Here is a 55910-nt window from a genome sequence, read left to right on the forward strand (position 1 = left end):
GGGGAAGACCGACATCCTGGTTCGCCACCAGGGTCGCAACGCCTTTATCGGCGAATGCAAATTCTGGAAGGGAGAGGAAGAGTTCAACAAGGCCATCGATCAACTACTCGGCTACCTGGTTTGGCGGGACACCAAGGCGGCCATCATCCTGTTTATCAAGAACAAGAACGCGAGCGCAGTCATCGAGACCGCAGACGCCTGCATCCGAAGGCGTCAGTGCAAGCCTGCGACTCTGTCCGATCAGCCTGCCCGGCGCCGGGACTACACGTTGGCATCTCCCCACGACGCCGACCAGATGATCTCACTCGCCCTGATCCCAGTAGTGGTGACCACACCCGCATAACTCGGCCCAGCCCTAGACTGTTGCCTGGTCTTGCTCACCAGCGACCCACGCGATGCTTCGCGAATGCGCCCTGATCTGCGCGGCGCCGAGCAGGAGGGCCACAGCCGCGACCTGAATCGCGAGCGGCTGCCTGGGCTCGATCAGCGCGGCCGCGCCACTGACTCGCTGGCAAGCGGTTCGCCATTCATAAAGCCTTTTCTCTGGTCGGATTGCGTGCTACTCGCGCCAAGCGAGACGTCGACGTCAGCTAGTGCGTCGCCGGGCGAACCGCTCGGTTCATGGCTACGCCGACGCCGGTGCGAAGCCGTACTCGCGCAGCACGCGTCCGTACTGCGCGTCGTTCCACGCCGGGGCCAGGAACTCGAGCGCGTCGGCGGGCAGAGCGTGCGGGTCGGCCCAGACGAGCTCGGTGCACTTGTGCGGCTCGCGGATCTCCGGTGTGCCCGTCCACGATCGGGCGGTGTAGAAGATATCCACCCGAGGTTCCTGGGACATCCGGAACCAGGTGGTGCCCGGGATCAGGTCGACAGCCCGGACCTCAATGCCGAGTTCTTCGCCGAGTTCGCGGACCGCGCACGCGGTCGGTGTCTCGCCGAGGTCGACGTGCCCGGCTGGAAGCCCAAGTTGCCCGTCGGCGTAGCCGGAACCGGCCCGCCGCATCAGCAGCACTCGTTCGTCCGCCAGTTCGTGTCCGCGATCGATCTCCTGGACGAGGAAGACGTGCACGGCGAGGGGGTAGCGGTCGTGCTTGGTGTCGAACACGTATGGGGCGGCCATAGGTCTCCTCAGCTGGCGGACGCGGTGGCGAGGGCTTGCGGCTGGATGTCGCGTGATCCGTCGACGTATACGGTAATGCCCTTGCAGCCCAGCTCGAACGCGGTGGCGTACGTGTCGTACACATCGATCGAGCGCGCGGTCGCGGGCAGGTTCACCGTCTTGGAGACCGCCTCGTCGACGCAGGCCTGCACCGCGGACGCCATCGCCAGGTGCCCGGCCGGGCTGATCTGCGTCGCGGTCGCCAGCACCGCGCGCAGCCGCGGCGGCAGTGCCGGGTCGCCCGGGAGCCGCCCGTGCTCGGCCACGAACCCGAGCACGTCGGTCCGGCCCGCGGCTGTCAGCGCGGCCGCGACGCCCGCGCGTTGCTGCCCGGGCAGGTCGTCCGAGAGCCGGAACAGCGGCTCGATCCCGGTCGAGGCCCGCACCACCGGCGCCGAGCGGCCGGTCGGCGGCACCGCGATGGTGGAGGAGTTCCGCAGCAGCCCGGTGGCGGCGATCTCGTCGGCGAGGGCGGCCCAGTCGCCGCGGGTCACGCTGTCGACCTCCAGCTCGGCGAACCGGCGCAGGAACTTCGGGTCGGCGTAGCGGGACCGGCCGCCGGCGACGGCCGGGCAGCCGCCACGGGTGCGGGCGAGGTCGACGGAGGCTAGCTTGGAGGTGTAGTTGACCAGTGCGAGTACTTCCCGCGCCAGCTGGCGGCCTTCGGCGCTGTCGTAGGGGAGCCCGGCCGCGAGCAGCAGATCGGCCAGGCCGCACACCCCGACACCGATCTTGCGTTTGGCGCCCATCACCCGCGCCGACAGCGGTGACGGGTAGTGCGCCAGGCTGGCCTCGATCGCGTCGTCCAGCGCTCGCACCAGGAGGCGGGTGGTGTCGGCCAGGGCGCCGAGGTCGACCGGCACGGTCGCGTCCCCGGTGTGGAAGCGGCCGAGGTTGAGATAGCCGAACTGGCAGGTCTCCCCGGCGACCAGCCCGACCTCCGCGCACGGCGCGGTCGAGACGTACGCGCCGACCTCGGGCGTGGGGTTGCCCTCGTTCATCCGGTCGGTGAACAACAGCCCGGGATCCGCGCAGACGTGCGCGGCTTCCGCCGCGGCGATCAACAGGTCCCGTTCCCGACCGGCACCGCCGAGCGCGGCACGCATCTGCGCGTCGGTGACGTGCAGCGAGATGTTGAACTTCCACGCCTCGCCGCGCGCGTCCGCGCCGACCTTGCAGCCGATGAACTGCTCAGCTGCCGGGTGATCGAGGGCGAGGATGGCCATGTTCCCGACCGGCCGGTCCTCGTGCCCGGAGTTCGCGCCGGTCACGGCGATGTCGTTGAGATAGCGCAGCACCCCGACCGGATCGTCCAGCTCGTCGAGCGCGAACCCGGTTCCCATCCCGGCCCGGTGGTAGTCGTCCACGATCGTCTTGACGCTCGCGAGATCGCCGCGCAAGTCCACCGGTGGCACCGCGCACGCGGCCAGCGGCCGGTCGACGTAGCGCCCGGCGTTGGTCATGATCGGCGTCGAGAACACGATCCGTTCGGTGTCGCACGCCCAGCCGAGACGCTCGGCGAACGCGGCCGCCCCGTCGGGGTCGAAGCGGGCGTCGGCGTGCTCGAGCGCGGCGACGATGCGGGTGATCATGTCCTGTGCGGTCTCGTGGTCGGAGATGATCCGGCCGGACCGCAGGTAGGCTTCCAGTTGCGGGCTGGTGGGGAACGTCGACTGATACATCGCGGAAAGCCCTCCTCGGGTGCGGCTGCTCAGGCCTGTGCCACACAACCGCCACCGGTCACCGGCGGGCAGGGGACTGTGCGGCTTCCGCGCGTGGTGTGCATGTCATGCACATCCGTTTGACCCGGCGAAAAATCGGTTACGGTGGGACGGCTGAGGTGGACGTTCCCGGGAGGAGTCCGATGCCCTCGACCGCGCACCGCGGGGTCGTCGCGGTCCTGACACGCCAGCAGCACACGCCCGGCGAGATCGTGCGGATCGCGCGAACCGCCGCCGGCTGGAACCAGGCCGAGCTCGCGCGCCGGTGCGGCTACTCCCGCAGCCAGGTCTCCCGCTGGGAAACCGGCAGCACCCCGCTGCGTGACGTCGAGACTCTGCGTGCCCTCGCCCGGGCACTGTTCCTGCCGGTGGAGGTTTTCGGGCTCACTGTCGACCACTCCACCGGGGTGTCCACCCGGCCCGGCGCCACCGCAGCCCCTAGGGTGAGCGGCGATCCGATGCCGGTGTGGGAGGAGCACGACCCGATGCGTCGTCGCACGTTGCTCGCGGGGATGGGCGCCCTCGCCGGCAGCGCGGTCCTCGGCACCGCCGGACGCAACCCGGCCGCAGCCTTGGCGGGCGACCCGATCTCAGTGCTGGAACGAGCACTTCTGGCCCCGCCGCTGACCACAGGCGCGCCAACGGAAGTAGCCCATCTCCGGTGGGCCGTTGCCGTCGCTCGGTCCGTGTTCGCCGAGGGCCGCTACGGCGAGGTCGCCACGCGGCTGCCCGACCTGATCGCCGCTGCGACGGTTACCCGCGCTGATCCGCGCCCCGGCGACACCGCCACTGCGGCGCACGCCCAGCTCGCCGAGTTCTACACCCTGACCACTGACCTCGCGATCAAAACCGGCCGCGACCGGCTTGCCTGGACTGTCGCCGACCGCGCGTCGCAGGCCGCCGACGCCAGTGGTGATCTGCTGACCCAGGCCACCGCGCGGCGGGTCTGGGCGATCGTGCTGCGCCGTGCCGGGCACGGCGACACCGCCCAGCAGATGGTGATCGATACCGCGCTCGCCGTCCAGCCCGACCTGCGCACACCCGATCAGCTGTCGGTGTATGGGTCCCTGATGGAAACCGCCGCCTACACCGCCGCCGCGGACGGCGATCGCGACACCGCTGAAACGTTCATCGCCGAAGCCGTCGATGCCGCTACCCGGCTCGGAGCCGACGCCGACCACCGCTACACCAGCTTCGGGCCCACCGGCGTCGGGCTCTATCAGCTCAGCATCGCCCGCGTCATGGGCGACTCCGGCACCGCGATCGAGCACGCCCGCCGGATCAACCCGGCCAGCATCCCCAGCACCGAACGCCGCGCCCGTTACTGGGTCGACGTCGCCCGCGCCTATGACCAGTGGGGCAAACCCGAACACTGCTACCGCGCGCTGCTCGCCGCCGAACACGCTTCGCCCGACGAGGTCCGTTACCGCAAACCGACCACGACAATGACCGCCACCCTGCTGAGCCACCCCAGTGCCAACCGGCTGCCGGGTTTGCATGACTTCGCCCGGCGCACCGGCACCGCGGTCTGACAGGCCGAACCCGGTTGAAGACAGGCCTGCGGCCAGGCGTTCGGGGGTCCGCCTGCGGTCTGCGGCTCCGCTCTGATGCGCATCGGACACGTCGGTGGGTGACGCGCCGACGGCACGGTGCCATGCACGGGCTTGGACTATCCGGCGCCTTGTGCGATCACGAGTCGTCGTCCGTGCGATTCGATGGTGTTTGCAGAGCTGGGCATCGTCAGGACCTGGGTAACATGCGGCCTCAGGCATTGTCGGGCGACTCGCGCTGCGGAGGCCTGAGGAAGGTCGCGAGGGGTGACGCGAAGGGCCTATCCGTCTCACGGTGTGCGTTTCCTGCGGCATCGAGTCGGCGGAATTGGCGGCTTGGCGTGCAGGGCTTCTACTCGGGCGATGGGCACTCCAGTCGCCTGGGCGGTGTCTCGGATCGTGCTCCCCTGCGCAGCCAGGGCGGTCACGGCGTCCGCCAGCGCGGTGTCGTAGGCGGCCTCAGCGCGCCGCAGGCGATCCAACTCCGGACTGACGACAGTGATCGTGACGTCGGCGCACACGCCCATCAGGCTGAGCCCGTGCGTGAGGTCGTCGCGCAACGCTTTCAATGTCCGGCCCCACCCGTACACCCTGTGCTGGGGGACGTTGGCTACCCACATGTCGTTGTGCCTGCGGGCATGGCACTCGATGGTCGCGCTCGCGGTTTCGTCCGCAGGTCGGCGACAACCTGGTTGAGGACCGGATCAGGGACGGGTGCCGGCAGGACGACCTGCCGGTCGCCGATTTGATAGAGCATGTGCGTGCCACCGCCGCGCACCACGGTGACCGTGAGCCCCAGCTCTCTTACCGCGTCCCGCAACTTCTGGAGCGAACGGAACTCGGCAGCCCCGGCCTTCAGCCCTGCTGTGACTTCTTGCGCAGCCTTCCACTCGTCGAGGCTGATGACGGGCTCGTGGGTGATACGTGGTGACCAGACCCATTCCGAGAGCGGGTTCATCCGGGACATGCCGGGCCGGCCGGTGCGGGTCGCTTTCCGGTTGTAGACCTGGTAGCCGGTCAGTTTCGGGTTCGCGATCAACCCTTCCACCAGGTTGTCGGTCCACCGTCCTTCGATCGGGTACCGGTCGGGGTCCGCGGCAAAGACTTTGATGACGTCCGCTGTCGTGAGGTACTCCTCACGTCGCAGCCGGTGTAGTTCGCGGGCGGCATCGAAACGGCGCGGGTCGGGATGGGGCGCGAGCTTTTTCTTCGGACGTGCTTCGCCGAACCGGCCGCTCTGCTGGTGTGGGGCAGTCTCATCGATCACCGCGATATACGGGTAGGGCGGGTAGCCGTGATTCCAGCCGTTGACGGCGTGCTGGACCTGGCCGCCCATCGACATCTCCAGCATGGTCGTCCGGTAGATCTCCGCTTCCACCTGCCCGTACCGGCGGGTGCGTAGCCTGCCGGACTCGGTCCCGCCCGACGGCTCGTTGGCATACACCACTTCCACACCGAGCTGCTCGAGCTCGTGCTCCACGACCAGGCTGGTCAGCATGGCACGAGCGAGCCGGTCGGAACGCTCGGCCAGGACATGGGTCACGCCCATCTCCTCGGCCCGCTCGACCAAATCCTGCAGGCCACCGTCCCGGGGGACCGGAACGTCGAGCGCGTCGTACATGTCCTGGGAGCCGAGGCCGCGCAGGTTCGGAGGGAGCATCCCGGACTCCACGTCCCAGAAGTACGCGGCGAACTCCTCTCCCTCTTCCAAACGTGCGGAGGCATACAGGACTTGCCGCGGGATGGACGTCGCAGGGTTCTGATTGTCCTTAGTGGACACCCGGCCGACGAACACCGCGTGCCGGGGACGATGGGGCGGCTTTGTGAAGTTCGGCAAGCCTGACAGGTCGATAGGTGGCCTGAACGGTGAGAACTTAGCGGTCATGCCCGTCCTTGGGTTGTGGGTAGCGGGAACGAGGTATGTCGCGCCGGACTGTCCACTACACGGGAACCGGCGTGACAGAAACTGAAATGGCTCAAACCCCGCCGACGCGACCAGCCGTCATCGGCGGCCGCGCTGGTGTCGACTAAGGTGGGGAACGGGACGAGGTCGGAACGCAGACAACAGTCGATCACCGCGAAGGCCTGCACCCGGCTCCCGTTCCAGCGGGCAGCAATTATCGACGCCGGGATCTCTCCCTGCAATCGCGTCCGTCCGCGCCGCAGCTTCCGCTCGCCGCATGTACAACTTCTCGCCCCGCTCACGATCGATCTCGTCCACGAGCGACGCGATGAGGCCTGCCGCGCGTCCATCGACACCACCTTCACCGCGGGTTCTCGCTGAGAAGCATGTCTGGTTCCGTTCAACATGTTCGGGCGTCGAGTCGAAAGAGCACGACATTGCTCAAGCAGAAGAAACTACAGTTGCAACTGTAGCTTGCTATAGTTACAACTGTAGCAACCGGGCTTGGGAGGAGCTGGAATGGTCAAGATCGCGATCATCGATTGTGGCGCGCAGGACGAGTTACTGCACTGGTACTGCGGCGAGCAGGGGCCGCAGCCCGTGCACATCGCTCTCGACGTGATCAGCGGGCGCCTGTGGGCCGACTACGACGCGAACGTCGACGGGGGTCGTTCTCCGGAGGTGTACCACGGTTTCGAACGGCACTGGGAGATTCCGCTGCTGACTGGTGACGCGGTGAACGAACTGCTCGCTCAGGTCGCGCCCTTAGCCGAGCGGGTCATGGCCGGAGCGGAGAAGGTGTGGGACGGCAGCAACACCGTTATCCGGCTTGACACGGACGCCTTGGCCGCCGTTGAGCACATTGCCGAGCTGTTGCCCCGTTGCGACGATCGGGACGTCGCCGGCCTGCTGCCCGTCTACGACGTGGATAGCATCGGCGAGATGTGGACGGCCGAGGAAGCCGGGATTACCGGGGCGACCACCGACGAGGCGATCGCGGCGACCGCGCGGCGGCTGCTTGCGGAGTTCCGGGATGGTTCCGGTGAGCCCGACGCGGTGATCGATGGGCTTGAGGACTACCTGCGCGGCTTGCGTGATGCCTCGCCGTCGCCCTGCTGACGATTCAGAAAGGCCGCACCATGCCGGAGTCCACGTGGCAGCAGGTCCTTGACCGCGAGCTCGCCGAGATCGACCGCACCCGCTTCGAGGTGATCCCGGCCCGCCGTGCCGCAGCGATCACCACCGCGGTGCGCGCCGTGGGACGTGGCGGCCGCGCCGCGGTCGCCGCACACCTGGGGATCAGTGTCGGCGCCGTCGACCAGGCGATCAAGAACGCCCGCGAGGACATGCCTGATTCCCGCTTCGCCCTGCCCGAGGACACGCTCTCCCGGGTCTTGGCACTGGAGATCGCCGGGGTTCCCCCACTCGCCCCGGGGGAGTGGGACGCGGTGGCCTACCTCGTGCGGGGAACCGTCATCGACGCTGTCTGGCTGGAACAGCCCGGCGAACTGCTCGCGCAGGAGATCGAGGACGCCGACCTACCCGGCCTCGCTGATCCAGCGACGCTGGCCACGGCGTGCCGATCGTGGACACGTATCCAGGGCGTGGCGGTGCTCGACTGTTGCCTGCGCGGCAGGCTCGAAATCCTGCCGCTGCACAAAGTCGAGCCGTGAGCACGGTCTTCATCACCGACGCCATCCTCAGCGGCCTGCCGCACATCGCACAAGTCCTCGCAGGCCACTCCGACGCCACACCACCATGGGGAGGCAGGCACCGCACTGGGCTTCACCGTGGCGACCGTCCGACAGCTAGCCGCCGCGCTGGAGCCTAAGCTCGGATCGAGCGGATGAGACCGCTTCACGCGAGCGGCCGGCGACGGCTCCAGCACCGTCCGCGGTCTCACACCCAGCAGATCGTCCACCTCCTGAGGAGGCTTCCCTCCGGGACAAGGCAGGGCCGCTCACCGCAGCCGGCCGCAGTCGTGCATCCTGAGGCTGTGCACGCAAGCGAGATCCCCACGCCAGCCGCGGTGGCGCGACGTCCCCGCGACGCGCGCGGGATCCCGATCCCGGCAATCACCCCGTGGGGACAGGGGTGAACCGGTGTTCCGGGAGGCGTCCGGCGATCGGCAGCTGCTATGCGCGGTGCGGAACTTCTGCTCGATCTGTGGCCTGTCGATGGGCGACGAGAACGTGTGGCATGTCGTGGACGCGCCGGCGGCGAAATGGATCAGCTATGCGCTCAAGCGTGGCGCCGAACCAGCGGGGGTTTTCACCACCTACGAAGTTCCCGGGCACCACGCCTGCATGCTGTACGCGGCGGTGGCATGCCCGTTTCTAGCCTCACCGACGGTCCGACGGGCTTTCGACGGCGTAGTGCCGGCGAAAGTTAGCGATCCGGTCCCGGCGGGAACCAGGCGAGGTTCCGTGTCCGCGGTAGCGGAGTTCGGCAGCTGCCAGGTGAGGACCCTTCCCGGCGGCGGCTACCAGGTCGACCTCGCCCGGCCGCGCACCATCCACACCTACCGCGGTGGCAGCGAACTTCTGCCGCTCCTGCGAGACGCCATAGCCGACGAACCACTACGCCCGGCACCGGCGGATGAGCTGTTCGGACCGGATGAGCGCCGGGTCGAACGCGACCTTCGACGAACGCTCCACGCGAAGGGTGCTGTCGCTGCAGGTGGTATCTAGCTGCCCACCACGATGGTCCGGGCCTACATTCGGCAGGCCGCGCCGTGTAGCCCGGCCCGATACCGCCAATAACGTGGCGGTGCATGCAGCCCCGGCTTCGCGGCATGAGGAAGGCGGTCAGGCATATCACCGGCCGGCGCGAGAGCTGGACCAGTGCTGTTCCTAGCGAAACTTAGCTCGGCCGCAGCGGGGGCGGGGTAGTGGAGACGGCAGTCAGTTGTCAGCTTCTGCGCTGCTGGGCGAGTTGGTGTACCGGCCGAAGCCCGAGGGCTGGGCCCCGAGGCGCCGTTCCACTTCGTCGACGAGGTGCGCATGGACGCCGTACCGGTGGTGTTCGGGTCCGGCAAGCCCTTCTTCGGGTCGGTCGACGCACAGCGCCTGTTGGAGGATCCCGACGCGGTGATTCAGGGCGACCGGGTGCTTCACCTGCGCTTATCGGGTGCGCCGTCGACCGATCTCCGATTCAGGCTCGGGCGGCTGTTCGGGGGCAGCGTGCTGTGCCACCGCTTGTTCGGGAGTTGTTGTTCAGACCTCCGCCGCCGACCGTGAACAACCAGGTGGCGGTTCCCTGGCATGAGCACCCCGAAATCGGGTGATTCCTCAGCCATACAGGAGATCGAAATGGTATCGAAACTCAAGACGCTGGCCGTATCGGTTGTTCTCGCGGGCTTGGGCGCCGTGCTGTCGGCAACGCCTGCCGCGGCCGGCCAGGCTGCCGGGCCGCTGGCCAACCCACGGTGCGATACGGACACCTGGAACTGCGCCACCAGATACGAATGGTTCACCGGAGGAACGATCAGCATCGACGCGGACGTGCTCGGCGGAGGCACCGCGCAATGGCAACTGTACGACGGGAGCCAGCGTGTCGTGTGTTCGACGTACTTCCCGGCGATCGACCCGCCTCGGTCGTGGATCTGCAACAACGTCGCGGCGGGCAACGTCTCGCTCTTCGTCCAGGAACTCAGCCACACCGCCGTCGCGACACATGGCGGGTTGCGGTGGTAGCACGGCGGAGACCGGGTGCCGGCGGCTGAAGAGCGGCGGCCGACCTCGCCGACGACCGTTTCGTCGTCGGCGAGGTCGGCCACGGGCACTGGGTCGACAACGCGGAATCCGCCGGGATCGCCCCTGTGAATGTGGACTTCTAGCAGACCTGAATGGCGTCCGTGGTGCGAATCGGAAAGTTGACGACCGGGATGAATTCGGGAGCGACGGAGCGGTCAAGGTAGACCCATCTCTGTCCATCCCAATTGAAGAAGGTCGCCACCGTGCCTGGTGACTGGTTGTTCTTGAACGACTTCGTCCTGTCGCTCCAGCCGAACTCGCCGATGTTGATGAACTTGCACTCGAAAAGGTACTCTTTGGCGCCGTTGTAGTTGAATCCATCCCATATGCAAAGTCTCAGGTACGGGCAGCTGGCATCCGCGTTCGCGGTCGACGGCGCGGCGACCAGTGAAGCGGTGCCCAAGAGCATGACGAACATCGATGCGGCGATTCGTTTGAAAGTCCTCAACGGTTTCCTTCCGGATCTGGTGTGTCGAGCGGGATTTCGGACGTCGCGCCGGTCACTTGAGTGACGGATGCATGGTTCCTCCTCGATTGCGTCCGGGCTGTCGCAAGGATCAGCCATGCGCCGAACGGACGACTAAGTCCGACGGCGAAATTCTGGTTTCCCCTGGATAAAGGCAAAATGTTCGGCCGGTGCCGAGCGGGCCATCGGCGACGCAGGCGTCATCACCGGCACCTGGTTGTTCACCAGGGAAAACCCCGAGACACCGAGACTGTTCTGAACGTTCGTCCAGTTCTCGTTCTGCGTCTGCATGACCGGCCCGGTCCCGGTCGATCCGGGCTGGACGCATGCCCAGCCGAGCAGACACGGCGGCGTCGCGCTTGCTGGAGCCGCGAACAACGAACCCGCGACTGCCGCGCCCGAACCCGAGCCCGCGGTCCAGCCCGGGCCGCCAGGGGCCGAGCGTGGCGTCCTCGAACCCGCCGTCCTGTGCGAGATTCGGGTCGATCGCGAGTCCGGGAAGCCGCGGGCGCAGCAGCCGGACGTGGTACGGATCCCACTCGGACATCGCGAAACAGAGGTCGGCGTCGCTCGCCGGGTGGACGAAGGCGCCGTATAGCCCGGGGTGGTTAGTCCCGGCCGCGACGACCTGGCCGCCGGTCCACGGCCCGGTCGGCCCTGGGTGTCGAGCGCAAGACGATCGCGTAGCGGCTCTCGTCGAGGTGTAGCGCGATCCAGCGGCCGAGGAAGTCGTTGTACTGCACGGAAGGTTCGTTCGTCTGGCCGGCGAGCACCGGGATGGCCGCACCGGGATTAGGCCGCCACCCCGTGGCCGTCCAGTATTCGTAGGCAGGCAGGGACGACAACGCCGTTTCCGGCGCACGCGCGAGATACGCGTCGTAGTTCGTGGTCCAGCGCCCCCTGTCGCCCGGCTCCGGACGGACCCGTAGTGGATGTAGCCCCGGCTGCCGACGCTGACCCCGGCGGTCGGGATCATGGTCACCTCCGGGACCGCCGGATCATGGCCAAGGAACTGCTTCGCGTGGCTTGGCCGGTCGGTGACCATGTCGTCGATGCTCAGGCCGTCGGAGACCTCGGTGCCGGACGAGTGGACGAGGATGTCGAGCCGCCGGTCGGCGCTTTCGAGTCCGGAACCGTGTCCGCCCCAGCCCTGGCCGTAGGTGTCCCCGAACGCGATCGCCGTGCGCCCGCGGCTGTCTCGCCACATAACGCCGAGGTCGGTGCCGTGCACGCCGAAACGCTCCTTGGTGCGGTTGACGTCCCGGCGCCCTGGCCCGCGATGAGCGCGACGGTCTCCGCGGGGGAGGCGGCGGGGGTGCCGCTCAGAACCAGAACGACGGCGAGGTCAAGGTTCAGCACAGGTTCAACCCCCAGGAGAAAGTGGTGCGGTACGGGGTCGGGTGGGCCGGATGTCGTAGTCCCGGTCTACTGCGATCGTGTTGTTCACGGTCGAACGACGGACGCTGAACAACAAACCGTGTACAAACGGCTTTGGTGCCGAAAAGGGGGACGTGTGCCACGTCGGGAACGGCCACTGGCCGATGGCGACAGCCGGGTAGTGAAGTTCGCGAGCGACCTGCGGCGACTGCGGGAAAGTGCGGGCAGGCCGACCTATCGAGTGCTGAGTATGCGAGCACACTGCTCGGCCGCGGCGCTGTCGGACGCGGCGAGCGGCCGCAAGCTGCCCAGCTTGCAGATCACTCTCGCCTACGTGCTCGGTTGCGGTGGGGAGGCCGGCGAGTGGGAAAGACGGTGGCACGAATTGGCCGCCGAATTGGCTGTGCCGGTGGTGCGGAATGACGTTGACCCGCCGTACGTCGGGTTGGCGACTTTCCGGGCCGAGGACGCTGACCGGTTCTTCGGCCGGGAACATCTGGTCGGTGAGGTTGAGGCCAAACTGCGGGAGCAGCGGTTTCTCGGTGTTTTCGGCGCTTCCGGCACGGGCAAGTCGTCGATTCTGCGCGCGGGACTTCAGCCGCGGCTCGGCCGGGTGGTCCTCTTCACCCCTGGTAACGATCCGCTGGAAGAGCTCGCCATCCAGCTGGCCGCGTTGCTCGGCGGGTCGCCCGGTGCGTTGCGCGACGAGCTCGTCGGCGATCCGCGAGGCCTCTCGCGGATCGTTCGGCGCCCGCAGGACGATGACCCCGAACTCGTCATCGTGGTGGACCAATTCGAGGAGGTCTTCACGCACGGCGCCACGGAAGCAGACCGCGACCACTTCATCGACCTGCTCATCACCGCGGCGCACGCGCAGCACAGCCGATGTCGCGTGGTGATCGGCGTTCGCGCCGACTTCTACGCCCATTGCGCCGGGCACGCCGGACTCGTGGAGGCGCTGCGCGACGCCCAGGTGACGGTCGGTCCGATGACCGCCGCCGAGCTGCGCAGCGCGATCGTCCAACCCGCGGCCCGTGGCGACCTCGCCGTCGAGGGGGCACTGCTCGCCACCTTGATCAAGCAGGCCAGCGGGGACGCCGGCGCGTTGCCGCTGCTGTCCCACGTTCTGCTCGAGACCTGGTACCGCAGGCGCGGCAACACGCTGACCCTCGCCGGATACGAGACGGCAGGCGGGATCGCCGGCGCGCTCGCGCAGACCGCCGACGCGGTCTACGAGACGTTCGACGACGAGCAGGGAAGAACGGTGCGGTGGCTGCTGTTGCGGCTGACGACCACAGGCACGGGCGCCGGTGATGTCAGGCGGCGGGTCCCGGTCGCGGAGCTGGACCTCACGCCGGCCGGGCACGCCGTCGTCGACCGGCTGACCGGTATCCGGCTGCTCACGCGTGATCGCGACACCTTGGAGATCACCCACGAGGCCCTCCTTCGCGGTTGGCCCAGGCTGCGGGACTGGCTTGCCGAAGACCTCGAAGGTCTCCGTATCCATCGCAGGCTCACGGAAGCGGCCCGCATCTGGGAGTCCCTGGATCGTGATCCAGGGGCGCTCTACCGCGGCACCTCGCTCGAAGCCGCGCGCGAATGGCGCGGCCGTGCCGATATCGCGGTGAATCGCGTCGAGCGCGAGTTCCTCGAAGCGAGCGCGGCGGCCGCGGAAGCGGAGCTGGCCACGGCGCGGCGGCACGCGATCCGGTCAAGACAACTGGTCGCCGTGCTGGGCGTACTGCTCCTGTTCGCGACCATGCTCATCGTCGTGGCGGTACACGCCGAGCAGAACGCGACCGGACAGCGCAACAACGCGCTTTCCGAGGTCGCCGCTGGGAAGGCGGCCGGCCTCCGGACCTCGAATCCCGGCCTGGCCGCGCAGCTGAGCTTGGTCGCGTTCCGGCTTTCACCGACCGACGAAGCGACGAAAGCCCTGCTGGGCAGCGTTCCGTTACCACTCGGTACCCGCTTGACCGGGCATCGGGACCATGTCAACGCCGTGGCCGTCGCCCCGGACTCGCGCCTCGCCGCGACGGCGAGCCACGACGGCACGGCGATCCTCTGGGACATCGCCGAACGTCGTCGCCCCCGCGCCTCCGCGGTCCTTTCAGGACACAAGGCCAACGTCAACGGCGTGGCTTTCAGCCCGGACCAGCGCAGGCTGGCGACAGCGGGCTGGGATCACACGGCGCTGCTGTGGGACATCACCGATCCGTCCGCCGTCATCACGGTCGCCACGCTCGGTGCGCATCACGGCGACGTCAACTCGGTGAGTTTCAGCCCTGACAACACTTTGCTCATCACGACGAGCACCGACGCGACCGCGAAGCTGTGGAGCACGGGCCGCGAGCCACAGGAACTGGCGACGCTCTCCGCAGGTCACGGCGGCGTCGTATCCGGTGTGATCAGCCGCGATCGCCGGTTCGCGGCGACGGCCAACTGGGACGGCACGGCGGCGCTCTGGCCCATCGCTGATCCGAGGAATCCCGGTTTGCCGGTCATCCTGCGTGGGCACACCGCGCCGGTGGTCTCGGTCGCCTTCAGCCCCCACGGCCGCATCCTGGCCACGGCCGCACAGGACCGCACAGTGCGGCTGTGGGAGGTCGTCGATCCCTCGGCGCCGCGCGAGCTCGCCGTGCTGGCCGGACACGACGGGACCGTTCGCTCGGTAGAGTTCAGTCTGGACGGCGGGACGATCGCCACCGCCAGCGAGGACCAGACAGTGCGGCTCTGGCGTCTTCAGCCGGACGGCACCGCCGCGACGTTCACCGTCCTTCGTGGACATACCGCACCCGCCGTCACGGCCGCTTTCGGCGCCGACGGCCGGATTTTGATGACGGGCGGCGACGACAACGCCGCCCTGCTGTGGCACATTCCCGCCACCCCGCTGGATCAGCTCCAGCCGGAGGAGGCGGCTAGGATCGTGTGCTCGGCGATCGCGGACCCGATCAGCGAAGCCGACTGGCACCGCTACCTTCCGGACGTGGACTACCGCCCGCCGTGCCCGGCCGACGGTTCGCTCGGCGGGTGAGCTCATGCTCCTTCGTCGTCATCCGCACCACGGCCAATACGACAGGCGTGCGGGTTCGTATCCTCTGGGGCAGATTTGGTCGCGCTGCTAGACGTCACGTGTCAGTGACCGGAGGGAGCAAGTCTGGAGTTCGTCGCTTCAGGCCAGGATGGCAGCGCTGCCGCTACCCAGTTCGATCCGACTCCTGACACGGTCAGGAGTACAACGCTCATGAAAAGCGTCATGTGACCACCTCCTCGACGCTCATTGTCTGCCCGTTTGGCACTGATGTGGGAGGCGACGTGAGTGAAAAGCAGGATGATCGCTAGCGCGATCAGGTACGCATAGATAGAACCCAGCCCGAGGGAACCCTCGCCTCAAGCGACGAACGCTCTCATTGTACCAACGGGTACTGACAGGTTCGGTCGGACAGTGTATCGGTGCCGGTGCGCCGGCTGTTTTGGCCCGGGTTTACTGGTCTTTGTCGTGGTGGGATGGCGGCGAGAGTGACGGTCCACGTCCATCCCCGGTGTTCTGTGGATCGCGGCGTCGTTCGCGCTCATCGTGCGGGCGCTCTGGACTGCGTGCCCTCTTCTGGCCGTGATTCCGTTGGAGCTCATCGCCGATGGCGACCTGCCGAGATGCTCGTGTCGCCCGTTCAGCCGCAGCCCGGCAATGGCCTCGTCTGACCGGGTTCGCGCGGGCAAGGTAGCTGGCTGGCGAGGCGGCGCGCCGACCATAGCGCGCTGGGAGAGCGGAGTCGGGCAGACTGTTGTGATGCGACCGTCGCGTTCGTTCTACGTTGGCCCAGGGCGTTCCCCTGTGCAGATCGATACCTGGCAGCAGTTGTGTGCTGCGGTGGACGCCGGTGTGCTGGGAGAGAACCAGTGGGTCGAGCACAAGAAGGACATCCCCGCTGGGAAGAACAGCAGCGGTGAATTGGCGAAAGACCTCGCGTCGCTGAGTGTCGAGGGCGGTCTTCTGGTGGTCGGCGCCGTCGACAAGATCAGCGATTCGACGGGCCTGGTTGGAGTCGAAGACCCCGAAGGCCTGCGGGACCGGATCGGTCAGGTCGCGGAGAACCGGGTCAAGCCGCTGCTGAACGTTGTTGTCGACGTGGTCCGCGATGAGCAGGAGCAGCGGCCTTGTCTGCTGGTGACCGTGCATTCCTCGGCGAGCGCCCCGCACATGGTCGAGGATCGGTACTGGGGCCGGGGTGCGACGGGCAAGCGGCCGCTGGCCGACAGTGAGGTACGCCGGTTGCTCGCCGAGCGCACTGCCCGCGCCGACGATTTCACCCACCAACTGGTGGCCATGAGCGACGAGTTCGATCCCGTGCCTCCCGACGCCCGCAGGTTCGGGCATATCTACCTCTATGCCAAGCCCGTGATGCCCCCCACGACCTGTGTGACCGACGTACTCGCGCCGAAGCAGCCTGTGGAGTGGGTGCGCGGGTTCCTCCCTGGGCGCGCGAACTACTCGCGGGTGTTTCAAGAGGTGCTCGAGCACAGAACGCCGCACGCCGACGGACTCATGGTGTCCTCGGACTGGAGGAATGAACGAACCGTGTCATCCGAGGAGTATGCGGTACAGCTTCTGCTGGAGGACGACGGCGGACTCCGGGTGTCCAGTTGTGAAGGCACCCGCGAATGGAGGGGAGCGGAGGCCAAAGTCATCTCGCCGAACTACCACCTCGAACTCGCGCACCAGGTCGTGACCACGGCCGCGGGCATCCTCGACACCTACGCAGGCTACCGAGGAGCATGGACCATCGGTGTGCACGCCACCGGCCTCCGGGGCTGCCTGTCAACGCTGGCCATGACAAACACCTTCAGATCGTCGGACAGTCCCTTTCAGACATCTGCCTACACCAGTGTGACCGAATCCAGTACCGAGGAAATGCTGGTGAAGGCGCCGGCCGTCGTCGAGCGGCTCTACAGCCGCTTCACCCGGGGACTCGGTCTGGACACCGTCTTCTTCCCCTATGACACCTTTGCCGACATCAGCGCCAAGACAGACTCACGCTGACCAGCCTTTCGTCAGGTCCGGACCAGCGCAACCCTGGGGAGATCCGGTCACGGACACGCAGCGCGATGGTCTGGCAGTACAGGTCGTCGGCGAGTTCGTGCTCCGGTGCGGCTGCCGAGGCCGGTGAGGATCCCGGCGGTCTTGGGCGAGGAAGTCGTCGATGACAGGCAGGGTCACGGCGACGGGCGCCCGATCGCGCCGAGGTAGTCCAGGGTGATGAACCGTGCTCGCCGGTGGCTTCCGAGTTGAGTGCAGAGGGCCTGGCGGAGCAGCGCGGGTAGGGCGTCGCTGTGGTCGCGGGTGACGCGCCAGAGCGCGTGGGCGACCAGCCACGCGTTCCCACGCGTGGCTGGTCGCGGCGAGACGATCTAGCAGGAAGCCCGCTGGCGGTGGAGGAGCGGGCCGCTGTCGGCGACTGCGCATCGGCCTGAGTGAGAGGCTGGGCTGTTCTTCAGTAACCACGGCGGAGAACAGGGTGGGAATTTCGGCGACGCGCCAATGGACCCGGGCTGCGAGGACGCTGCCTTTGCCGTGGTCGGTGTGCGCGCGTCGTTTGAGGACGGATCGTTAGTGGATGACGAGCCTAAGCCAGGACTGACGGTTCAGCGTTCACCGACGTTCGATTCGTGCCAACAGCGCCCGGAACGACGGGTCGTTGCCCCCTGCGGCTTCCAGCCGGTCATACAAGGCAGCTTCCAGCCAGCCTTGGTCCACGCCCATGACCAGCACGCGCGCCATGAAAGCGGTCTCGAGTTCGGCCTGTGTGCACACGCCGATGGCGACGAGGTGATGTGCCAGCTTCGCATATGGATCAGTAGTCGAACCCGTTGTCGTGATCTGCTGGTGGGACAGCTCCATCAAGGTCGATGCCAGCAGTTGTCCGCGCCCAGTCGTCACGAGCCCACGGTTCACCATCTGATCGGCGATCTCGATTGCTGCGGTGGCGTCGCCGCCGGGCGCTGCGGCGACAACCAGTGCCGCCTCCAGCTGAGTGCCCGCCCGCATCCTGTCGTGATCGGGGCCGGGAAGCTCCACTGTCTACCTCCAGGGACTGGCTGTTCTGACGAGTAGCCTCGCATCATGTGGGCGCGCGCGGTCACGGGGGCACTGCGGGATGCCCTGCCGCCGGCCGAGAACATCGGGTGTGACGACTTCGCCGATTGGCCGCCGGTGTCACTGACCGCCGCCGGGTCGGCGGGATTAGATGACGTGCGGAACGCCGCCGTTGGCGATGGCGTCCTGTGGCAGGCCTTCGCGTAGGAAGCGCATGTCGTCGAGGTGCTGGTCGAACAGGACGGTGACGATGCCGTAGCGGGCTTTAAGCTCGGCGGCCGCGGCTGATCGTTATCTGCGGTGTGGAACGAACTCGCCTTGCCCGGCGACTATCCACACAGCCCGCGTCGCTTACCTACAGGAACGGCAGGGTTGCTATGACCGTCCCGGCGCGGCAAAGGAGCATCGGTGAATCTGTCCACGTTGAACAACGACCAGGTCCACGCGGTCGCCGCCCATCTCGCGGTGGCCGAAGCGATCGTCCGAACCCGGCGTCCTGCCGAGGTGATCTCCGAAGCTCGTCGTTACCGGCTGCGTCTTGACGGGAAACTCGCGCAGGTGACCGCGCGCCGGACAGGGGAGTGGCAGGTCTCCGACGCCACCCGGCCGCTGCTGGACGACACCCAGGTCCTGGTGCTGGTGGACTTCATCCCAGAGCAGCCGGAGTTCTACGTGATCCCCGCGGAGCGGTTCCGTGCGGACGTCGAGCGGCGCTATGCGGCGTTCATGAACCGGGTCGGCACACGGCCCCGTAATCCGGACAGCAAGCACCACAGCGTGCACACCGCCGACGTTGAGCAGTGGCGCGGCAGGTGGGCAGTCATAGCCGGGGAGGGAACGTGAGCGAGCCGGCCACGCAGGCCGTGGATGCCGACGAGTCCGAGGAGGACTACCGGGACAAGTCCCCGTCGGCAGGGCGGATGGGGAAGGCTGTGGAGTACCTGGTGGCGTCGGCGTGCATTCTCGCGTCCCGCGGTGAGCTGAATGCGGCCACATCGCTGGTGGACGATGAAGGCGTCGATTTGGTGTTCAACCGGCGCGGCAGCTCTGCCACGCTGGCTGTGCAGGTCAAGTCCCGGATGTCGGACAGCAAACGGGTCCTGGCAGGGGCTTTCGTGGCGTTCGTCCGCTCGCAGACGTTCCGGCCGCGTCCCGATCTGGACCTGCTGTTCGTCGCGGTGGACGTCACCGAGGCGCGCTTGATGACGGCGTGGCTGGTGTTGAGTGAGGACTTCGCCGCGCAGGCCGGCGCGCCGAACAGCCGGGGACGCCTGCGGTTCAACGCCTCGCTCAAGCCGGGCTCGCGCGACCGGTGGCACCGGTATCGGCTCAAGCCCGCTGAACTCGCTCCGCGGGTGCTGGAGCGCCTGGCCGAGCTCGGCGGCTGAAGCGGCGGGATTGTCGGTGCTGAATGCGATGATCCTGCGCGCCCGAGATTGGCTTGGGCTGGGTGGGTACCCGGCTGGGTGGTGGTGCTGAACCAGCACCACCACTCAGCGCTCGAGTCGTCGGGCCTCCGTGCTGCCGTCTCCTCATGTGCCAGTGAAATGGTTCCATTGAAGAAGTCGACTCGGGTGCGTTCCTTCTGCCACCCCTGCCGGCTTATCTCGCTCGCAGGGGCAGGCTAGGACCCACCGTGCTCAGTGGCCGGCGTTCTCCTGCGGTTCCTCTCCGTGGGCGATCGTCACGCGCCCGACCTTGATGGACAGCCTGGGGGACAGCAGTCGCACGATGTCCAGGGCGGTCTTGCGGCGGGTGGGGGCTTGGCCTTTGAGAGCGATCACGACGGCGTAGGCGACAAGCGCCGTGCGGATCACAAACGATACTGCGATCAAGGCGATAAGGTTGATGTGGGCATGCGACACGACCCCTTCAAATGAGGTTGACGTGTCGGGTGCCTCAGATCCGACGTGGCGAGCGGTCTCGCCTCAGGCCTGCGTTGTGTCCCCAGGATATCAAGCGCTCGTTCATCGGCCCGAGCATGGTTCGCCAGAAGGTCACGATGGCACCACGATGCCAAGTCGGGGAGAGACATATGCGCATCGGGGCGGAAGAAGGTGACGTGCGCAGTCAGGGGTCGTCGGCATGGGCGTGAAGATATCGAGTACAGGTGCCCGATCTATGTCTGCAACGGCCGTTGCAGTATTCCGCCGATTCGGCGCCGGGTTAGGGGCAGTGACAGGCGAGTCCGGCCGCGAAGATCAGCGGGGGCGAGGGCGACCAGCATGGTCGGCAGGGAGATCAGCAGAGGCAGGCTGCCGACGAGTTCGAGGTCGACTGCGAGCAGCAGCATGATCGTCGGGATCAGCAACTCATCGCCGGCGACGCCCATGATCGCGACGACGCCGCCGATGCCGAATCCGGCGGGGACCCCCGCCGACGATGCGGACACCGACAGACACATTCCGAACCTGAATCGTTCAAGTAATCGTGATCGAAACCAATGCCACCTTCGATTGTGGCCTTCATCATTGCCACTTACCGTTTAAGCACTGGCAAAAGCAGGGCGCCGGTCACGCAGGGGTAGGCCACCAGGCGCTGAACTCGCTGGGCCGGTGCGAGATCCTGTTCGCGCGTGGTCGTGGCCGCTCGCGGCTCCAGCAGTAGTCCGAAGTGTATAACACCCTTCACCCTCCATCTTGGGTCGAGCTTCTTGAACCACGAAGCAGGTGTAAGTGTCCGTCACGCAGCCATCCGGCGCGTTCCCCTCGACGATCCTGCCCTCAGCCGTCGGCGGTCATAGGAACGAGGGAGCGTCACTCCTCGGGGTGACGCTCCCTACAGTTCACGCCTGGAAACCCGACGCCCCGCTGAGCGCGCGGTCAAGAATGTCGGCGGCCTGAGGATTCGCTGTGCCAGCGTCTACATAGTGCGTACGCGTGAAGTCACCGGTGGCGTGACCGAACTGATCGGCAAGATCGTCACCTCTGAACCCGCTCTCGTAGAGCACCGTTGACGCTGTCTTGCGGCCGACATGGCTCTTGAAGTCCGGGACGCCGATCCGCCTCCGCATCGTGTACAGCGCATTTCCGACATCCTTGGACGTGCGCCAGGCGCCCGTGAGGGGGTGGGGGAACACAGGCGCATCTTCGGCGACGTCAGCCGACTTGCGCAGCTCCAGTTCAAACTGGAGGAACTGCGGGATCGCGACGATCCGGTTCGAACGCTTCGTCTTCACTGGGGTGCGCTGGGTTCCCAACCCGACTGGTTCAGTGATCGTCGCGTTGATCCACAGGTGCTTTGGTGGGATCTTACGTGTCTCCTCTCGGGGTGTGCCAGCGAACACAGTTCGTGTGATCGGTTCATCACTGAGGTTGATGTATTGCCACGAGAGAGCCATCGTCTCGCCAAGCCTGGTTCCTAGACCAAATAGCGCCCGGGTGATGGTGGGCAGGTCAGCGTCACGAGCTAGCTTGTCGCCGTCGATCTTCGCGAACAGCGAGGGAACCGCTGCTACGGTGACCGCTTTTGCTGCGTTCTGTGGTCCCCCCACGATTCGACGCATCGACTTGACCGGGTTGTGGGTCAGTATGCCGGCCTCAACACCGATCTGAAGCAGGCCGCGGGTGACCTCACGAACGACGCGCCGTGTCGTGGGCGCCAGCTTCTTGGGCTGGACTTGCTGTTGCCTCTCCTGTGGCTTGAGGTGCTGCTTACTCCTCAACCCAGCCTCGAACTGCTGCAGGCGACTGACAGTGCACTCGGTGAAGAGGAGCTGCCCTATCCCCGGAATGATGTGTGTCTTCAGCGTGACGACGTACCGGTCCACTGTGGTCGGAGCGCATTCCTCACGAATGCGCTCAAGGAAAGCAGGTATAGCCTCGATCACGCGTGAGGATACGGTCAAGGGCTTGCCAGGAGTGATTAGAGGCACAGGTGAAAGCAGTGAGAGCAGGTACCGATCGGCGCTGGTCACGGCTGTGTCAGCGAGGGCTGTAGGGCTTGCGCCTGCGTCAGCGACGACGGTGGGGGCTGTGGGGCTTGCGCCTGCGTCAGCGACGACGGTGATGGCTCGAGCTGCGTTCATCTCGGCGAAGCATGTGAGCAAGTTGTTGCTTGCGTCGGTGGCGCTGACGCCGGAGCGTTCGACTTGCCGGGTTTCGCCAGCGTGGTTGCGGTAGTTTGCCACGGCTCGCCATCGGGGGAGGCGGATCCCCCTGGCAAGCTTGGTCTTGGGAACCCATCGTCCATCAACGTTGCCATAGAGGCGAATTTCGCCGTGGGTACCGAGCGGGAGGGGCTTGCGTGCCATTCGTTATCTCCAAAGGCATGGGTTTCGCATGGATTGCCGTGTTGCCCCTCGGCTCGACCTGACTTGGCTGGGCGATCGCCCTGCCAGCCATGGGCCATGGTGGTGCCTGCGCTACCAGGAGTCTTCCCTCGTGCGGGGTCGATCCCGGTCCTCGTCAACCGTAGGTTGTGACGAGGCAGATCACCACCGGTAAGGGGAAATGATGAATTCAGGGGGCACACGCGCCTTGACGCTGGAATCCGTGAGCAAGGTCTACGGATCCGGCGACGGCGCGGTCACGGCCTTGAACGGGGTGACCGTCGAGGTGCGCAAGGGCTCGTTCACCGCGGTGATGGGACCGTCGGGATCGGGCAAGAGCACCTTCCTGCACTGTGCGGCAGGGCTGGACAAGCCGAGTTCCGGCCGGGTGCTGCTGGGGGACACGGAGCTGAACAGGCTGCGTGAGAAAGCGCTCACCGAACTGCGGCGGACCCGGATCGGGTTCATCTTCCAGGCCTACAACCTGTTGCCGTCGTTGAACGTGCTGCAGAACATCACGCTGCCGATGCGGCTGGCCGGGAAGAAGCTGGATCCGCAGTGGCTGCGCGAGATCGTCGAGGGAGTCGGGATCGCGAAGCGGCTCGAACACCGCCCGTCGGAACTCTCCGGCGGCCAGCAGCAGCGGGTCGCGATCGCCCGCGCGCTGATCACCCGGCCCGAGGTCGTCCTCGCCGACGAACCGACCGGGGCACTGGACACGCGCACCGCGCGTCAGGTCCTCGATCTGCTTCGCTCCATTGTGGACGGTATGGGCCAGACCGTGTTGATGGTCACGCACGATCCGGTCGCGGCTTCGGCCGCGCACGGCGTGCTGTTCCTCGCCGACGGCAAGCTGGCGGGCCATCTCCCGGAGCCGACTCCGGACCGGGTCGCCGAGCGCATGACCCACCTCGGGGAGTGGTGACGTCATGTGGGATTTGGCATGGCAGACGACGAAGACGCGTTTGAGCGGTTTCATCGGCGCGTTCGTCGCGATCCTCTGCGGGACGGCGCTGGTCGCCGGTTGCGGCATCCTCATGGAATCCGGTCTGCGCGCGGGTGTCCCGACACAGCGGTACGCGGACGCGGCGGTCGTCGTCGGCGGTCCGCAGACGGTCGACCCGCCCGGTGCCGGTCCGCTCGAGACCCAGCAGGTCGCCGAGCAGGCTTCGGTGCCGGTAGCCCTCACCGGGGCGATCTCCGCGGTGCTGGGGGTCCGCGGCGCGGTGGCGGAGCAGAGCTTCCCCGCCACCGTGGTGACGGCCGACGGCCGGGTGCTGAACGGGCCTGAAGGCGGCCAGTCCTTGGGCCACAACTGGGACGCCGCCGCGCTGGCGCCGTTCTCGCTGCGTGACGGCCAGGCGCCCGCGGGTGCCGACGAGGTCGTCCTGGACGCGGACCTGGCGTCGCGGAGCGGGGTGTCGGTCGGTCAGCGGGTGCAGGTCGCCGTCCGCTCGGCGCCGGTGGAGTTCCGGGTTTCCGGTATCGCCGCGCCGAAGTCGGGTGACGGCCTCACCCGGCAATCCGCCCTGTTCTTCTCGCCGGAGAAAGCCGCCGAACTCGCCGGGACACCCGGCCAGGCGCACGCGATCGGTGTGCTGGCGGACCCGGGTGTCACGCCGGGCGACCTCGCCGACCGGATCCGTGCCGCGGTCGGCACCGACAAGGTGACGGTGACGACCGGCGTCGAGCGCAGCACGGTCGAGTTCCTCGACGTCAGCCAGACTCGGATGCTGCTGATGGCGCTGGCCGGCTCGTTCGGCGGCTTCGCGCTCCTCATCGCGGTGTTCGTCGTGGCCAGCACGCTGGCGCTGGTCATCAACCAGCGACGCCGGGAGTTCGCGCTGCTGCGGGCGATCGCGGCGACTCCCCAGCAGATCCGGAAGCTCATCGGCGCCGAGACGATGATCGTCGCGGTGGTCGCCGGGGTACTGGGCAGCGGCCTCGGTGTGGCCGTGGGATTCGGGCTGAGAAACGCGTTCGGGGCCATCGGCGTGATCCCGCCGGACTTCGAACTGGCACTCAGCCCGTTCCCGCTCGTCGCCGCGCTGGCGCTCGGTCTCGGCACGGCGCGCCTGGCCGCCTGGTCGGCGTCGCGGCGCCCGTCGTCGATCCGCCCGGTGGAGGCGCTCGGCGAGGCCGCGGTGGAGCGGCGCGAACTCGGCCGGGTGCGCGTCATCATCGGCTGCGCGCTGGTGGTGGCCGGTCTCGGCGGATCGATGGTCCCGATCTTCCTCAACGGCGACGCGGGGCTCGCGGCTTCGGGGAGTTCGTCACTGATCATCGTGATCGGGCTGGCCGTGCTCGGCCCGAAGGTGGTCGCGGTGATGACGCGGCTGATCGCGCCGGTGCTCAACCGGACGTCGCGGATCAGCGGCTACCTGGCCGCGGCGAACAACCAGGCCAACTCGCGCCGCCTCGCCGCCGCGGTCACGCCGGTGATGCTGGCGGTCTCGTTCGCGCTGACGATGTTCTACAGCCAGACCTCCGCGGCCGCCGCACGCCAGGAGGAGACCGTCGAGTCGACCACCGCGGACCACGTGCTCGCCAGTGGCACGGGCGGGCTCTCGCCGGAGGTCGCCGAGGCGGCGCGGCGGATCCCCGGCGTCGCCGCCGCGACCTCGGTCGTCCGCACCGAGGTGATCAACACGGTGCAGGAACAGGACAGCCTGCGCGTCGAGCGGTACGCGGCGCAAGGACTGGACGGCGCGCAGATCCGCGGAAACCTCGAACTGGGCGTCGTGTCGGGCAAGATCACCGACCTGACCGGGAACACCGTCGCGATGAGCGAATCGGAAGCCGGCTGGTACGAGAAGAAGATCGGCGACGAGGTCGAGTTCTACTTCGGTGACGGCGCCCCGGCCAAACTGCGGCTTGTCGCCACCTACACCCGCGACCAGGCTTTCGGCCGCTACGTGCTGCCCGCGGACCTCGCCAGGGCGCACACCGGCGATCGGCTGGACGACGAGGTGCTGGTGCGCCAGCAGCCCGACGCGGACGCCGCCACCGTGACCGCCGCGCTGAACGCTCTCGCGACCCGCTATCCGGGGCTGGCCGTGACACCGGGATCGGCGGTGGCCGCGCCCGCCGGCGGGCAGCAGCAGGCCCAGTTCTACGTGAACCTGGTCGCGGTCGGGGTGATCCTCGGCTACGTCGTGATCTCCGTGGCGAACACGCTGGTGATGAGCACGGCGCAGCGCTCCCGGGAGTTCGCGCTGCTGCGCCTGGTCGGCACGTCGAAACGCCAGGTGGTGCGGATGATGCGCTTCGAAGCGCTGACGACGGTCGGCGTCGCGGCGCTGCTGGGGACCGTGGTGGCGGGGGTTCCGCTGGTACTGCTGAACCTCGGCCTGCGTGGCACGCCGCTGCCGTCCGGCACGATCACCGTCTTCGGCGCGGTCGTCGCCGGGGCGATCCTGCTTGGCGTCCTGTCGCTCGGTCTGGCCACCCGCGTGGCGCTGCGGTCGAAGCCGATCGAGGCGATCGGCCTCCGCGAGTAGCGTGTTCCCCGTCGTTCGGTCAGCGCTGGGCGGCTGGCCGGACGGCGGGGATCTTCCCGCCGCGGAAGGCGTCCACGAACAACCGGTGATCGTCCCGTGACTGCTCGGCGTAGGCCATCCCGAATTCGGTCAGCGTGCGGACGAACTCCTCCTCGCGGTCGCCGATCACCGCGGCGATGGCCGCTTCGCTCTGGAAATCGACGAGGGTCTGGTCGGAGTCCGAATCGGACACACAGTGCATCTTCGCGGTGGCCCGGCCGAGGTAGTCGAGGACCGGCCCCATCTCCGACGGTTCGGTCAGATCCGACCAGTCCAGGTCGTCGACGTAAGGCGAGAGCTCCGAGACGACGAACCCGGTCCCGTCGATCTCCGTGTATCCCAGCCAGGGATCCGCGTGCGCCTGCAACGCGCGCTGGGAGACGGCGGTCCGGTGCCCCTCGTTGGTGAAGTAGCCGCGGATGCTCTCTTCGGACACGATGCGGCTCGGCGCCGCCACGTTGCCTTGTTTCATGGACAGGACGACGTCGTTCTCGAGTGCCTGGGTCCGGCCTTCGACGAGGATGTTGTACGCGGGCAGCCCGGCGGAGCCGATGCCGAATCCGGTCCGGCCGACGATGTCCTTGACCCGGTAGGTGATGCTGCCGAACCGCTTGTTCTCCGGAATGGTGTCCAAATAGGACTCGAAGGCCTTGGTCGCGATCTCGTGCTCGGGCCGCTCGAGCACCCGGATGCCGGGCCCGTGCCGGAACCTGCGGTCGTAATCCTCCACGGTGGTCAGTTCGTCGAGCAGGTCGATCCGGGTCTTGAGCCGGGCTCTCAGGAGGACCTGGTGCAGGACACCCTCGGTGCTGTCCAGTTGGAGGCGGACGAGTTCGTCGCCGGGCCGCTCGGCGTACTCGCGGACCTGTTTGACGTAGGCGCGCAGGTAGGTGCCGATCAGTGTCTCGATGTCGTCGTCCGAGATCGCCTTGCTCCACGCCAGCAGCGCGACACTGGCGGCCAGCCGTTTGAGGTCCCAGGTGAAGCAGCCGAGGTACGCCTCGTCGAAGTCGTTGACGTCGAACACCAGGGTCCCGGACGAATCCATGTAGCTGCCGAAGTTCTCGGCGTGCAGGTCTCCCTGGATCCACACGCGACTGGTCTCGGCGTTCGCCCACGGGTCGTCCTCGTGCGCCATGTCCGCGTAGAACAGGCACGCCGAGCCCCGGTAGAAGGCGAACGGGGCGGCGGCCATCTTGCGGAACTTGCGGCGGAACGCGTCGGCGTCCGCGCGCATGAGGTCCTCGAAGGCGTCCACCAGCACTTCGACGATCCGCGTCTGACGTTCGTCCTCGCCCCGCTCGCGGATCAACCCGACCACACCTGTCATCACGACCTCCCGACGTCGTTCACGGTGCCACAGGTCGGTTCGCCGGGCAGATCAGATCTTCCGGAAACGCGCGTCCAGCATCGCGAAGGCGCCGAAAGCGGCGATCCCGGCCGCGAGCACGAGAAGCATCGGGCCGCCGTAAGGCTGAGCGACGAGCGTCTTCAGGGCGGCGTCGAGCCCGCTCGCCTTGGCGGGATCGAAGGTGACCGCGGCGATGACCGTCAGCACGCCGATGGTGCCGTACGCGGCGGAGAGCGCGATCCAGCCGATCTGCCCGAGCCGGATCGTCGTGGTCCGGGTCGGGCGCGATGCGCCGCCGAAGTCGAGTTCGCGCACGAAGGTCTTCCGGAAGCCGCGCTGGGCGAGGAACACCGCCACCGCGACGACACCGATCCCGACAACCGTCACCAGAACCTGGCCGTAGGACTCCGCGAGGATGTCGGCGACCATGGAGCCCTGGCCGTCGTCCGCGCCCGAGATCGCGATCTTCACCGCGCTGTAGGACACGAGGCCGTACAACACGACCTCGATCCCGCTGACGATCCTGCGTACCGTCCGCCTTCGCGCCTTCACCTGCCGGTGGCCCGCGATCGCCTCGCTGAGCTGCCACAACGCCAGCACGGCGAGTCCGGCCGCGATCAGCCACAGCAGCCACGCGCCCCCTTCGGCGACCACCACCTGCAGTGCGCCCGCCTTGTCCGCCTTGGCCGTGTCGCCGAGAGCGACCTGCGCGGCGAGCCAGGCGACCAGCAGGTGCACGACCGCGTAGCAAACGAGCCCGCCTCGGGCGATCAGGTCGAATGTCTTGCTCTCGCGCATCGGGCGATCCTTGTCGAGCGGCCGCCCTTGCGCCAGGGCCGGTGGGAGCAATGTGCCCGATCCGTCAGGTTCGCCGGAGTTTCGCGAAGGTCTCGGGCAGCCGCGTCCCCAGCCTCCGGGTCGCGATGGCACCCCCGAGCCAGGCTCCTGCGACGGCGTTGACCAGCGCCACCGCGAGCGTCGCCGCCCCGAACCAGGCCGGGAGCGAATCACCCGCGAAGGTCAGCATCGCGGCCATCGCGGACGTCGGAGCGGTCGCCCACAGCTGGATCTGGAACGCCGCGAAGATCCCGGCCGTGTTCTCCCCGGCGTCCGTGGCGTTGACGCGCCGGTGTGGGTCGACGCCCGGTGTCGCGCCGAGCACCGACATCACCAGCGCGGTGCCGCAGCCGACGCCGAGCAGCGCGATCAGCACCGCGAGGATCGGCACGGCGTAGGTGAAGATCCCCGTCACGGCCATCATCGCCCCCGACAGGACGAGGGCGGGTAGTCCGAAGAGGACGGTGATGCCGATCTGGCGGCCGCGGATGTCGGCACGCACCGCCGCCGGGCTCTCGGCCACCACGAGCTGCCACAGCGCGGTGCCGTCCTGGCCGTAGAGGTTCGCGCCGCTGAGCGCCACCGTGAGCGCGACGGCGGCCCCGGCGAGCCCGGCGATCTCGGGTATTCCGGCGATCGCGCCGTAGACCGCGATGAACACCCCGAACCAGATCGCCGAGCGCACCTCCAGGCTCCGCCACGGATCCCGCCACCAGGTACGGAGTTCCTTGCCGACGACGGCGCCGAGCGGGCTCGCGGGGAGCAGCCGGGCGCGGGTGAGCACGCGGCTGCCGAGGGGACGGCGACGACGTCGTGCGGTGCGGGCGCCGACATGCGGGGTCAGCAGCGCGATCGCGGCCGTCGTCACCGCCGCCGTCGCACCGGCGAGCAGGGCGAGCGAGCCCAGCGCGGGCATCGGCCGTCCCGCCGCCATTTCACCGACGGCGCGCAGCGGAAGCCCGAACGGCGTCCACTCCAGCGCCGCCCGGGCGGGGACGGCGCCGAAACCGTCACGCAGGAACGCCGGGATCGACTCCAGTACCGGACGCACCACGGCCCAGCCCGCCGTCATCGACGACAGCAGCAGGCCGTACTGGACCGCGGCGAGCTCCACACCGAGGTGGGTGCGCATCGCGGCGCCCAGCAACGCGTAGACGGTCCGGGAGAGCGCCACCACGAACACGACCAGGAGCACCGCGCCCACAAGGGCCACGGCGACCGAGGCGATCGCGGTCCCGCCGGTCGCCGTGGCGAAGACGTACGGGATCAACGCCAGGGCCGCGATCGCGGTCACGGCACCACCGACTCCGGCGAACGCGGACGCCAGGAGTCCGGCGCCGAGCCCGCGCCGCGCGAGGGGCAAGAGGGTGAAGTACTCCGGGCGCAGCATCGCGGCGCCGCAGGTGAGGACGGGGCCGATCAGCCAGCCCGCCGTCCAGAAGGCCAGGACGAGCAGCAGCACGTCGGTGCGGGCGGCGGGTTCCGCGACGAACACGACCGCCCAGGTCGCCGCGGCGGCCAGGACTCCGGCGAGCAGGCCGAGCGCTCGTTTCCAGCTGTGCGTATGCCGCTGGATCGCGAGTTTCAGCCGGATCAGGTCGCCAACCACAGCAGGTCCTCCTCTCCGACCGAGCGCTCGCCGACGAGCCGCACGAAGACGTCTTCGAGCGTCGAATCGCCCCGGACCTCGGCCAGCGTGCCGCTCGCCACGACACTCCCGTCCGCGATGATCGCCACCCGATCGCACAGATCCTCGACCAGCGACATCACGTGTGACGAGAGGACGACCGAGCCGCCGGCCGCGACGAACCGCAGCAGCATCGCCCGCAGCACCCGCGCCGAAACCGGGTCGACGGCCTCGAACGGTTCGTCGAGCACGAGCACCCTCGGCGCGTGCAGCAGCGCCGTCGCCAGCCCGATCTTCTTCCGCATCCCCGTCGAGTACTCGATGACGAGCACCCCGCGATCTTCGGCCTCTTCGAGCTCGAGGATCCGCAGCAGCTCGGCCGCCCGCGACCGGACGACGGCGGCGTCCATGCCCCGGAGCAGCCCCCAGTAGGTCAGCAGTTCGGCGCCGGTCAGGCGTTCGGGCAGGGCGAGGCCGTCGGGCAGGACACCGAGCATTGTCTTCGCCCTGGCCGGTTCCGCCCAGACGTCGACCCCGTGGACCAGCGCGCTCCCCGAATCGGGGCGCAGCAGCCCGACGGCCATCGCCAGCGAGGTGGTCTTGCCCGCGCCGTTCGGACCGACCAGCCCGGTCAGCGACCCGGGCGGCACCGTGAGCCCCACGTGGTCGGCGGCGGTCTTCCCGGAAAACACCTTGGTCAGCCCGTCGAGTCGCAGTGCGGGCGCCGTTTCGCTCAGCATGGGCTCCACCATCGCCTCGGCGGTACGCGCGCCGCTTCGGTCGACGGGACCGACCCGATGGCCGGGTGGCCGGGAAAACGTGGCCACTTGTCCGGTCTGTCGGTATCTACACTGCGAGGATGGCCGTGACGGTGGACCGCTGGATGCTGCCCGGTGAGCTCGCCCGTGTCGACGAGCCGGGGGAGTGGTCCGGGACGCGCACGCCGCGCGACTGGGCGGTGGACGTGACGATGTTCGCGATCGCGGCCCTCGTCTGGTTCCTGGAGTTCCGGTATTTCGTCCTTCCCGACGTGCTCGGGCTGCCGCGCTGGGCACAGGTGGCCGACCCGGCCCTCGGCGGTGTGGTTTGCCTGGCGCTCTGGTGGCGACGGCGGTTCCCGGTGACGGGCGGTGTCCTGGCCGCGACAGCGGGGGCGCTCGCGAACACCGCGGCGGCGGCGATGATCCTGCTGCTGTTCTCCCTCGCCCTGCACCGGGGCTGGAAAGCGGCGGTGCCGATCACGTCGGTGGCGGTGCTGATCAGCGTCCCGTACATCCACGCGTACTTCCCCGGCGCGGCCACGCAACCTCTGCCCTGGCTGATCAGCCTGGTGCTCGGGGCCGCGCTCGTGGTGATGGCCGGGATCGGTGTGCGCGCCCGCCGTCAGGTCGTGCTGGCGTTGCGGATGCGCGCGGATGCCGAGCGGCGGGCGCACAGCCGTGAACTGGAGGAGAGCCGCCGGGCCGAACGCCAGCGGATCGCGCGCGAGATGCACGACGTCCTCGCACACCGGATCTCGCTGCTCGCGGTGCACGCCGGGGCGCTCGAATACCGCACGGCTCAGGCGGAACGCGGTGCCGCGCCGGAACCTTCGGCGGCCGAAGTCCGCGACGTCGTCGCAGTCGTGCGGTCCAACGCCAACCAGGCGCTGGACGAACTGCGCGAGGTGCTCGACCTGCTGCGTCAGCGGCCCGACGGCGAGGACGGCCGCGAGGCACCTCAGCCCACGGTGGCCCGGCTGCCCGCGCTGGTCGACGAAGCCCGTCTCAGCGGGCAGCAGGTGCGGGCCGAGTTCGCCGAAGGACTCGGGGAGTTGCGACCGCAGGTGCAGCGCACGATCTACCGCATTGTCCAAGAAGGACTGACGAACGCGCGGAAACACGCCCCCGGCGCTGCCGTCGATGTGCTGGTGAGCGGCTCCGCGACGGGCGAGGTGCTGGTGCAGGTGGCCAACGCCGCGCCGATCGGCGTCACCACGAGCGAGATCCCCGGCGCGGGCGCGGGACTGGTCGGGCTCGCCGAGCGGATCGCGTTGCACGGCGGTGAACTGAGCAGGGAGATCAGCGACGGGAAGTTCCGCGTACGGGCCCGGATACCGTGTGCGCCGTGATCAAGGTACTGGTGGTCGACGACGATCCTCTCGTCCGTGGCGGACTCGGGCTCATGCTGGGCGGAGCGGTCGACATCGAGGTCGTCGGTGAGGCCGCCGACGGTGCCGACGTCGCCGGCGCCGTGAACCGGCTGCGGCCGGATGTCGTGCTGATGGACGTCCGCATGCCGGTACTCGACGGGATCGCCGCCACCGCCGCGCTCTCCGGGCGACCGGGGGAGCACACAACCGCCGTGGTCATCCTGACGACCTTCGACGCCGACGAGACCGTGCTCGCCGCCTTACGGGCGGGCGCGGCGGGGTTCCTGCTGAAGCACACTCCGCCGGAGCAGATCGTCGAGGCGGTCCGGCGCGCGGCGGCCGGAGAACCGGTGCTGTCGCCGGAGGTGACCCGGACCGTGATCGCGATGGCGGCGCGGCGGGGTCCGGATCGCGGAACGGCGACGAACCGGATGGACCTGCTGACCGAGCGGGAACGTGACGTCGCGCACGCCGTCGCGGAGGGGCTGAGCAACGCGGAGATCGCCGAACGGCTGCATCTTTCCCGGTCGAGCATCAAGGCGACCGTTTCCAGTGCGCTGACCCGGCTCGACCTGACCAACCGGATCCAGCTCGCGATCGTCGCCCACGAGGCGGGCCGGACTTGATCTCCAGTTAAGTGGAGGGTGAAGGCTGGTGTTCACCGAATCGCTTCAAGGAGTGAACATGGGCGAAGACAAGGGTTTCTACTCGATCATCGAGTACGCGGTCGACGGACCGGAGACCCAGGCGGCGTTGGTCGAGGCCTTCGCGGAGATCCAGAACCGCTGGGTCCGGTTCTACCCGGGCTACGTCTCGGCCCGCTTCCACGCGAGCGTGGACGGGATGAGGGTCGTCAACGTCGTCAGCTGGGCGAGCGAAGCGGACTACCGGCATTTCGAAGAGACCTCGGATACCGCGGGACGGCTCGCGGCCATCCAAGCCGCGCTCGACGGCCTGCGCGGCGAGGTCGAGTCGCTGGTCAGTGCGAATCCCCGCTACCGCGTCGTGCGGGAAACGGGCCCCGGCCCGCGAATCGCCGACTGACGGCGCGGATCCCGAAGGCCGCGAGCAGGCCGAGGGCGGCCAGCCCGAACGGCCGGAGTGTGACCGTCCACGGCCACGCCGCGCCGCCGAGCGCGAGGTGGGCGGGCCGGTACTCCAGCGTCCTCGTCGTCCATCGCGTGGTCGCGGCGTCCGTCGTGCGGGCCAGGTCTTCGAGTACGGCGTCGAACGGGAACCCCGGTTCGGCCTGCAGGTACACCGGTGAGAGCCCGGCGTATCGATCGGCGGCGTGACGCGCGGCCGCGTCGGTGCCGGGCACGATCAGCCGGTCGAGGTCGGTGGTCGGGGTGCCGCGCGGCGCGAAGGTCAGGCCATGCCGGGACCGGATCGGCGTGCCGTCGAGACCGACCGCCCGCGTTTCGACCGCGAGGGACTGGCCGTAGGTGTCGAACACCGCGGCCAGTTCCAGCTCGCGGATCCCGGTGGTCAGAAGGACTTCCAGCCTGGGCTTGTCCCACCGGAAGGCGGTGTTGAACCCGACCACGGTGTCCGCCGCTTCGAAGTTGTTCTGCTCCATCGGCGGGCTGGAACCGGGGGAGTAGTGGGGCCAGCCGACGGCTTCCGCCGCCTTCCGCGCGGTCTCGGTGCCTGCGAAGCGCTCGGTGAGCCGGAGCGCCCCGTCGATCCCGGAGAGGATGCCGGCCGTGGTCACGATGTTCCCGTCGTCGACGTAGCGCGTGCCGCGAATCCAATCCACGGCGGGAAATTCGTCGTCGAAGCCGTCGATGCGGATCCAGTGCGCGGTGGCCTTCCGCCCGTCGAGGAGGCCGGCCGTGACGAGCACGCCCGATCCGTTGCAGACGCTCATGAGCAGCGAGCCCCGCGCGGACTGCCGGTTCAGCCACTCGGTCACCGGCCGTGTGGTCGGCTCGCCGAGATCCGGCAGCGCGGGCACCACCACGACGTCCGGTGCGGCGGACGAGAGCAGCCTGTCGAGATCGGCGAAATCCAGGTCGGGGATCAGGTCGAGGCCACCGGTCAAGGTGACCGGCCGAGCTTGCGGCGCAACGGTGTAGACGTTGAAAGCGCCGGACACCGCCAATACCTCGTAGGGTGCGAGCGCGTCGGAGACGACGGCGCCCTCGTTGCCCACGACGACCACCGCGGTGGGTTTCGCGGAATCGTGCGGCCGGTGGGCGGGGCGCGCCGCGGTCCCGTCGGTTCTCAGCGTGTAGCGGTTTTCGAAGCTGGCGCTGAGCGTGACCGCGCCGAGTGTGACCGGCAGAGCCAGCGCGGCGACGGTGAACGCCAGCACGGTCAGCGCGACACGGAGGAAAGATCGCATGGTCAGTGCCCGTACTCGGCGCGGCGGCGAAGCATGGCGGCGAGCATCGCGGGCACCATCAGCACATGCCCGGCCGTCATCAACGTCGATCCCGAGATCAGGCCGGTCCAGAAGAACGGCAGGAACAGCAGATAGGGCACGTACATCGCGGCCGACATCTCGGCGATCGAAGCCCAGCCGTGGCGCCGGATCCGCATCCACAGCGCCATGCCGATCGACATGTTCGTCGCCATCACGAGCGCGTTCGCGGTCACGTTCCCGGGAAGGTCCGGCCACAGAAGCGACCAGACCGGCTCCAGGACGACCATCCCGGCCACCATCGCGATCAGCATCTCCACGGCGTGGCGGATGAAGTGCAGAACGGCCTGTTTACGGGTCTTCGGTTCGGTCGTGTGCTTCATTTCCAGCTCCCTCGGTCGGTGCGACGGGAGCAATGTTCGGCCGCGGCGGGTCACGGAAGCAGGTGCCGGAAGTCATGTGCGAGGTCACTCGCGGCTTACGTGTGTCGTCCATCCAATCACGCGTGTCGTCCGTCTGATCACACGTGCCGTCCATCCAGTCACGCGAAACGGTCGCAAACGTGTCGTGGTGCGAGTCCTGTCGCACAGGCAGGTCGCCGTGGCGCAAGCCGATGACGATTGTCCACAAGGACCATAGGCCCCTTAGGCGTGTCCGATTGGGCGCTTTGGGCGGGGGTCGTAAGAGGTAATGGTCGTTCTATTGATCCGTAAGGCAAACGTGTCGGGTCTCGAAAGCCGTCGGAGCGGCCCGGACGTCATAAGGCCTGATGCGGCCAGCTCTGTCCACAAGGAATCGAAGTTCGGCATTGGCGCCCGATTTGCTACTTTGCGTATTCGGGCGCCGGGGTCGTGAGTGGTAAAGGTCGTTCTAACGACCATTACCACTCACGACCCCCGCACGAAGCGCCCAAACCGGATACGCGGAGAAGCTTCAGAGTCCTTTATGGACAATCGGTGTCGTGACCGTTTCGCGCTGTGAAACCCTGCCTTGACAGTCGACGGGAGCAGCCTGTGCGACAGCGCTGGCACCACGACACATTTGCCCTACCTCTCAATAACCCTCTTTTTCACTCACGACCGACCCGCCGCTCAGCACAGGCCGAGTTCCTTCGCGCGCAGGGCGGCCTGGGTGCGATCCCGCACCTGGAGCTTGGACAGGACACTCGTCACGAGGTTCTTCACGGTGCCCTCGGCGAGGAACAGCGTCTTGGCGATCTCGCGGTTGCTGCGGCCGCCTGCCAGGAGCCGGACGACCTCCAGTTCACGCTCCGAAAGCGGCGTCGCCAACGGCCGGGGTGCCTCGGCGGGCAACCGCGCCACGTGCGCGACGAGTTTCGCCGCGACCGACGGTTGCAGCACCGATTCGCCCCGTTGGGCGGCGACCAGCGCTTCGACCAGCCGCGTCGACGAGACGTCCTTGAGCAGATAGCCGACGGCGCCCGCGCGCAACGCGGCGAACACGTCCTCGTCGTCGTCGAACGTGGTCAGCGCCAGGACGCGCACGTCCGGCTGTTCGGCTCGAAGCCGCGCGGTGGCCGCGATACCGTCCAGCACCGGCATCCGCAGATCCATCAACGCGACGTCGGGACGGAGTTCGGCGCAGCGCCGGACGGCCTCCTCGCCGTTCGCGGCCTCACCGACGACCTCGATCTCCGGCTGGACTTCCAGCAGGGTCGCCAACGCTTCGCGGAACAACGCCTGGTCGTCGACGATCAGCACCCGGACGCTCATCCCGGCACCTCCACGGTGAGCGTCGAGCCGCGCCCTTCTTCGGAGCCGACCGAGACACTGCCGCCGAGCCCGGCGACCCGCTCGCGCAGTCCCACGAGACCGAAACCCTTGTCCGGTGGGGGATCTCCGGTGAATCCGAGACCGTCGTCGCGGACCTCGAGCCGGACTCGATCGGTGACGGCGTAGTCGAGCACCACGGTCGCGGCGGTGGCCCGCGCGTGCTTGCGCACGTTGGTCAGTCCCTCCTGGGCCGCCCGGAACAGCGACTCCTCCACGTCGGCGCGGGTGTCGCGTGCGGTGCCCTTGACCTCGAACCCGGTCGGCACGCCCGCTGCGGAAGTCTCTTCGGTCAGCGCCCGGACCGCGTCCGCGAGCGGTCCGGAACGCGGCTCTCGCAACGCCGACACCGACCGGCGGACCTCCGCCAGTGCCTCGCGCGACTGGTCCTGTGCCTTGGCGAGCATCCCGTCGGCCCGCTCCGTGTCGCCGGTGCCGATGACCGCGCGGGCGGCCTGCAACATCATCTGGACGACGGTGAGATGGTGACCGAGCCCGTCGTGGATGTCGCGCGCGACGCGGTTGCGTTCCTGGATCGTGGCGAGCTGTTCGGCCTGCGCGGCCTGGTCGCGAAGACGTTCGTGGGCCTCGGCCAGTTCCTCCCGTGCCCGCTTTTCCCGGACGACCAGCTCGGTCACCACGGCGGCGAAGACCATGACCGCCAGGGTCCCGAGCCCCTCGCGGAGCCCGTCCAGCGGCGCCATCGGCAAGTGGATCAACGGGATCAGCACGGCGACCCCGAACGCCACCGGCAGCGGCAGCAGCAACACGGTGTGGCAGACGAGGACCACGAGAAGCAGGACGGCCCCGATGGCGGCACCCGAAAGCGAGAACAGGGTGAAGCCGAGCGGTAACTGAACGCAGACATACGCGATCGCCCACGCGCGTCCGTGTTTCTGCACCCAGGGGAAGCCGGCGATCGCTATCGCCGCGTAGACCAGCCCGGCGAGGAGCGTCGGCAGCACGAGCGTCTCGTACTTGGCCGAGCCGAGGGGCAACGTCACGTATGCGACGAGCGTCAGCACGGCCAGGGCCCGGTTCACGGACACACAATGCCACGACTTACGCATTTCGTCCTCTGAATGCGGTCTATGCACGCGCAACTACCGCATTCAGAGGACGAAATGCGGGGTCAGGCGATCGTGCTGTTCCGGATCTCCAGCGAGAACGGCGTCTGGACGTCTTCCGGTTCCAGGTCGCTGCCGCCCGCGATACGCCGCCGCAGCAGGTCGACCGCCGCCCGCGCGATCGCCGCCTTGTCCGGCGCGATCGTCGTGAGCGAAGGCAGGCTGTACGCGCTCTCCTCGTTGTTGTCGAAACCGACGATCGCCATGTCCGACGGCACCTGGACACCGCGTTCGGCCGCGGCGCGCAGGGCACCGATGGCGAGAAGGTCGTTGAAGCAGAAGACCGCGTCGGGCGGATCCGGCAGCGCGAGCAGATGCGCCATCGCCTCGGCGCCGTTGGCGCGGTGGTAGCGCAGAGCGGGCAGGACCAGTTCGGGAATGGGCGCGATCCCGGCCTCTTCGAGCGCGGAGTGGTAGCCCTCCAGCCGTTGCGCGGCCGTGTGGCGTTGCGGGTGCGCGCCGATCGCGGCGATCCGGCGGCGGCCGAGCGAGATCAGGTGCCGCACCGCGATCCGCGCGGCCTGGACGTTGTCGATGCCCACATGATCTATCGGGACGTCGACGACGTGCTCGCCGAGCATCACCAGCGGCACGCCCGGCGCCAGATCCTCGAAGTCGTTGGTGTGCAGCGCTTCCGGGCTGATGATCGCACCGTCGATCAGATGCGGGCCGAGCGCGGACAGCGCGTTGCGCTCGCGCTCCCTGGTACCGAGAGTCTGTTCGATGAGGACGTTCCACTCGTGTTCCTGCGCCGCCTGCAGCACCAGCCCCGCCAGCTCGCCGAAGTACGGGATGCTCAGCTCGGGCAGCATCAGCCCGAGGAACCCGGTGCGGCCGCGACGGAGATTGCGGGCACCGAGATTGGGACGGTATCCGGTCGACGCCAATGCCTCCTCGACGCGCTTGCGGTTCTCCGGCTTGACGAAGTCGTAGCCGTTGACCACGTTCGACACGGTCTTGACCGAGACGCCCGCAAGCTTGGCGACGTCCTTGAGCGTGGCCACCCTCGCTCCCCTCTGCAGTGCTCCGGCACAGATCCGGCACAGCCTAGCCGCGCGAACGGCGGATTTACAACGTTGTACCAACGATGTAAATCTGGCATCGTCCTTACGAGTGACATGGGTCACCGCAGACCCGTGTGCTCGACTTCCCCGAGGAGCGATCGATGTCCCTGCCCATCCGCCGCACCCTGCTCCTGGTGACCGGCCTCGCGCTCGCGCTGACGGCCTGCACCAGCCGCGAGACCCAGCAATCCGCCCCGTCGGGGGCGGGGCCGGCCGCTTCGGCGGCGCCGAACCAGGCCGCCGGGCCGGGATGCGCCCGCGAGAAGACCGGCTACCCGCAGGTGGACGTGAAGAACGCGGTCATCGGCTTCTCCCAGTCGGAGAAGGAGGCGAACCCGTTCCGCATCGCCGAGACACAGTCCATCAAGGACGAAGCGACGAAACTCGGTGTCCCCGCGGACAAACTCCTGATCACCAACGCGCAGAGCGACCTCAACAAGCAGGTCAGCGACATCAAGTCGCTGCTGGACCGGGGCGCGCAGCTGCTCATCGTCGCCCCGCTGAACTCCGACGGCCTGCAGCCCGCCCTCGACGCGGCGAAGGCCAAGAAGGTCCCGGTCATCACGATCGACCGCAAGGTGACCTCCCAGCCGTGCACCGATTACCTGACCTTCGTCGGATCCAACTTCGTCGAGCAGGGCAAGCGTGCCGCGCAGGAGATGGTGAAGGCCACCGGCGGCACCGGCAAGGTCGCGATCCTGCTCGGCGCGTCCGGCAACAACGTGACCACCGACCGCACCAAGGGCTTCAAGGACGAGATCGCCGCGACCACGGGGATCCAGATCGTCGCCGAGCAGACCGGCGAGTTCGACCGGTCCAAGGGCCAGGCGGTCATGGAGCAGCTCATCCAGAGCCACCCCGAGATCACCGCCGTCTACGCCGAGAACGACGAGATGGGCATCGGCGCGGTCACCGCGCTCAAGGCCGCGGGCAAGACGCCGGGCAAGGACGTCAAGATCGTCTCGATCGACGGTACCCGCAACGCCGTCCAGCTCATCGCCGACGGCAGCTACAACGCGGTGATCGAGTCCAACCCGCGCTTCGGCCCGCTCGCCTTCTCCACGCTGCAGGACTTCGCCGCCGGCAAGGAGATTCCGCCGACCGTGGTGATCTCTGACGACCAGTACGACTCGGCGAACGCGGCCCAGAAGCTCGGGAACGCGTACTGACGATGGAACCGGTTCTCGAGGTCGAAGGCGTGACGAAGACGTTCGCCGGGGTGCGTGCGCTCGACGACGTGTCGTTCGCGCTGCGGCCGGGCGAAGTGCACGCGCTGGTGGGGGAGAACGGCGCCGGCAAGTCGACGCTGATCAAGGTGCTCACCGGCGTGCACAAGCCGGATTCCGGCACGATCCACGCGCGGGGCGTGATCTCCACGATCTACCAGGAGGTCAACCTCATCCCGCTGATGAGCGTGGCGAGCAACGTGTACCTCGGCCGCGAGCCGAGGAAGCGGTTCGGGCTGGTGGACTGGGCGCGGATGAACGCCCAAGCGGCGGCGCTGCTGAAGGACTACGGCATCGACGCCGACGTCCGCCGTCCACTCGGGACACTCGGGGTCGGCGCGCAGCAGATGGTCGCGCTGGCCCGCGCGGTGTCGGTCGACGCCGACGTCGTGATCATGGACGAGCCGACGTCCTCGTTGGAGCCGCGTGAGGTCGAGACGCTGTTCGAGGTGATCGGCAGGCTGCACGAACGCGGGATCGCGATCGTGTACGTCAGCCACCGCATGGACGAGCTGTACCGGATCTGCGAACGGGTGACGGTGCTGCGTGACGGCAAGCGGGTCCACACCGGACCGCTGGCCGATCTGCCGCGGCTGGAACTGGTGTCGATGATGCTCGGCCGCAGTGTCGGCGACATTCGTTCGCACGGCGCGACGGCCTTCGAGGGCGACCACGAGGCAGGCCGGGAGCCGGTACTGCGTGCGGAGAACCTCACCAGCGGCAACAGGCTTGGCGGGGTCTCGGTGACGATCAAACCCGGCGAGATTGTCGGCCTCGCGGGGCTGCTCGGCTCCGGAAGGACCGAGACCGCGCGCGCGATCGTCGGCGATCTGCCGTTGTCCGGTGGCACCGTCCTCGTCGGGGGAAAGCGGGTCCCGCAAGGGAACGTGGCCGCCGCGATGCGCGCGGGGGTCAGCATGCTCGCCGAAGACCGCAAGACCGAGGGCATCATCCCGCATCTCTCGGTACGGGAGAACATCGTGCTCGCCGCGTTGCCGAAGCTGTCCCGTTTCGGCCTGGTCAGCCGTGCCCGCCAGGACAGGATCGTCGACACGTTCGTGAAACGCCTGCGGATCAAGGTGTCCAGCCCAGATCAGAAGGTCGCCGAACTTTCCGGTGGCAATCAGCAGAAGGTGCTGCTCGCCCGCTGGCTCTGCACCGAACCGAAAGTTCTGCTGCTCGACGAGCCGACCCGGGGGATCGACGTCGGCGCGAAGGCGGAGGTGCAGGCGCTCATCGACGAACTCGCGAAAGACGGGCTCGCCGTCCTGCTGATCTCCTCGGAGATGGACGAACTCCTCGACGGTGCCGACCGGCTGATCGTGCTCAAGGACGGCGCGGTGGTCGGCGAACTGGCGGGGGACCAGCTGACGCAGGACCACGTGCTGGCCGCGATCGCCTCGGGCGGCGCAGATGACTAGTGGTCACCATCGGATGTCCTCCGAGGGTCTCGACGGCCCAGCTTCCCGCTGGACGCACGGCCGCGAGGCCCGAGTACAACCCGGTACGAGGCCCTCACGGCCGCACGCCCAGCGGAAACCTGGATCCGCCGAACACCCCCGAAGGACATCCGATGGCAACCACTAGCACCCAGCGAAGAACGGAGGAACCGGGACCCACCATGACGGATACGGCGAAAACGGTGGACCGGACCCGGGCGGCGCGGTGGCTGCAGGAATACGGCGTGTACGTCGCCGTCGTCGCGCTCGTGCTGTTCAACGTCGCGTTCACGGCGAACTTCCTGACCGTCGGCAACTTCCGCACCCAGCTCATCCAGGCCGCGCCGGTACTGGTGGTCGCGCTCGGGATGGCGCTGGTGATCGGCACCGAGGGCGTCGACCTGTCGGTGGGCGCGGTGATGGCGCTGTCGGCCGCGCTCGTCCCGCTGTACCTCGGCTACGGAACGCTGCCCGCGGTCGCCATCGCGCTCGCCGCGGGGCTGGCGGCGGGGGCGTTCAACGGCGTACTCGTGGCCAGGGTCGGGATTCAACCCATCGTGGCGACGCTGGCGTTGCTCGTCGGCGGGCGCGGGCTCGCGCTGGTGCTCGCCGACGGCCAGCTGATCCAGTTGCACGATCCGGGTTTCCTCGCGCTCGGCACCGGCGAGGTACTCGGGATCCCGGTGAGCGTGCTCATCGCGGCCGTTCTTGCCGTGCTGATGGCGGCACTGGTCGGGAAGACGGCGTTCGGCAGGCGGCTGGTCGCGATCGGCGGCAACCGGCGGGCCAGCGTCCTCGCCGGGCTGCCGGTCACTCGCGTCCTCATCGGTGTCTACGCGATCTGCGGGCTGCTCGCGGCACTGGCCGGGGTGCTCTCCACCGCCCGGCTCGGCGCCGGCGACCCCGCGGACGCCGGCCTGCTGATGGAATTGTCCGCGATCACCGCGGTCGTGGTCGGCGGCACGCCGCTGACCGGAGGCCGGGTCCGCATCCTCGGCACGGTGATGGGTGTCCTGCTCATGCAACTCGTCCGCGCCACGCTCATCAAGCACAACCTGCCGGATTCGACCGCGCAGATGATCCAGGCCGCGATCATCGTCGGCGCGGTGTACGTCGCACGGGAACGGAGCAGCCGATGACCGCGGCGCCCACGATGGCCGCGCAGGACTCCACGCGGCGCGAGCTGATGACCGGAGTGCTGCAGAAACAGGGCGCGGCGATCGCGCTGGTACTCATGGTCGCCGTCGCGTGGCTGCTGTTCCCGCGCTTCGGCAGCCTGGACAACCTGCGTGACATCGCGTTGCAGAGCTCGTTCCTCGCCATCATCGCGCTCGGGATGACGTTCGTGATCATCACCGGCGGGATCGACCTGTCGGTGGGATCGGTCTACGCGCTCGGCGGGGTCCTCGCCGCCTACGGGTCGCAATGGGGATTCCTCGTCGCGCTGCTGCTGCCGCTGGCGGTGTGCGGGCTGATCGGCCTGATCAACGGGTTGCTCGTCGCGAAGACTGGGATGGCACCGTTCATCGTCACGCTGGCGTCCCTGCTGTTCGCCCGCGGGCTGCTGCTCGCGATCACCTCCGAGGGCGCGACGACGTACAAGATCCCGGAAGGTGAAGCGTTCGTCGAACTCGGTCGCGGCACCCTGTTCGGGTTCGGTTATCCGGTGTTCATCGCGGCGGCGCTCTGCCTGGTCGGCGGGCTGTTGTTGCGGCGGACCCGGTTCGGGCAGTCGGTGTTCGCGACCGGCGGCTCGGAGCAGTCCGCGAAACTGATGGGACTGCCGGTGGCGCGCACCAAGGTCACCGTCTACGTGATGAGCGGCGTCCTGTCCGGGCTCGCGGGCGCGCTCACCGCGGCGTACCTGCAATCCGGTGTCACGGTGATCGGGGTCGGCCTCGAACTGGACGCCATCTCCGTCGTCGTCATCGGCGGCACCCTGCTGACCGGCGGAATGGGCACGATTCTCGGAACTGTCATCGGTGTGGGCATCCGAACGGTCATCCAGAACGTCATCAACCAGATAGGAACTCTCGACAGCAACTACCAATCGGTGGTCAGCGGCGCGTTCCTCTTGGTGGTCGTTGTGCTGCAACGGTCATTGGCCCGTACGACCGCCCGGAGATAGGGAGATCGCATGCACCGAAGAACCGCGCGCGCCCTGAGCGTCGTGGCCGGTCTGCTGGCCGCCGCGACGACACTCGTCCCCGTCGCCCAAGCCGCTCCCGTCCCGCTGCCGACCCCGTGGACGGACCAGGTCTCCCCGTCGAACGCGTTGCCCGAGTACCCGCGTCCGCAGCTGGTGCGCTCGGAGTGGCTCAACCTCAACGGAACCTGGGGTTTCACCGGCGCGCCGAACCTGAATTCGCCGCCGATCGGCAGGCCGCTGGGTGAGAACGTCCTCGTGCCTTACCCGATCGAATCGATGCTTTCGGGGATCAAACGGCACGAGGACACCATGTTCTACCGCCGGACCTTCACCGTTCCGTCCACATGGGACGGTCGCCGGGTGAAGCTCAACTTCGGCGCCGTCACCTGGGAGACCAGGGTGTGGGTCAACGGGACGGCGGTCGGGAGCCACACCGGCGGTTTCGACGCCTTCTCCTTCGACATCACCCCGGCGCTCAAAGCGGGGGAGAACGAGATCGTCGTCGGCGTCGCGTCGCCGGTCGACGGAAGCCGGTACCCGGTGGGGAAGCAGCGCAAGACGCCCGACGGCATCTTCTACACGGCGGCGTCGGGGATCTGGCAGACCGTCTGGCTGGAACCGGTGCGTGCCGAGCACATCACACGGCTCGACACCACCCCCGACGTTCCCGGCGGCGCGCTCGACCTCGTCGTCCAAGGGACCGCCGGGCAACAAGCCACCGCCGAAGTCCTTTCGGGTGGTCAAGTGGTCGGGACCGCCACCGGTGCCGTCGGTTCCCGCCTGCGGGTCCCGGTGCCGAACGCGCGGCTGTGGTCACCGGACGATCCGTTCCTCTACGACCTGCGTGTCCGGCTGCCGGGAGGCGACGTCGTCACCGGGTACTTCGGTATGCGGTCGCTGGGCAAGGCGATGGTCGGCGGCGTGATGCGGCCGCTGCTCAACGGGAAGTTCGTCTTCCAGCTGGGCACGCTGGACCAGGGATACTGGCCGGACGGGATCTACACCGCGCCGACCGACGAGGCACTGCGCTTCGACCTCGAACGGCAGAAGGCGCTGGGCTTCAACATGGTCCGCAAGCACATCAAGGTCGAGCCCGCGCGGTGGTTCTACCACGCGGACCGGCTCGGGCTGATGGTCTGGCAGGACATGCCGTCGCTCGACTCGGTCGACGAGGTCCCGAACGGGCACGCGAACTTCGAGTCCGAACTGCGGCGGATGATCGAGCAGCACAAGGGCATCACGTCGATCGTGCAGTGGGTGCCGTTCAACGAAGGCTGGGGCGAGTACGAGGCCGGCCGGATCGTCGATCTCGTCCGCTCGATCGACGACACCCGGCTGATCAACCACAACTCCGGCTCGAACTGTTGCGTATCCGATCCGGATCCGGGCAACGGTGACGTGATCGACGATCACGCGTATCAGATCTCCACCGGTACGAGGCAACCCGACGCACGCCGGATCGCCGTGCTGGGTGAGTACGGTGGGCTCGGCAGGCGCGTCGCCGGGCACGAATGGGAACCGGGCAAGGGTTTCGCGTACGGTGCCCTGTATCCGGACGAGACGTCGCTGACCAACCGGTACGTGGAGATCACCAAGCAGGTCGGCCGGTTCGTGCACGGCCGCGGGCTTTCCGCGTCGGTCTACACCGAGCCGTACGACGTCGAGAACGAGGTCAACGGCTTCTACACCTACGACCGCCGCGTGCTGAAGATGACCGAGGCACGGGTCCGCGAGATCAACCAGAAGGTGCTCGCCATCGCCAAGGGCACCGAGGTGGGCCGAGGCGAACTCGTGTCGTTGCGGGTCACCACGGCGGGGTACACGGATCGCTATCTCCGGCACCAGGACGACTTCGTGAGGACTGACGTCCTTGGCGAGGGCAGCGCGGACCTCGCCAAGAAGGACGCGACGTTCTGGGCTCGCCAGGGGCTGGCCGACGCGTCGTGCCTGTCGTTCGAGTCGCGGAACCATCCCGGGCATTTCCTGCGGCACGCGTCGTCGCGAATCCGCAAGGACGCGAACGACGGATCGGCCCTGTTCGCCGGCGACGCGACCTTCTGCGCGAGGGAAGGCGCCGGCGGAACGGCTTTGGAGTCCTTCAACCAGCGCGGCGCGTACCTGCGGCACTACGCCGCGACCGTCTATCTGGCGCGCAGCGGCGGGCCGAATCCGTGGGACACGCCGTCGAGCTTCGCGGCGGACACGGCGTGGGCGGCGTCGGTCCCGCTCTGGCGCAGCGGCGCGGATCTCCCGCTGGACCAGGCGCGTTCGTTCAAGGTGACCACGCCCGGCTTCACGGACCGTTTCCTGCGGCATCGTGACGGTCTCGCGCGGACGGACGTGGTGAACGCGGGGAGCGCGGCGTTGCTGAAGGCGGATGCGACGTTCGTCGTGCGGCGCGGTCTCGCGGATCCGTCGTGCTACTCGCTGGAGGCGCGCAACTATCCGGGCCAGTTCCTGCGGCACGCGGACTTCCGGGTGCGGCTGGGCGGAAACGACAACACCGACCTGTTCCGGAAGGACGCGACGTTCTGCGCCCAGCCGGCGGTCGGTGGAGTCCGGCTGGCGTCGGTGAACGAGCTGGGCACGAACATGCGGCATTACGCCGAGGAGGTCTACGTCGCCACCAGCGGCGGTGGCCACCCGTTCGACAACCCGGTCTCGTACGACCAGGACCTGACCTGGGCGGTCTCCGCGGCTTGGGCTCCGTAGCGGGTCTCGTGCCGCGGGTTCCCAATGTCGCGTCAGGGACGCTCATCGTCTCCGATGCGACATTGGGAACACTGGACCGTGCCGCGAAGGTGGTCATCGCCGGTCCTGGAGCCCTTCATCGATACTCCCGGTAACCTTGCCCCCATGACCGGCCCGGACACACCCGCCTCCTTCAAGCTCGCGTACGTCCCCGGCGTGACGCCCTCGAAGTGGGTCCGGATCTGGAACGAGCGGTCGCCCGGCGTCCCGCTCGAACTCGTTCAGACGACCGCGGCCGAGGCCGCCGCGCTGGTCCGGGAGCGCGAGGTCGACGCTGTCCTGCTGCGGCTCCCGATCGATCGCGAGGGTCTGCACGCGATCCCGCTCTACACCGAGACGACCGTCGTGGTCGTCCCCAAGGACCACCTGGTCGCCGCCGCGGACGAGGTCTCCGTCGACGAGATCGCCGACGAAATCGTGCTGCACCCGCTCGACGACACGCTGGACTGGGACGCGCCGCCGGGGAAACCCGCGCTGGAGCGCCCCGCCACCACGGCGGACGCCATCGAGCTGGTCGCCGCCGGTGTCGGGCTCCTCGTCGTCCCGCAGTCGCTCGCGCGGCTGTACCACCGGCGTGACCTGACCTACCGCCCGATCTCCGGCACGCCCGAATCCGGTGTCGCGTTGTCCTGGCCGGACGAAGAGACCACCGACCTGATGGAGCAGTTCATCGGGATCGTGCGCGGCCGCACGGTCAACAGCACGCGCGGGCGGCAGCAGGCTCCGGAAAAGCAGGCGCCCGAAAAGAAGACCCCGGCGAAGAGCAAACGCCCCCAGCCCGCTGGCCGGAAGCCGCAGGCCGGAAGTCGCCGCGCTCCCCAGGGCGGAAAACGCGGCAAGCCCCGTCGTCGCGGTTAGCCGCGGGCCGGGGTTGCGAGCCGGAGTTGCGAAAGCCACTTTCGCAACCTTCAACGTTGCGAAAGTGGCTTTCGCAACTCGGACGAACTCATGGCGCTTTGCCGATCCGCCACGGCGACGACCGCGGTCACGACCTTGCGAATCACGTCGCTTTCATCGCTGTCACGGAGGATGGCCCCGATCGACGTGGCCGGATCCACCAGGTCCCACGGGGTGTCGTCCACCAGCCAATGGACAGCGTTCGTGAGGTCCGGCCATCGGGTGTCCCGGCCCGCGCCGTCCAGTGCCGGAGGTTCTGCCGCGAGCACATCTGCGTTTCGGTCGGTCCAACACCTTGAGCCGCCCGGGTTTTCGCAACGCCTCCGGCCCGGCGAGTCGTCGGTCAGCTGTCGCTGCGGGCGGCATTGAGGCGCGCCTCCTCCTTGCGGACCTCGGCCTGAGTCTCGCGCTCCCGCTTCAGCCAGTCGGGGTTTTCGTTCTTGACCGCGTCGATCTGCTCGGTGGTGAGGGCGCCGGTGATCCCGCCGCGCGCCAGACCGCTGATCGAGATACCCAGCTTCGCCGCGATGACCGCACGCGGGTGCGGCCCGTTGCGGCGCAGTTCCCGCAGCCACTCGGGCGGCTCGGCCTGCAGCGCGTTCAGTTCGTCGCGGGAGACGACACCCTCCTGGAACTCCGCCGGGGTTGCCTCGAGGTACACACCCAGCTTCTTCGCCGCTGTCGCGGGCTTCATGGTTTGAGGGGTCTTGTGCGACGTCATTCCCTCAGGGTAACGAGCGGCCCGGGCACCGCCGATCACACCCGGTGATCAGCCCTCGGCCTGGTCTTCGAGAAGGTTCGGCGGGGGACGCCGCGGCTCGCGGACGCCGGCGGGGTCACCGCCGCCGGTGATCCAGACGGTCACCACGCTCCACCGCGGTAGCCGCGTCCCGGCCGCGGGCACCTGCGCGACAACCTGGCCGTTCAGCAGGGGATGCGGGCTGTCCGGATCGGGGCCTTGTACCGACAGGCCCGCGTCATGCCCGGACAGCCAGGCGTCGAGCGCCTGCTTTCCCACGAAGTCGGGCACCATGGCCACGATTCCTCACCCGCGAGCAGGGTACCGTCAGACGCCCTTCGCCGGGAGGGTCACGACACCGAATCCGGCGAGCACCCCGGTCACGCCGACGGCGGCGAGGACGACCCAGGCGATCGGATGCCCGAGATTGAGCGTCCAATAGGTCCCGACCCGCCGGTGCACCAGGAGCGCGGGGTCGTTCCGGTTGAGGTAGACCATGCCTGCGGCGTGCCAGTGGCGGTCGTCGTCGCGTTGTTCGTACCGGGTCTCCGGTTCGTCGCCGCTGGGTGACAACCGGTGCCCGGCGTCGCCCGCCCGGACGGAGAAGACGATCCACGCGATGAAGGCGGCGAGGAGGGGCAGGTAGCCCACGATCGTCGTCGGCCCCGTCGTCTCGACGACCTCCCACAGTTGGAGCGAAACAACGAGCATGGTCGCGTTCACACAGCCCGCGGAGATCAGCAGCAGGCTGAGCACCCCGTGCAGGTACTCCCTGTACCGCGAAGCCGACGCCGACGGCTGCGCGGCGTCGATCTCGGGCCTGGCCCGGGAAATCGCGATGGTCAGGGGCGGGATCAGCACGAGGACCAGGAGCTGCGTGAGGACCGTCGAGAAGTCCGCCGTGCCCTCCGCCATGCCGATGACCGCCGTGACGACGGTCAGCAGCACCGCCGGCGTCAGCAGAATCCACTGTGGACGGACGGGGTCGGAGCGCAGGGAGGTGTCGGTAGTGACCGCCTGACGGGTCCCGGCGTACCAGCCCTCCGCGCGTTTCACGGCGGCGATCGAACGGCCGGCCAGTCCGCCGAGCGCCGAATACATCACGACGAGACCGACCAGGACGACCTCGGGTGCGAGCCGGTCGATGAGAACGACGGCGCAGGCGGCGACCGCGCCCGCCGCTATCCCGCGGTTGTAGCGGCGCCGCGCGAGGAGGATGACGGCCTCACCGGTGCGCCGGGCCGGGACCCGCACGCCGAACGGGAGGGTCGGCCGCGCCAGCGCGGGTGCCGAGGCGAAGGCGGCCGCGGTGAACGCGATCAGGGCTAGGTTCAGCCAGAGCGGTCCGGTCATCGCCGGGCGCTCACAGCGAACGAGTCCAGTACGGACCCGCACCGGCTGGTCACCTCGCGCGGGCTCAGGCCCAGAGCGACGGCTTCGGCGAGCAAGGTGCGCAGGCGCTCCTGCCATTCGTCCGCGTAGCCGTCTTCGGCCGGACCGGAGGACGCGTCCCGCCGGACGACCGCGCCGGTCTTGCGGTTGATGCGGATGAAGCCCTGCGTCCGCAACAGGTCATAGGCCTTGTTGACGGTGTGGAAGTTGATCCCGAGATCGGCGCCGAGTTGCCGGGTGGAGGGCAGGGCGCTGCCCTCGGCCAGCACGCCGTCGGCGACGGCTTCGACGATCCGGTCGCGGATCTGCTGGTAGATCGGAACCTCGCTGTCGAGGTCGAGAGTCAGCAACACCTCGCAAGGATATCTGCTATACACTCGCTATAACAACTACATCAGATGGCTATGGAGGGAAGTGGTCACGATGGCGACGATGGACATCACCGAGGACGGCGTGCGGGTGAGGTTCTCGGCCTGGGAGCGGCTGGCCGTGTGGCGCGGCGAAGTGGTCGTGCCGCTGGCGGCGATCAAGGTCGTCGAGCAGGTCGACGCGCCCTTGCGGCGTACGCGCGGGGGGCGGGCCGGGGCGCTGATCAGCGGAGTGCTGAAGGTGGGTTACTGGGGGCTGGGCGCCGGGATCCGCCAGCTGGTGTCGGTTCGCAGGGGCGTGCCGGGGCTGCGGATCGGAATCGATCGCGCGGTCGCCGGGCTCCCGTTCGACGAGGTGCTCGTCAGCGTGCCGAACGCGGCGGAACTCGCCGACGCGCTCGCGCCGAGCAACGCCTAGCGCGTGTTTCACAAGTCTGTTCGATGTGCTTCGTGATCCAGGTGGTTCCTGACGGTGGGGGCGGATCGGCCTCGTACCGGGTCGTACTCGGCCGCATCCGCCCGTGCCGCCAGGGGCCGCCTGGGCGCGAAGACCGCGAACTTGACTTGTGAAACACGCGCTAGAGGTAGTCGAAGAACCGATCCCACCACGACGGCGGCCGGTCCGGGGGATAGAGGGCGTCGAATCCACTGATTCCGGTGTACCTGGTCCATAGCGGGTGTTCGGGGACGGGCAGGTAGCCGAGTGCTTCCAGTTCGTCCTCGACCCGTCGCCGGACCGGTGCCGGGAAGAACTCCCGTTCCTCGTCTTCGTCGTAGCTGCCCGGATCCCCCAGCGTCACCGCGACGAGGCCACCGAAATTGCTGACGGTGACGGTCACCTGGTCGCGCGCGGAGGTCGCGCTCGCCGGGAGCACGATCCTGCCGAGGTGGCTGGCGTCCTGGACGTGGCGGTCGACTTCGCAGGTGCAGTCGAAACGGCGGCCGAGCCGTTCGGCCAGTCGTTCGAATCGGGCCCGTTCGGCCGGTCCGTCGAAGTCGTGCGGCACCTCCCAGTGGCCGGGTTCGTCCAGCTCTCGCAGCATTGCCCAGGTCTGCTGTTCGTCGAGGGGCATCGTCGCCTCCCGGCCTCGGGTGGTCTAGTCCACTTCCGAACTGACCTTAGCCAGCCGTGACCCGCGCGGACAATGGTGGGACGAATTCTGGTCCGAAAATATTCGCGGACGCTCATGGGTAGCGCTGGCGCTACCCCGGATTCGGCAGTCAGCACTCCTGATCTTCGCGCCCGATCCGGCCAGAGTCAGAGGTGTCGATCCGTTCGAGCGAGGAGTGCGAATGACAGTACGCAAGGGTGTCGTGGTCTTGACGGTGGCGGGGCTGCTGGGCACCGCGTGGACCACGGCGGCGGACGCGGCCCCGGCCAAGGGGCCGGAGCTGCAGAAGGGTCTCGATTCGTTGGTGCGTCAGGAGAAGTTCCCGGCCGCGCTCGCCTACGTGGCAGACGGAAGGCGTGCGACGTCGCTGGTCGCGGGCTCCTCGCGGATCGATCGCCAGGTCCCGGTTCCCCGCGACGGCACGGTCCGGGCGGGCAGCAACACCAAGACGTTCACGGCGGTCGCGGTCCTGCAACTGGTGGCCGAGGGCAAGGTGGAGCTGGACGCGCCGATCGAGAAGTACCTTCCCGGGATCGTGCGTGGCGAGGGCATCGACGCCACCGCGATCACCGTCCGGCAGCTGCTGCAGCACACCAGCGGGCTGCCGAACTACACCGAGTACCTCGGGCTGGAGAACTTCGAGCAGATGCAGCACCGGTACGTCCCGAACCACGAACTGCTCGCCGCAGCCTTGAGTCACCCGGTGAAGTTCGCGCCCGGCACCAAATGGGAGTACAGCAACACCGGCTATCTGCTGGCGGGCATGCTGATCGAGAAGGTGACCGGACGCCCGATCCAGGAGCAGATCACCGAACGTGTGATCAAGAAGGCGGGTCTGAAGCACACGTACTGGCCGCAGGTCGGCGATCAGACCATTCAGGGACGGCATCCGCAGGGGTACGCCATCGGCAACGCCGCCACCGGAAAGGTGATCGACGTGACGGAGCTGGACCCGTCTTGGGGTGGCGCCGCCGGCCAGCTGATCTCGACCCCCAGTGACCTCGGCAAGTTCTTCAAGGTGTTGCTCGAAGGCAGGCTGCTGCCCGCCGCGCAGCTGGCCGAAATGCGGAAGACGGTCGACGCACCCCTGTTCCCCGGTACGAAATACGGCCTCGGCCTGATGAGCAATCCGCTGAGCTGCGGCGGCGTGTACTGGGGACACGGCGGGGACATCCACGGCTTCGAAACCCGCGGTGGGGCCACGGAAGACGGCCGCATCGTCGGGCTCGCGGTGACCGCGATGCCGGGCACCTTCGGCGACGCGGAGAGGGGCTCCAAGGCGGTCATGGCCACCGTGGACACCGCGTTCTGCAAGTGACGGGAGAGACGCGAAAGCCACTTTCACAACGTTCGACGTTGCGAAAGTGGCTTTCGCAACCCCTGAGGGTGCGCCTTCTACAGCCTCTCGATGGCCGTCCGGAAACCCTCCAGCGCGGCGCGATAGAAGCGCGGGCCGTACGACACCCGTGCCACGCCGAGTTCCCGGAGCGCGGTCAGATCCAGTTCCTCGCCGACGTTGCCGTTCACCGGACAGGCGAGTTCGGTGACCAGCGTGGCGAGGTCGTCCCGGCGTCGCACCCCGATCGGATAGACGCAGTCGGCGCCGGCCTCCCGGTAGAGCCTGCCCCGCCGGATGGCCTCGGCAAGTCTTTCCGGCTCCGGGATCCCGCGGTCGCCCAGGAACGTGTCGACCCGGGCGTTGACGACGATCGGGACGCCCGCCTCGGTCGCGGCCGAGCGGATGTCCGCGAGCCGCTGGGCGTGCTCGTCGGCGTCGGCCGGCTTGCCGGTCCGGTGATCGGTGTCCTCCAGGTTGCAGCCGACGGCGCCGGTCTCCAGCAGCCGGTCCACGAATTCCCGCGGCGCCAAGCCGTATCCGGCTTCCGCGTCCACGGTGACCGGCAACGACACCGCGCGGGCGACCCGGCCCGCCGCCGCGAACATCTCTCGCCACGGCGCGCCTTCGCCGTCGGGATGGCCGAGCATCGCCGACACGGCGGCACTGGCGGTGGCGATCGCCGGGAATCCCGCCTCCGCCACGACTTCGGCGCTCGCCGCGTCCCAGACGTTCGGCAGGACGAGCATTTCCCCGCTGTGCAGGGCTCGGAGCGTTTCGGCGCGAGCATTCAGATCGGTCATCGGATTCCTCCACGGAGCGAACGGGGCAGGCCGAAGGCGGCGAGCAGCGAGTTGTCGAGGAACCGGGTCACCGCGATGATCCGGTCACCGGCCAGTTCCAGCACGAGCACGCCGTGCGCGTGGCCGATCGGCGTCCCCGGATCACGGAGGTAGCAACCGAAGGCGGGCTGGCCGTTCGCGCGGGTCGGGATCAGCGAGTACCGGCGGCCGTCGCAGTACGCGACGGTCGCCAAGAAGTGCCCAACGGCGTCCGGACCCTGGTACTCGAGGGGAAGTGGGGGCATGGTCAGCCACGCGTCGTCGGTCAGCAGCGCCACGATGGCCTCGACGTCGCCGGCCTCGAAGGCTCGGGTGAACTCGTCGACGATCCGGCGTTCGCGCGGCGAATCCGGCAGGGGAGCGGTCTCGCGTCCGCCGTCCGGCATCTCCTTGGCCAAGGCCGAACGCGCCCGGCTGAGCGCGCTGGTCACGGCGTTCTCCGTGGTGTCGAGAATCCCGGCCACCTCGGCGGCGCGGAACCCGAGGACGTCCCGAAGCACCAGCACGGCCCGCTGTCGCGGCGGAAGTTGCTGGAGCGCCGCCAGAAACGCGAGCGAGATCGACTCCCTGATCTCGTAACGCGCCTCCGGGCCGGGCACCTGATCGGCGATCCCGTCGAGCAGGACGTCGGGGTAGGGCTCCAGCCAGCTGGGTTCCGGGCGGCGGCGCGACGGCTCGGGCAACGGGACCTCCGGTCGGTAGGCCGCGTGGTCGGGCGGGCGGCGACCGCCCGCCCGCAGCGCGTTGAGGCAGCGGTTGGTCGCGATCCGGTACAACCACGTCCGCACGGACGCGCGTTCCTCGTACGCGTCGATCCCGCGCCACGCGGCCAGCAACGTCTCCTGCAGCAGATCCTCGGCGTCCTGCACGGAGCCCAGGATCCGGTAGCAGTGCACCTGCAGTTCACGCCGGTACGGCGCGACGAGATCACGGAACGCCGCGCCGTCACCGGTCTTCGCCAAGCTCAGCAGCTCGTTGGCCCCCATGCCCGGTTCCTTCCTCCTCCTGTGGTGTCTCTCGAACGGATGGACACCGCCGTCACCGGAAACTGGTCGGTCTCCGCCGAGTTTCCCCCCGGATCCGCGGAAAACCGGTTCCCGGCCCGCGTCTCCGGTGGCTACACTCGCCGCGAATCATCCCGGCGAGGAAGGGCAGGACAGTGCGTCATCACCACGCCGTCGTCGTCCCCTCGGCCCGCTACGAGGTGATCCTCGTGTCTCCGCGCATCCGGTGCCTGCCGCGCGGCTAGCACCGGCCCCGTCGACGAACGCCTGACTTTTCGCGCCCTCTTCCCGTCGCCTTTCGACGGCGAGAGCGCCTGCCCGCGTTCGCCCGAATCGCGCAGTCCGAGCTCCGGAGATCATTTTCGAAAGGCCCGTGCCATGCGCACCGTCCCCCTGTCCGCCGTCCGCAATCTGGGCATCCTCGCTCACGTCGACGCGGGCAAGACCACTCTCACCGAACGGATCCTGTACGTCACCGGCACCACCTACAAACGTGGTGAGGTCCACGACGGCACGACCGTGACCGACTTCGATTCCCAGGAGCGAGACCGTGGCATCACCATCTTCGCCGCCGCGGTCAGCTGTTCGTGGGACGGCCATCTGATCAACCTGATCGACACGCCAGGCCACGTCGACTTCTCCGACGAGGTCGAACGGTCGCTCCGGGTCCTCGACGGCGCGATCGCGGTGTTCGACGGCGTCGCCGGGGTCGAACCGCAGAGCGAATCGGTGTGGCGTCAGGCCGACCGGCACGGCGTACCGCGGATCGCGTTCGTCAACAAACTCGACCGCGCGGGCGCCGACCTGGACGCGGCCGTGGAGTCCATCCGGGAGCGGCTGCATCCGCGCCCGCTGGTGGTCCAGCTGCCGATCGGGAAGGAAGACGGATTCGTCGGCGTCGTCGACCTGCTGCGGATGCGGTCGCTCGTCCGGGCCGACGGCGCCGAGCGGGCGGCGGAAGGACCGGTTCCGGAGTCCCTTGTGGACGAAGCGAACCGGCGCCGCCGTCTGCTCGAAGAGACCGTCGCGGAACTCCATCCGGCCGCGCTGGAGGAGTTCTGCGAGTCTTCGGTGGTTTCGACGGAGACGCTGGTCTCGGCGTTGCGCGAGCTGACCCGTACCGGGGAGGGCGTCGTGGTGCTGTGCGGCTCGGCCTACCGCGATCGCGGTGTGGAGCCGTTGCTGGACGCCGTGGTGGCGTATCTGCCCTCGCCGTCGGATGTCCCGCCGGTCCAGGGTGAGTACGAAGGCAAGGCCCACGAACGGCCCGCCGATCCGTCGGCGCCGTTCGCGGCACTGGTGTTCAAGGTGACCTCGACCGCCACCGGGCGGTTGACGTACCTGCGGGTGTATTCGGGCACGATCCGGACTTCGGAAGCGGTGATGGACGTGGGCAGCGGTCGTATCGAGCGCGTCGGCCGCATCCTGCGGGTCCAGGCGGACCGGCACACCAGGGTGGACAGCGCCGTCGCGGGCGACATCGTCGCGGTGGTCGGGCTGAAGACGGCGCGGGCCGGCGCGACGCTGTGCACACCGTCGGAGCCGCTCCTGCTCGAGCCGCCCGTCGTGGCCGATCCGGTCGTGTCGATCGCCGTCGAGGCGCGGACGGGAACCGACGCGGACCGGCTGATGTCGGCGCTGGCGCGGCTGGTCGAGGAGGATCCGTCGCTGGTCATCCGGGCCGATCGCGAGACCGGCCAGACCCTGCTCTCGGGAATGGGCGAGCTGCATCTGGAGGTGGCGGTGGAGAAGATCCGGCGCGACCACGGCCTCGACGTCGGCGTCGGGCGACCTCGCGTCGCCTTCCGCGAGACGGTGGCCAGCGGCGTGTCCGGTTTCGTCTACCGGCATGTCAAGCAGGACGGCGGCGCCGGGCAGTTCGCCCACGTCGTCATCGACACGGAACCGTTGGAGGAAGGGGAATTCGAGTTCGAGTCCACTGTGGTCGGTGGCCGCGTGCCGCGGGAATACGTCCGCGCCGTCGAAGCGGGTTGCCGTGACGCGCTGGCGGAAGGCCCGCTCGGCGGGCATCCGGTGACCGGTGTGCGGGTCACGCTGACCGACGGGGCCACCCATTCGAAGGATTCGTCGGAGATGGCGTTCCGGACGGCCGGGCGGTTCGCGCTCCGGGCGGCTTTGGCCGCCGGCACGATCACCCTGCTGGAGCCGGTCGCCGAAGTGACCGTGACCGTGCCCGAAAGCGCTGTCGGCGTGGTGCTCGGCGACCTCGCCGCACGGCGGGGCCGGGTGCTGGGTTCGGTGGTGCGCGCGGGAACGACCGTGGTCACCGCGATCGTGCCGCTGGCCGAACTGTTCGGCTACGCGACGCGGCTGCGCAGCCGGACCCAAGGCCGGGGCACGTTCACCGCCCGGCCGACCGGGCACGCCCCGGCGCCGGTGGCACCGGTCCGGTAGCTCGACGATGGCCCGCCCACGACACTGTGGGCGGGCCATCGCCCGAACCGCTGTCACCCGGCGATCGGGCGCCGGGTGACAGCCGTCTTCAGCCGGTCACGCCACCGGCCACGG

52 protein-coding genes and 3 pseudogenes (2 of these 55 running past the window's edge) are annotated in these 55910 nt (G+C 68.4%); 25 read left to right on the forward strand and 30 right to left on the reverse strand.

Going from position 1 to position 55910, the window contains the following annotated elements; all coding sequences use genetic code 11:
* A protein-coding gene (locus ACLJQ7_RS02810; protein WP_410646537.1) for a hypothetical protein crosses the window boundary here: on the forward strand, positions 1-343 show its 3' end. It extends 884 nt beyond the left edge of the window; 343 of the gene's 1227 nt are visible here — the last part of the coding sequence; the start codon falls outside the window, past its left edge; its stop codon occupies positions 341-343.
* Between the two features lie 282 nt (positions 344-625).
* Here ACLJQ7_RS02810 and ACLJQ7_RS02815 read toward each other — a convergent pair whose 3' ends face one another.
* A complete protein-coding gene (locus ACLJQ7_RS02815) occupies positions 626-1120 on the reverse strand; it encodes an NUDIX domain-containing protein (protein ID WP_410646538.1) in 495 nt (164 codons plus the stop codon).
* A gap of 8 nt (positions 1121-1128) precedes the next feature.
* Complete coding sequence (locus tag ACLJQ7_RS02820) at positions 1129-2841, reverse strand: hypothetical protein (RefSeq protein WP_410646539.1); 1713 nt, start codon at positions 2839-2841, stop codon at positions 1129-1131.
* 182 nt (positions 2842-3023) lie between these two features.
* On the opposite strand from ACLJQ7_RS02820, the gene ACLJQ7_RS02825 reads away from it, so the two are divergent.
* Positions 3024-4412 (forward strand): helix-turn-helix domain-containing protein, encoded by a 1389-nt coding sequence (locus tag ACLJQ7_RS02825; RefSeq protein ID WP_410646540.1) that lies wholly within the window; start codon positions 3024-3026, stop codon positions 4410-4412.
* A 308-nt stretch (positions 4413-4720) separates the two neighbouring features.
* On the opposite strand, the gene ACLJQ7_RS02830 is transcribed toward ACLJQ7_RS02825, so the two are convergent.
* A complete protein-coding gene (locus ACLJQ7_RS02830; RefSeq protein ID WP_410646541.1) occupies positions 4721-4990 on the reverse strand; it encodes a hypothetical protein in 270 nt (89 codons plus the stop codon).
* A gap of 50 nt (positions 4991-5040) precedes the next feature.
* Positions 5041-6051 carry a recombinase family protein gene (locus tag ACLJQ7_RS02835; RefSeq protein ID WP_410646542.1) on the reverse strand — a complete coding sequence of 337 codons (1011 nt, stop codon included), beginning with the start codon at positions 6049-6051 and terminating at the stop codon, positions 5041-5043.
* 801 nt (positions 6052-6852) lie between these two features.
* Between ACLJQ7_RS02835 and ACLJQ7_RS02840 the strand changes: the two genes are divergently transcribed.
* The 5 genes and pseudogenes from ACLJQ7_RS02840 (at position 6853) to ACLJQ7_RS02860 (ending at position 10028) form a co-directional block, all read left to right on the forward strand.
* Positions 6853-7452 carry a hypothetical protein gene (locus ACLJQ7_RS02840; protein ID WP_410646543.1) on the forward strand — a complete coding sequence of 200 codons (600 nt, stop codon included), beginning with the start codon at positions 6853-6855 and terminating at the stop codon, positions 7450-7452.
* A gap of 20 nt (positions 7453-7472) precedes the next feature.
* The gene (locus ACLJQ7_RS02845) at positions 7473-8006 is read left to right on the forward strand and encodes a hypothetical protein (protein WP_410646544.1); all 534 of its coding nucleotides are present in this window, start codon (positions 7473-7475) and stop codon (positions 8004-8006) included.
* 429 nt (positions 8007-8435) lie between these two features.
* The gene (locus ACLJQ7_RS02850) at positions 8436-9023 is read left to right on the forward strand and encodes a hypothetical protein (protein ID WP_410646545.1); all 588 of its coding nucleotides are present in this window, start codon (positions 8436-8438) and stop codon (positions 9021-9023) included.
* Positions 9024-9228: 205 nt separating this feature from the next.
* Positions 9229-9471: pseudogene (locus tag ACLJQ7_RS02855) on the forward strand (dihydrofolate reductase); the annotation flags it as partial.
* A gap of 125 nt (positions 9472-9596) precedes the next feature.
* Positions 9597-10028: a hypothetical protein gene (locus tag ACLJQ7_RS02860; protein ID WP_410646547.1), complete on the forward strand. Its 432-nt coding sequence runs from the start codon at positions 9597-9599 to the stop codon at positions 10026-10028.
* A 139-nt stretch (positions 10029-10167) separates the two neighbouring features.
* Here the strand turns inward: ACLJQ7_RS02860 and ACLJQ7_RS02865 are convergent, their stop codons facing one another.
* The 4 genes and pseudogenes from ACLJQ7_RS02865 to ACLJQ7_RS02880 all read right to left on the reverse strand — a co-directional run.
* Positions 10168-10506: a hypothetical protein gene (locus tag ACLJQ7_RS02865; RefSeq protein ID WP_410646548.1), complete on the reverse strand. Its 339-nt coding sequence runs from the start codon at positions 10504-10506 to the stop codon at positions 10168-10170.
* Between the two features lie 162 nt (positions 10507-10668).
* A complete protein-coding gene (locus ACLJQ7_RS02870) occupies positions 10669-10845 on the reverse strand; it encodes a hypothetical protein (RefSeq protein WP_410647018.1) in 177 nt (58 codons plus the stop codon).
* A gap of 317 nt (positions 10846-11162) precedes the next feature.
* A pseudogene (locus ACLJQ7_RS02875) lies at positions 11163-11426 on the reverse strand (DUF4185 domain-containing protein); the annotation flags it as partial.
* A 50-nt stretch (positions 11427-11476) separates the two neighbouring features.
* Positions 11477-11800, reverse strand: a pseudogene (locus ACLJQ7_RS02880) (DUF4185 domain-containing protein); the annotation flags it as partial.
* A 267-nt stretch (positions 11801-12067) separates the two neighbouring features.
* On the opposite strand from ACLJQ7_RS02880, the gene ACLJQ7_RS02885 reads away from it, so the two are divergent.
* Both ACLJQ7_RS02885 and ACLJQ7_RS02890 read left to right on the forward strand, forming a co-directional pair.
* Positions 12068-14965: an NACHT and WD repeat domain-containing protein gene (locus ACLJQ7_RS02885; protein ID WP_410646549.1), complete on the forward strand. Its 2898-nt coding sequence runs from the start codon at positions 12068-12070 to the stop codon at positions 14963-14965.
* 801 nt (positions 14966-15766) lie between these two features.
* Positions 15767-16972: a helix-turn-helix domain-containing protein gene (locus ACLJQ7_RS02890; protein ID WP_410646550.1), complete on the forward strand. Its 1206-nt coding sequence runs from the start codon at positions 15767-15769 to the stop codon at positions 16970-16972.
* A gap of 609 nt (positions 16973-17581) precedes the next feature.
* Here ACLJQ7_RS02890 and ACLJQ7_RS02895 read toward each other — a convergent pair.
* The gene (locus ACLJQ7_RS02895; RefSeq protein ID WP_410646551.1) at positions 17582-18007 is read right to left on the reverse strand and encodes a hypothetical protein; all 426 of its coding nucleotides are present in this window, start codon (positions 18005-18007) and stop codon (positions 17582-17584) included.
* A 426-nt stretch (positions 18008-18433) separates the two neighbouring features.
* Between ACLJQ7_RS02895 and ACLJQ7_RS02900 the strand changes: the two genes are divergently transcribed.
* Together ACLJQ7_RS02900 and ACLJQ7_RS02905 are read left to right on the forward strand one after the other, a co-directional pair.
* Positions 18434-18868 (forward strand): hypothetical protein, encoded by a 435-nt coding sequence (locus ACLJQ7_RS02900; protein WP_410646552.1) that lies wholly within the window; start codon positions 18434-18436, stop codon positions 18866-18868.
* Complete coding sequence (locus ACLJQ7_RS02905) at positions 18865-19413, forward strand: hypothetical protein (protein ID WP_410646553.1); 549 nt, start codon at positions 18865-18867, stop codon at positions 19411-19413. Before ACLJQ7_RS02900 ends, ACLJQ7_RS02905 begins: the two co-directional genes overlap by 4 nt.
* A 252-nt stretch (positions 19414-19665) precedes the next feature.
* On the opposite strand, the gene ACLJQ7_RS02910 is transcribed toward ACLJQ7_RS02905, so the two are convergent.
* From ACLJQ7_RS02910 to ACLJQ7_RS02920, 3 genes are all read right to left on the reverse strand, one after another.
* Positions 19666-19890 (reverse strand): hypothetical protein, encoded by a 225-nt coding sequence (locus ACLJQ7_RS02910; protein ID WP_410646554.1) that lies wholly within the window; start codon positions 19888-19890, stop codon positions 19666-19668.
* A 254-nt stretch (positions 19891-20144) separates the two neighbouring features.
* Entirely contained in the window at positions 20145-20417 is a 273-nt protein-coding gene (locus ACLJQ7_RS02915) for a hypothetical protein (protein ID WP_410646555.1), read from the reverse strand.
* A 393-nt stretch (positions 20418-20810) separates the two neighbouring features.
* Entirely contained in the window at positions 20811-22277 is a 1467-nt protein-coding gene (locus ACLJQ7_RS02920; RefSeq protein ID WP_410646556.1) for a hypothetical protein, read from the reverse strand.
* A 202-nt stretch (positions 22278-22479) separates the two neighbouring features.
* Here ACLJQ7_RS02920 and ACLJQ7_RS02925 point away from each other — a divergent pair, with 202 nt between their 5' ends.
* On the forward strand, positions 22480-23220 hold the full coding sequence (locus ACLJQ7_RS02925; RefSeq protein ID WP_410646994.1) for an ABC transporter ATP-binding protein: 741 nt from the start codon (positions 22480-22482) through the stop codon (positions 23218-23220).
* A 4-nt stretch (positions 23221-23224) separates the two neighbouring features.
* Complete coding sequence (locus ACLJQ7_RS02930) at positions 23225-25795, forward strand: FtsX-like permease family protein (protein ID WP_410646557.1); 2571 nt, start codon at positions 23225-23227, stop codon at positions 25793-25795.
* Positions 25796-25814: 19 nt separating this feature from the next.
* Here ACLJQ7_RS02930 and ACLJQ7_RS02935 read toward each other — a convergent pair whose 3' ends face one another.
* From ACLJQ7_RS02935 to ACLJQ7_RS02950, 4 genes are all read right to left on the reverse strand, one after another.
* Positions 25815-27164, reverse strand: a complete 1350-nt coding sequence (locus ACLJQ7_RS02935) for a DUF2252 domain-containing protein (protein ID WP_410646558.1) — start codon at positions 27162-27164, stop codon at positions 25815-25817.
* A 51-nt stretch (positions 27165-27215) separates the two neighbouring features.
* Positions 27216-27983, reverse strand: a complete 768-nt coding sequence (locus ACLJQ7_RS02940) for a DUF1206 domain-containing protein (protein WP_410646559.1) — start codon at positions 27981-27983, stop codon at positions 27216-27218.
* Positions 27984-28047: 64 nt separating this feature from the next.
* Positions 28048-29631 (reverse strand): hypothetical protein, encoded by a 1584-nt coding sequence (locus ACLJQ7_RS02945; RefSeq protein ID WP_410646560.1) that lies wholly within the window; start codon positions 29629-29631, stop codon positions 28048-28050.
* The gene (locus ACLJQ7_RS02950) at positions 29616-30389 is read right to left on the reverse strand and encodes an ABC transporter ATP-binding protein (protein WP_410646561.1); all 774 of its coding nucleotides are present in this window, start codon (positions 30387-30389) and stop codon (positions 29616-29618) included. Before ACLJQ7_RS02950 ends, ACLJQ7_RS02945 begins: the two co-directional genes overlap by 16 nt.
* A 119-nt stretch (positions 30390-30508) precedes the next feature.
* Between ACLJQ7_RS02950 and ACLJQ7_RS02955 the strand changes: the two genes are divergently transcribed.
* The 3 genes from ACLJQ7_RS02955 to ACLJQ7_RS02965 are packed head-to-tail and all read left to right on the forward strand — an operon-like array spanning position 30509 to position 32824.
* Entirely contained in the window at positions 30509-31759 is a 1251-nt protein-coding gene (locus ACLJQ7_RS02955; RefSeq protein ID WP_410646563.1) for a sensor histidine kinase, read from the forward strand.
* Positions 31756-32406, forward strand: coding sequence for a response regulator (locus ACLJQ7_RS02960; protein WP_410646564.1), 651 nt, complete (start codon positions 31756-31758; stop codon positions 32404-32406). The genes ACLJQ7_RS02955 and ACLJQ7_RS02960 overlap by 4 nt, the downstream gene beginning before the upstream one ends.
* Before the next feature lie 58 nt (positions 32407-32464).
* Positions 32465-32824, forward strand: coding sequence for an antibiotic biosynthesis monooxygenase (locus tag ACLJQ7_RS02965; RefSeq protein ID WP_410646565.1), 360 nt, complete (start codon positions 32465-32467; stop codon positions 32822-32824).
* Here ACLJQ7_RS02965 and ACLJQ7_RS02970 read toward each other — a convergent pair.
* The 5 genes from ACLJQ7_RS02970 to ACLJQ7_RS02990 all read right to left on the reverse strand — a co-directional run bounded on the left by ACLJQ7_RS02970 (position 32760) and on the right by ACLJQ7_RS02990 (position 38066).
* Positions 32760-34127 (reverse strand): DJ-1/PfpI family protein, encoded by a 1368-nt coding sequence (locus tag ACLJQ7_RS02970; protein ID WP_410646566.1) that lies wholly within the window; start codon positions 34125-34127, stop codon positions 32760-32762. The genes ACLJQ7_RS02965 and ACLJQ7_RS02970 overlap by 65 nt on opposite strands.
* A 2-nt stretch (positions 34128-34129) precedes the next feature.
* Positions 34130-34528, reverse strand: a complete 399-nt coding sequence (locus ACLJQ7_RS02975) for a hypothetical protein (protein WP_410646567.1) — start codon at positions 34526-34528, stop codon at positions 34130-34132.
* A 708-nt stretch (positions 34529-35236) separates the two neighbouring features.
* Positions 35237-35878: a response regulator gene (locus ACLJQ7_RS02980; protein WP_410646568.1), complete on the reverse strand. Its 642-nt coding sequence runs from the start codon at positions 35876-35878 to the stop codon at positions 35237-35239.
* Entirely contained in the window at positions 35875-36978 is a 1104-nt protein-coding gene (locus tag ACLJQ7_RS02985) for a sensor histidine kinase (protein WP_410646569.1), read from the reverse strand. Before ACLJQ7_RS02985 ends, ACLJQ7_RS02980 begins: the two co-directional genes overlap by 4 nt.
* An 89-nt stretch (positions 36979-37067) precedes the next feature.
* Positions 37068-38066 (reverse strand): LacI family DNA-binding transcriptional regulator, encoded by a 999-nt coding sequence (locus tag ACLJQ7_RS02990; protein WP_410646570.1) that lies wholly within the window; start codon positions 38064-38066, stop codon positions 37068-37070.
* A 161-nt stretch (positions 38067-38227) separates the two neighbouring features.
* Here ACLJQ7_RS02990 and ACLJQ7_RS02995 point away from each other — a divergent pair, with 161 nt between their 5' ends.
* From ACLJQ7_RS02995 to ACLJQ7_RS03020, 6 genes are all read left to right on the forward strand, one after another.
* The gene (locus tag ACLJQ7_RS02995; protein ID WP_410646571.1) at positions 38228-39295 is read left to right on the forward strand and encodes an ABC transporter substrate-binding protein; all 1068 of its coding nucleotides are present in this window, start codon (positions 38228-38230) and stop codon (positions 39293-39295) included.
* Between the two features lie 2 nt (positions 39296-39297).
* Positions 39298-40773, forward strand: coding sequence for a sugar ABC transporter ATP-binding protein (locus ACLJQ7_RS03000; protein ID WP_410646572.1), 1476 nt, complete (start codon positions 39298-39300; stop codon positions 40771-40773).
* 200 nt (positions 40774-40973) lie between these two features.
* The gene (locus ACLJQ7_RS03005) at positions 40974-41930 is read left to right on the forward strand and encodes an ABC transporter permease (protein ID WP_410646995.1); all 957 of its coding nucleotides are present in this window, start codon (positions 40974-40976) and stop codon (positions 41928-41930) included.
* The gene (locus tag ACLJQ7_RS03010) at positions 41927-42919 is read left to right on the forward strand and encodes an ABC transporter permease (RefSeq protein WP_199745489.1); all 993 of its coding nucleotides are present in this window, start codon (positions 41927-41929) and stop codon (positions 42917-42919) included. Before ACLJQ7_RS03005 ends, ACLJQ7_RS03010 begins: the two co-directional genes overlap by 4 nt.
* 9 nt (positions 42920-42928) lie before the next feature.
* Positions 42929-45652: an AbfB domain-containing protein gene (locus ACLJQ7_RS03015; RefSeq protein WP_410646573.1), complete on the forward strand. Its 2724-nt coding sequence runs from the start codon at positions 42929-42931 to the stop codon at positions 45650-45652.
* Between the two features lie 144 nt (positions 45653-45796).
* Positions 45797-46549 (forward strand): LysR family substrate-binding domain-containing protein, encoded by a 753-nt coding sequence (locus tag ACLJQ7_RS03020; protein WP_410646574.1) that lies wholly within the window; start codon positions 45797-45799, stop codon positions 46547-46549.
* 50 nt (positions 46550-46599) lie between these two features.
* Here ACLJQ7_RS03020 and ACLJQ7_RS03025 read toward each other — a convergent pair whose 3' ends face one another.
* From ACLJQ7_RS03025 to ACLJQ7_RS03045, 5 genes are all read right to left on the reverse strand, one after another.
* Entirely contained in the window at positions 46600-46773 is a 174-nt protein-coding gene (locus tag ACLJQ7_RS03025) for a hypothetical protein (protein WP_410646575.1), read from the reverse strand.
* 158 nt (positions 46774-46931) lie between these two features.
* Complete coding sequence (locus tag ACLJQ7_RS03030) at positions 46932-47282, reverse strand: DUF5997 family protein (protein ID WP_410646996.1); 351 nt, start codon at positions 47280-47282, stop codon at positions 46932-46934.
* A 75-nt stretch (positions 47283-47357) separates the two neighbouring features.
* Positions 47358-47621 (reverse strand): PASTA domain-containing protein, encoded by a 264-nt coding sequence (locus ACLJQ7_RS03035; RefSeq protein WP_410646576.1) that lies wholly within the window; start codon positions 47619-47621, stop codon positions 47358-47360.
* 33 nt (positions 47622-47654) lie between these two features.
* Complete coding sequence (locus tag ACLJQ7_RS03040; protein ID WP_410646577.1) at positions 47655-48680, reverse strand: DUF1648 domain-containing protein; 1026 nt, start codon at positions 48678-48680, stop codon at positions 47655-47657.
* On the reverse strand, positions 48677-49072 hold the full coding sequence (locus ACLJQ7_RS03045) for a GntR family transcriptional regulator (protein ID WP_410646579.1): 396 nt from the start codon (positions 49070-49072) through the stop codon (positions 48677-48679). The genes ACLJQ7_RS03040 and ACLJQ7_RS03045 overlap by 4 nt, the downstream gene beginning before the upstream one ends.
* 79 nt (positions 49073-49151) lie before the next feature.
* Here ACLJQ7_RS03045 and ACLJQ7_RS03050 point away from each other — a divergent pair, with 79 nt between their 5' ends.
* Entirely contained in the window at positions 49152-49505 is a 354-nt protein-coding gene (locus tag ACLJQ7_RS03050; RefSeq protein ID WP_410646580.1) for a hypothetical protein, read from the forward strand.
* A gap of 160 nt (positions 49506-49665) precedes the next feature.
* Here ACLJQ7_RS03050 and ACLJQ7_RS03055 read toward each other — a convergent pair whose 3' ends face one another.
* A complete protein-coding gene (locus tag ACLJQ7_RS03055; protein WP_410646581.1) occupies positions 49666-50160 on the reverse strand; it encodes a hypothetical protein in 495 nt (164 codons plus the stop codon).
* Positions 50161-50380: 220 nt separating this feature from the next.
* On the opposite strand from ACLJQ7_RS03055, the gene ACLJQ7_RS03060 reads away from it, so the two are divergent.
* The gene (locus tag ACLJQ7_RS03060) at positions 50381-51517 is read left to right on the forward strand and encodes a serine hydrolase domain-containing protein (protein WP_410646582.1); all 1137 of its coding nucleotides are present in this window, start codon (positions 50381-50383) and stop codon (positions 51515-51517) included.
* Between the two features lie 77 nt (positions 51518-51594).
* On the opposite strand, the gene ACLJQ7_RS03065 is transcribed toward ACLJQ7_RS03060, so the two are convergent.
* Positions 51595-52338 (reverse strand): isocitrate lyase/phosphoenolpyruvate mutase family protein, encoded by a 744-nt coding sequence (locus ACLJQ7_RS03065; RefSeq protein WP_410646583.1) that lies wholly within the window; start codon positions 52336-52338, stop codon positions 51595-51597.
* Positions 52335-53363 (reverse strand): sigma-70 family RNA polymerase sigma factor, encoded by a 1029-nt coding sequence (locus tag ACLJQ7_RS03070; RefSeq protein ID WP_410646584.1) that lies wholly within the window; start codon positions 53361-53363, stop codon positions 52335-52337. The genes ACLJQ7_RS03065 and ACLJQ7_RS03070 overlap by 4 nt, the downstream gene beginning before the upstream one ends.
* Before the next feature lie 396 nt (positions 53364-53759).
* Between ACLJQ7_RS03070 and fusA the strand changes: the two genes are divergently transcribed.
* On the forward strand, positions 53760-55796 hold the full coding sequence (gene fusA, locus ACLJQ7_RS03075; RefSeq protein WP_410646585.1) for an elongation factor G: 2037 nt from the start codon (positions 53760-53762) through the stop codon (positions 55794-55796).
* A 96-nt stretch (positions 55797-55892) separates the two neighbouring features.
* Here the strand turns inward: fusA and ACLJQ7_RS03080 are convergent, their stop codons facing one another.
* Positions 55893-55910, reverse strand: partial view of a PE-PPE domain-containing protein gene (locus ACLJQ7_RS03080; RefSeq protein ID WP_410646586.1) — the final stretch only. The gene runs 756 nt beyond the window's last position; 18 of the gene's 774 nt are visible here — the last part of the coding sequence; its start codon lies off the right edge, out of view — the gene reads right to left on this strand; the stop codon is at positions 55893-55895.

It is taken from the genome of Amycolatopsis sp. cmx-4-54 (genome assembly GCF_046548895.1).
Classification (GTDB): Bacteria; Actinomycetota; Actinomycetes; order Mycobacteriales; family Pseudonocardiaceae; genus Amycolatopsis.

Excerpts from the sequence above, each read along its gene's own strand:
- ACLJQ7_RS02815 (WP_410646538.1), bottom strand. The coding sequence starts at position 1,120 with ATGGCCGCCCCATACGTGTTCGACACCAAGCACGACCGCTACCCCCTC.
- ACLJQ7_RS02820 (WP_410646539.1), bottom strand. The coding sequence starts at position 2,841 with ATGTATCAGTCGACGTTCCCCACCAGCCCGCAACTGGAAGCCTACCTG.
- ACLJQ7_RS02825 (WP_410646540.1), top strand. The coding sequence starts at position 3,024 with ATGCCCTCGACCGCGCACCGCGGGGTCGTCGCGGTCCTGACACGCCAG.
- ACLJQ7_RS02835 (WP_410646542.1), bottom strand. The coding sequence starts at position 6,051 with ATGTACGACGCGCTCGACGTTCCGGTCCCCCGGGACGGTGGCCTGCAG.
- ACLJQ7_RS02840 (WP_410646543.1), top strand. The coding sequence starts at position 6,853 with ATGGTCAAGATCGCGATCATCGATTGTGGCGCGCAGGACGAGTTACTG.
- ACLJQ7_RS02845 (WP_410646544.1), top strand. The coding sequence starts at position 7,473 with ATGCCGGAGTCCACGTGGCAGCAGGTCCTTGACCGCGAGCTCGCCGAG.
- ACLJQ7_RS02860 (WP_410646547.1), top strand. The coding sequence starts at position 9,597 with ATGAGCACCCCGAAATCGGGTGATTCCTCAGCCATACAGGAGATCGAA.
- ACLJQ7_RS02865 (WP_410646548.1), bottom strand. The coding sequence starts at position 10,506 with ATGTTCGTCATGCTCTTGGGCACCGCTTCACTGGTCGCCGCGCCGTCG.
- ACLJQ7_RS02870 (WP_410647018.1), bottom strand. The coding sequence starts at position 10,845 with ATGCAGACGCAGAACGAGAACTGGACGAACGTTCAGAACAGTCTCGGT.
- ACLJQ7_RS02920 (WP_410646556.1), bottom strand. The coding sequence starts at position 22,277 with ATGGCACGCAAGCCCCTCCCGCTCGGTACCCACGGCGAAATTCGCCTC.
- ACLJQ7_RS02925 (WP_410646994.1), top strand. The coding sequence starts at position 22,480 with ATGAATTCAGGGGGCACACGCGCCTTGACGCTGGAATCCGTGAGCAAG.
- ACLJQ7_RS02930 (WP_410646557.1), top strand. The coding sequence starts at position 23,225 with ATGTGGGATTTGGCATGGCAGACGACGAAGACGCGTTTGAGCGGTTTC.
- ACLJQ7_RS02935 (WP_410646558.1), bottom strand. The coding sequence starts at position 27,164 with ATGACAGGTGTGGTCGGGTTGATCCGCGAGCGGGGCGAGGACGAACGT.
- ACLJQ7_RS02940 (WP_410646559.1), bottom strand. The coding sequence starts at position 27,983 with ATGCGCGAGAGCAAGACATTCGACCTGATCGCCCGAGGCGGGCTCGTT.
- ACLJQ7_RS02950 (WP_410646561.1), bottom strand. The coding sequence starts at position 30,389 with ATGCTGAGCGAAACGGCGCCCGCACTGCGACTCGACGGGCTGACCAAG.
- ACLJQ7_RS02955 (WP_410646563.1), top strand. The coding sequence starts at position 30,509 with ATGGCCGTGACGGTGGACCGCTGGATGCTGCCCGGTGAGCTCGCCCGT.
- ACLJQ7_RS02965 (WP_410646565.1), top strand. The coding sequence starts at position 32,465 with ATGGGCGAAGACAAGGGTTTCTACTCGATCATCGAGTACGCGGTCGAC.
- ACLJQ7_RS02970 (WP_410646566.1), bottom strand. The coding sequence starts at position 34,127 with ATGCGATCTTTCCTCCGTGTCGCGCTGACCGTGCTGGCGTTCACCGTC.
- ACLJQ7_RS02975 (WP_410646567.1), bottom strand. The coding sequence starts at position 34,528 with ATGAAGCACACGACCGAACCGAAGACCCGTAAACAGGCCGTTCTGCAC.
- ACLJQ7_RS02980 (WP_410646568.1), bottom strand. The coding sequence starts at position 35,878 with ATGAGCGTCCGGGTGCTGATCGTCGACGACCAGGCGTTGTTCCGCGAA.
- ACLJQ7_RS02995 (WP_410646571.1), top strand. The coding sequence starts at position 38,228 with ATGTCCCTGCCCATCCGCCGCACCCTGCTCCTGGTGACCGGCCTCGCG.
- ACLJQ7_RS03000 (WP_410646572.1), top strand. The coding sequence starts at position 39,298 with ATGGAACCGGTTCTCGAGGTCGAAGGCGTGACGAAGACGTTCGCCGGG.
- ACLJQ7_RS03005 (WP_410646995.1), top strand. The coding sequence starts at position 40,974 with ATGACGGATACGGCGAAAACGGTGGACCGGACCCGGGCGGCGCGGTGG.
- ACLJQ7_RS03010 (WP_199745489.1), top strand. The coding sequence starts at position 41,927 with ATGACCGCGGCGCCCACGATGGCCGCGCAGGACTCCACGCGGCGCGAG.
- ACLJQ7_RS03015 (WP_410646573.1), top strand. The coding sequence starts at position 42,929 with ATGCACCGAAGAACCGCGCGCGCCCTGAGCGTCGTGGCCGGTCTGCTG.
- ACLJQ7_RS03020 (WP_410646574.1), top strand. The coding sequence starts at position 45,797 with ATGACCGGCCCGGACACACCCGCCTCCTTCAAGCTCGCGTACGTCCCC.
- ACLJQ7_RS03030 (WP_410646996.1), bottom strand. The coding sequence starts at position 47,282 with ATGAAGCCCGCGACAGCGGCGAAGAAGCTGGGTGTGTACCTCGAGGCA.
- ACLJQ7_RS03035 (WP_410646576.1), bottom strand. The coding sequence starts at position 47,621 with ATGGTGCCCGACTTCGTGGGAAAGCAGGCGCTCGACGCCTGGCTGTCC.
- ACLJQ7_RS03040 (WP_410646577.1), bottom strand. The coding sequence starts at position 48,680 with ATGACCGGACCGCTCTGGCTGAACCTAGCCCTGATCGCGTTCACCGCG.
- ACLJQ7_RS03050 (WP_410646580.1), top strand. The coding sequence starts at position 49,152 with ATGGACATCACCGAGGACGGCGTGCGGGTGAGGTTCTCGGCCTGGGAG.
- ACLJQ7_RS03055 (WP_410646581.1), bottom strand. The coding sequence starts at position 50,160 with ATGCCCCTCGACGAACAGCAGACCTGGGCAATGCTGCGAGAGCTGGAC.
- ACLJQ7_RS03060 (WP_410646582.1), top strand. The coding sequence starts at position 50,381 with ATGACAGTACGCAAGGGTGTCGTGGTCTTGACGGTGGCGGGGCTGCTG.
- ACLJQ7_RS03065 (WP_410646583.1), bottom strand. The coding sequence starts at position 52,338 with ATGACCGATCTGAATGCTCGCGCCGAAACGCTCCGAGCCCTGCACAGC.
- ACLJQ7_RS03070 (WP_410646584.1), bottom strand. The coding sequence starts at position 53,363 with ATGGGGGCCAACGAGCTGCTGAGCTTGGCGAAGACCGGTGACGGCGCG.
- fusA (WP_410646585.1), top strand. The coding sequence starts at position 53,760 with ATGCGCACCGTCCCCCTGTCCGCCGTCCGCAATCTGGGCATCCTCGCT.